Source organism: Bradyrhizobium sp. 14AA (assembly GCF_054185205.1).
Genome location: NZ_JAVAYM010000018.1, coordinates 1 through 54,854 on the forward strand (window position 1 = coordinate 1; position 54,854 = coordinate 54,854).

Genomic DNA, 54,854 nt, shown 5'->3' on the forward strand with positions numbered 1-54,854 from the left:
TCTGCCAGCTCAAACACTTCCGACGCTTGGCAACCCGCTATGACAGGCGAACCGCCAACTTTACCGGCTTCATCCATCTCGCAGCCGCAATGATCTGGATGCAATGAATGTCGATCGGTCCTAGGCCAGGACGACACCGCCGATGTGATCGCGTTCTCGCTAATCCAGCCCCTGCGCGGCCGGCATCTCCTGCGTCGGCTGGATCGTCGGGGCAGGCTTAACCTGACCGACTGTTGGCGCCGCGGCCTCTGCCGGCTTCGTCTGCACGGCGGCGGTCTGCTGCGAAGGCTGCGCTTGTGCAGGTTGGACCTGCGGCGCCGCGGGCTCGGCCGGCTTGGCGGCCGCGACCGGCGTCTCCGCCCTGTGCGGGGCGGCCTTGGGCAACGGCACGGTGCGGCTCGCGACATGCGGGATCGAGGCCGGCGGGCGCGGCGGGCCGCTGCGAACCATGGTGGGCGGCGGCAGCGCGCTTTGCGGCCCGTAAGGCGCGACCGCACGCTCCTCATAGGGCGGCGCCATGCCGTAGGCGTCGGCGGCCGGCATGAAGCGCAAGATCCGCCCGTCGCGGGCGTCGATCACCAGCCGGCCGTCGTCGCCGCGGCGGTCGATCACCGCGATGGTGTAGACGCTGCCGCGCAGGCGCGGGATGCCGAGCGGCGAGAAGCCGTTGTCACGCAGCACCGCGTAAACCTCGGTCGACGGCAGCAGCGCCGGCGCCGGGCCGCGCTCCTCGTAGCCGTAGCCATAGCCGTAACGCGGCGGTGGCGGCGGGGCGGCTTCGCCCGGCGCGTAGGGTCCGTCGAAATCCGACACCGCGATGGTGGCCCCTCTCGTGATACCGCTGGCCGGAACCTGCTCCAGAACCTGCGCCTGGGCAGCACTTGCAGCCAACGCCAGCGCGGCGGCGGCCACACATCCTGTGAAAAACTTCATGGTCGAGACGCTCCTGTCAGGCCCCTCGATGGCCGCCCTGTTTCGCTTCTTGCGGCGTGGCGCGCCTTCCGAAGGGTTGATCCGAAGCTTCATTCGGGATTTCGGCGTCCGCAGGGCCGGATCAGGGCGCGTTTGCTTCAAAAACGGGGCTGCGCAACTTTTGGAAAGCGATTGATTGACATATCGGGAATCGGGACTTCCGCGCGCTTGTGTGGTAGACAAAAATTTGGCAAGGTGATGGTTAGGACAGGAAGACTGTCTCAATCTTGCCTGCGATTCCGGCACAGGGATTGCAGCGAAAGCTGGCACTTTCGAGCGCCAGGAAGGTACCAGGCAAAGCCGTTCTCGGGGACGAAGAACGCCTAGCCTGAATTTAAGAAAATGCGGCTCGCAACGGACGAGCGGTGACCCAGAGGCGGGTGCCGCGGAACGCCCAAGGTGCGCCGAAGATGGCGGTGAGGCAGCTTGCCGCATGGAGAGGATTGGAACAATGAACGGGTCGCAATTCGAGCGCGGAAACATCGTGGCAGAAGAGCTGTCGGCGACGGTCGCCTCGAAAACGACCGATCCGATTCAGGAACACAATTCGCGCCCGCCGGCCGTAGGCCTCTACGATCCAAGCCTGGAGAAGGATAGCTGCGGCGTCGGGTTCATTGCCAACATCAAGGGCAAGAAGTCGCACGAGATCGTCGCTGACGCGCTGAGCATCCTCTGCAACCTCGAGCATCGCGGCGCCGTCGGCGCCGACCCGCGCGCCGGTGACGGCGCCGGCATCCTGGTGCAGATCCCGCACGCCTTCTTCAGCCGCAAGGCGAAGGAGCTCGGCTTCGCGCTGCCGGCGCCCGGCGAATACGCCATCGGCGCGCTGTTCATGCCGCGCGACACCGCATGGCGTAACGTCATCAAGAGCATCATCGCCGATCAGATCAAGGAAGAGGGCCTGACCCTGCTCGGCTGGCGCGACGTGCCGACCGACAATTCCTCGCTCGGCGTCACCGTGAAGCCGACCGAGCCCGCCTGCATGCAGGTGTTCATCGGCCGCAACGGCACCGCCAAGACCGAGGACGAGTTCGAGCGCCGGCTCTACATCCTGCGCAAGTCGATCTCGCAGGCAATCTACCAGCGCCGCGACCGCGGCCTTGCGGGCTATTACCCCTGCTCGATGTCGTGCCGCACCGTGATCTACAAGGGCATGTTCCTCGCCGACCAGCTCGGCAAGTACTATCCCGATCTGCACGAGAAGGATTTCGAGAGCGCGCTCGCGCTGGTGCATCAGCGCTTCTCGACCAACACTTTCCCGGCGTGGTCGCTGGCGCATCCGTACCGCATGATCGCGCATAATGGCGAGATCAACACGCTGCGCGGCAACACCAACTGGATGGCGGCGCGCCAGGCCTCCGTGAGCTCTGAGCTCTACGGCAAGGACATCAACCGGCTCTGGCCGATCTCCTACGAAGGCCAGTCGGACACCGCCTGCTTCGACAACGCGCTCGAATTCCTGGTGCAGGGCGGCTACTCGCTGCCGCACGCCGTCATGATGATGATTCCGGAGGCGTGGGCCGGCAATCCCCTGATGGATGAGAAGCGCCGCGCCTTCTACGAATATCATGCCGCGCTGATGGAGCCGTGGGACGGCCCCGCCGCGATCGCCTTCACCGACGGCCGCCAGATCGGCGCCACGCTCGACCGCAACGGCCTGCGGCCGGCGCGCTATCTCGTGACCAAGGACGACCGCATCGTGATGGCGTCCGAGATGGGCGTGCTGACGATCCCCGAGGACCAGATCATCACCAAGTGGCGCCTGCAGCCCGGCAAGATGCTGCTGGTCGACCTCGAGCAGGGCCGCCTGATCCCGGACGACGAGATCAAGGCCGAACTCGCCAGGAGCCATCCCTACAAGGAGTGGCTGGAGCGGACCCAGATCGTGCTGGAAGAGCTGCCGAAGGTTCCGACCACCGGCGTGCGCTCGAACCTGTCGCTGCTCGATCGCCAGCAGGCGTTCGGCTACAGCCAGGAAGACATCACCATCCTGATGACGCCGATGGCGGCCACCGGCGAGGAGGCAGCCGGCTCGATGGGCAACGACACGCCGATCTCGGCGCTGTCGGCCAAGGCCAAGCCGCTGTTCACCTACTTCAAGCAGAACTTCGCGCAGGTCACCAACCCGCCGATCGACCCGATCCGCGAAGAGCTGGTGATGAGCCTCGTCTCCATCATCGGACCGCGGCCGAACCTGTTCGACCTGCAAGGTCTTGCCACCACCAAGCGTCTGGAAGCGCGCCAGCCGATCCTGACCGACGCGGACCTCGAAAAGATCCGCTCGATCTCCGATGTCGCCGAGTCGCATTTCAAGTCGCGCACGCTGGACACCACCTTCCACGCCGGTCTCGGCGCGGCCGGCATGGACCAGGTGCTGGACGAGCTCTGCGCGCGCGCTGAAAGCGCGGTGCGCGAGGGCGTCAACATCATCATCCTGTCCGACCGCATGGTCGGCACCGACCGGGTGCCGATCCCGGCACTGCTGGCCTGCGCCGCCGTGCATCATCATCTGATCCGCGTCGGACTGCGCACCTCGGTCGGCCTCGTGGTCGAATCCGGCGAGCCGCGCGAAGTGCATCACTTCGCCTGTCTCGCGGGTTACGGCGCCGAAGCGATCAATCCTTACTTGGCGTTCGAAACCATCATCGCGATGAAGGACCGCCTGCCCGGCGCGCTCGACGACTACGAGATCGTCAAGCGCTACATCAAGTCGATCGGCAAGGGCCTGCTCAAGGTGATGTCCAAGATGGGCATCTCGACCTACCAGTCCTATTGCGGCGCGCAGATTTTTGACGCGGTCGGCCTCAAGGCGGACTTCGTGTCGAAGTTCTTCGCCGGCACGCACACTCGCGTCGAAGGCGTCGGCCTTGCCGAGATCGCCGAGGAAGCCGTGCGCCGCCATGCCGACGCGTTCGGCGAGGCGCTGGTCTACAAGAGCGCGCTCGATGTCGGCGGCGAATATGCCTATCGCAGCCGCGGCGAGGACCATGCCTGGACCGCGGAGTCAGTTGGCCTGCTGCAACACGCCGCACGCGGCAATTCACTGGAGCGCTATCGCGCCTTCGCAAAAATCCTCAACGAGCAGTCGGAGCGCCTGCTGACGCTGCGCGGCCTGTTTCGGATCAAGAATGCGGACGAGGAGAAGCGCAAGCCGGTGCCGCTCGACCAGGTCGAGCCGGCCAAGGACATCGTCAAGCGTTTCGCCACCGGCGCGATGAGCTTCGGCTCGATCTCGCGCGAGGCGCACACCACGCTCGCGATCGCCATGAACCGGATCGGCGGCAAGTCGAACACCGGTGAAGGCGGCGAGGAAGCCGACCGCTTCAAGCCGCTGCCGAACGGCGATTCCATGCGCTCGGCGATCAAGCAGGTCGCCTCGGGCCGCTTCGGCGTCACCACGGAGTATCTCGTCAACTCCGACATGATGCAGATCAAGATGGCGCAGGGTGCCAAGCCCGGCGAAGGCGGCCAGCTGCCCGGCCACAAGGTCGACGCCACCATCGCCAAGGTCCGACACTCGACGCCGGGCGTCGGCCTGATCTCGCCGCCGCCGCACCACGACATCTACTCGATCGAGGATCTGGCGCAGCTCATCTACGACCTCAAGAACGTCAACCCGACGGGCGACGTCTCGGTCAAGCTCGTCTCCGAGATCGGCGTCGGCACGGTGGCCGCGGGCGTTGCCAAGGCGCGCGCCGACCATGTCACCATCGCCGGCTTCGAAGGCGGCACCGGTGCTTCGCCGCTGACCTCGATCAAGCACGCCGGCTCGCCGTGGGAGATCGGCCTTGCCGAAACCCACCAGACGCTGGTGCGCGAGCGGCTGCGCAGCCGCATCGTGGTCCAGGTCGACGGCGGCTTCCGCACCGGCCGTGACGTCGTGATCGGCGCGCTGCTGGGCGCCGACGAGTTCGGCTTTGCCACCGCTCCCTTGATTGCGGCCGGCTGCATCATGATGCGCAAGTGCCATCTCAACACCTGCCCGGTCGGCGTCGCGACCCAGGACCCCGTCCTGCGCAAGCGCTTCACCGGCCAGCCCGAGCACGTGATCAACTACTTCTTCTTCGTCGCGGAGGAAGTCCGGGAGATCATGGCGAGCCTCGGCTTCCGCACCTTCAACGAGATGATCGGCCAGGTTCAGCTGCTCGACCAGACCCGTCTGGTCGCGCACTGGAAGGCCAAGGGCCTCGACTTCTCGAAGCTGTTCGTCAAGCAGAAGGAAGAAAAGGGCCAGAAGATCTATCACTCCGAGCGCCAGAACCATCATCTGGAGGCGGTGCTCGACCGCACGCTGATCGAGAAGGCAAAGCCTGCGCTCGACCGCGGCGCGCCGGTGAAGATCGAGGCTGCGATCAACAGCACCAACCGCTCTGCGGGTGCGATGCTGTCGGGCGCGGTCGCCAAGATCTACGGTCATGCCGGCCTGCCGCACGACACCATCCATGTCGGCCTCAAGGGCACCGCGGGCCAGGCCTTCGGCGCGTGGCTCGCCCACGGCGTCACCTTCGAGCTCGAGGGTGAAGGCAACGACTATGTCGGCAAGGGCCTCTCGGGCGGCAAGATCATCGTCAAGCCGCCTGCCAACAGCAGCATCGTGCCGGAAGAGAGCATCATCGTCGGCAACACCGTGATGTACGGCGCGATCCAGGGCGAGTGCTACTTCCGCGGCATCGCCGGCGAGCGTTTCGCCGTGCGTAATTCCGGGGCTGTGGCCGTCGTCGAAGGCGCGGGCGATCATTGCTGCGAATACATGACCGGCGGCATCGTGGTCGTGCTCGGCAAGACCGGACGCAACTTCGCGGCCGGCATGTCCGGCGGCATCGCCTATGTGCTCGACGAGACCGGCGATTTCGACAAGCTGTGCAACATGTCGATGGTCGAGCTCGAGCCGGTGCTGTCGGAAGAGCTGATCAACGCCGGCACCTACCACCATTCCGGTGACCTCGAGGCGCACGGCCGGGTCGACGTGTTCAAGAACCTGCTCGATTCCGACGTCGAGCGGCTGCACGTCCTGATCTCGCGCCACGCCAAGGCGACCGGCTCCAAGCGCGCCGCCGACATCCTCGCCAACTGGAAGGACTGGCTGCCCAAATTCCGCAAGGTGATGCCGGTCGAGTACCGGCGCGCGCTGCGCGAAATGGTCGCCAACGCGGACGCCGAGCCGAAAATCGCGATCGGGGCGTAGGTAAGAAGCCTCATGGTGAGGAGGCGCGAAGCGCCGTCTCGAACCATGAGGCAGCCATCCGGGCCTTCATCCTTCGAGACGCGGCGCGAAGAGCGCGCCGCTCCTCAGGATGAGGGGTGAGAGAACAAAGAATTTAAGCGGCAGGGACTTCGGGTTTAATGGGCAAGATCACGGGTTTTCTCGAAATCGAACGGCACGACCGCAAGTACACCCCGGTCGCCGAGCGCGTGAAGCATTACAACGAGTTCGTCGTTCCCTTGACCGAGAAGGAAACGCGCGATCAGGCCGCGCGCTGCATGAACTGCGGCATTCCCTATTGCCACGGCACCGGCTCGGTCGCGCCGGGCACGCCCGGCTGCCCGGTCAACAACCAGATCCCCGACTTCAACGACCTCGTCTACCAGGGCAATTGGGAAGAAGCCTCGCGCAATCTGCACTCGACCAACAACTTCCCGGAGTTCACGGGGCGCATCTGTCCGGCTCCGTGTGAAGCGTCCTGCACGCTCAACATCGACGACAACCCGGTCACCATCAAGACCATCGAATGCGCGATCGTCGACCGCGCCTGGGACAATGGCTGGCTGAAGCCTGAAGTCGCGGCCGTGAAGACCGGCAAGAAGGTCGCCGTGATCGGCTCGGGCCCCGCCGGCATGGCCTGCGCGCAGCAGCTCGCGCGCGCCGGACACGACGTGCACCTGTTCGAGAAGTACGCCAAGGCCGGTGGCCTGCTGCGCTACGGCATCCCCGACTTCAAGATGGAGAAGGGCATCATCGACCGCCGCGTCAAGCAGATGGAAGGCGAAGGCGTCACCTTCCACTACAACAGCCATGTCGGCGCCGACGGCAATGTCGATCCGCGCGAGATGCTCAACGAATACGACGCGGTGGCGCTGACCGGCGGCGCGGAAGCCCCGCGCGACCTGCCGATCCCCGGCCGTGAACTGTCCGGCATCCACTACGCCATGGACTTCCTGCCGCAGCAGAACCGCCGCGTCTCCAGCGAGCCGCAGGGCGGCGTTCAGGAGATTTTGGCCGGTGGCAAGCATGTCGTCGTCATCGGCGGCGGCGACACCGGAAGCGACTGCATCGGCACCTCGCTGCGCCAGGGCGCGCTCTCCGTGACCCAGCTCGAGATCATGCCCGCCCCGCCCGAGCGCGAGAACAAGGGCCTGACCTGGCCGAACTGGCCGCTGAAGATGCGCACCTCCTCCAGCCAGGCCGAAGGCGCGGTCCGCGAATTCGCGGTGCTGACGCAGAAGTTTTCCGGCGAGAACGGCAAGGTCAAGAAGCTGCACTGCGTGCGCGTCGACGACAAGTTCAAGCCGATTGCCGGTACCGAGTTCGAGCTCGACGCCGAGCTGATCCTGCTAGCGATGGGTTTTGTGCACCCCGTGCACGAGGGTCTCTTGAAGCTGCTCTCGGTCGAGCTCGACCCGCGCGGCAACGTCAAGGCCAACACGCTCGACTACCAGACCTCGCGCCCCAACGTGTTCACCGCCGGCGACATGCGCCGCGGCCAGTCGCTGGTGGTCTGGGCCATCCGCGAGGGCCGGCTGTGTGCAAGGTCGATCGATACGTTCCTGATGGGGAAGACGGATCTGCCGCGCTGAGTTTGCTCCGCTGCCGGAATACCAAACGGTGTCATCGCCCGCGAAAGCGGGCGATCCAGTATTCCGAGACAGTTGTCGTCGACCGAAAGGCCGCGGCGTACTGGATGCCCCGCCTTCGCGGCGCATGACAGCGGAGTGAGTGGTGAGAGCGGCGGGCCTCAGCCCAAGACGTGCGGAAAGTGTTTTGCATCCCACTCGTCAAGTCGGAACAGCACCTTACCGTATTCGAGAAGCTTGTCGTTCGGCCGATAAGGACGCGTCGAAACTTCAACGTCCGATGCTACCTCACTTGGCATCAAGTGAAAGTGCTCATTGGTCTCACTCAGGGCCAGCAGCTCCTTGACCAGAAGGTCTCGGCCTTCGGGATTAAGCCATAGCTCGAATTCACCGGCCGAATTGATGTCCAAAGTAATTCGAGCTGCCATGGTGGCTTCTCCTCAGTTCTGCAACCTCACGCCCACCAGCACCACAGTCCCCTGCGAGCTGGACCCCGCCTGGTTCGAATCCAGGATGTCGTGCCGCAGCGTGCCCTTGATCCAGACGTTGCGGTTGAGCTTGTAGATCAGATTGCCTTCGAGCGAGTAGGTTTTGTCGTTGCGGTTCTGGCCCTGGTAGTCGTACGTGCCGTAGGTGAACTTGCCGATGGCGGTGAGCCAGCGGCGGAAGTCGTGGTCGACTTCGGCGGCGTAGGTGTGCACCAGCACGCCGGATGACCCGGGGATCGTGGTCTCGTTGATCTGCGTATCGGTGAAGAATTTCACCGTGGTGAGGCCGCTCGCATTCCAGATCAGCGAGCCCGCGGTGAGGAAGCCGGAGAGCTGGCTGAGGCGCGGATCGGTGTAGTTGCGCGCGGAATAGCCGACCGAGATCTCGCCGGTGAGGATGCGCGAGAATTCGAAGGACGAGCCGACCTTGGCGTAGCCGCCGTTTGAATCGCGCAGGAAGCCGTTGCGGTCGGCGGGCTGGTCGTGGATTCGGGTGTCGCCCTGGACCTCGACGAACGGCTTCAGGCCCGGCTTCAGCTCGTAGGAGAATCGGCCGACGCCGCCATACTGGTTGAAGTTGCGATCGTCGTTGCTGAAGGTCGAGCCGTCGGTGAGCTTCGAATCCGTGTAGGCGGTGCGATCGACGGTGGCGCCGGCGGCGACCTGGAAGCGGTTGAAGGTCTGATCGAAGCCGACGGTCGTGCCATAGGTGGCATAGACCGGATATTTCTGCAGGCCGGCCTGCACGTTCGGGCTGCCGGGATTATCGGTGGCGAGCCGCAGGCGCAGCTGCGAGGTCAGCTTGAGATCGCGGTCGACGTCGATGCGGCCGTCGACATGGCCGGTGAAATCGGGACGGTCGACCTCCACCGGCGACGGCGAGGCAAAGCCGTTGATCGTCGCCGGCATGTTGTTGGTGTAGCCCGAGAACGAGCCGCGCAGATCCGCCACCAGCGCGTGACGCTCCCAGTCGGACTGGACAAGAAGGTCGGGCGCCACGACATAGGCCGGCGATCCCACGGGCTTGTTGAGGCGGGCCGGATTGGTGTCATAGCCGGCGGAGAGCTCGAGCCCGCCCTTGATCAGAAAGCTGCCGGCATAGTCGCCGACGGCGCCGAACGCATCCTCATCGACCTTGAGGCGGCGACGCAGCGGCTGGCCGGGCACGTTGCCGGCCATCGCCGGGGCTACCGGTACCTTGTGCGCGGTCTCGGACGGTGGCGGCGCGATGCGCGGCGGGCCGAGCGTCCGGTCCGTTGTTGCCGGCGGCACCGGCGAGCCGGGACCGACCGGGCGCTTCGGCTTCGGCTGCCCGGGATAGAGTTTTGGCTGCTGCCGCCTGCGGTTGAGCGAGTCGTAGCCGGAGCCGCTCGCGCCGTTGGCGGCCGGCAGGCCGTAGGTCGGGACCTGATTGGGATTCTGGCCGACACGCGAGGTCGCCGGCGTCTGCTGGCGCTTGCGCGGATCGGCATTGGGATCGGGCAGCGTCGGCAACCCGTCCGGCGGCGCCGGCAACACGCCCGCCGTGCGGCGCGTCGGCAGCGTGTCGGGTGCTGCAAAGCCGCCGCGGTTGGGATTGAACAGGTCGGGCGTGAGGCTCTGGGCGGCCACAGGGCCGCTTCCGAGGGCCGTCAGCGCGAGACACGGCAACGCACCGCGCAAAAATAGCGCGCGTTTGCTCCGGCCCCTGCCTGGAGACGACCCCACGATGGAAGAACTCCAACGAAATCAAACACTTTCACGATCGTCCCCACCGGGCGGCGGGAACCATCGTTAATGGAGTTAAAACAATTATGGTTAATGACCCGTTGAGGCCCTTGGCGGCCGCGTCGCCTCCAAGGCCGCGGCGTGCTAAGCAGGCGCCAACGGGCCCGACGCCCCTCCTCCCTGGACCAGAACATGCCGAGTTCGAAACCGCTGATGACCCAATCATCCGGCCCCATCCCCGATAGCGTCGAATCCGCGCTCCGCACGCTGGAGACGGAGAGCGGCGGCATCAGCGCGCTCGCCGCCGCCCTGCGCGGCCCGCTGGGCGAGACCTTTGCCAAGGCCGTCGATCTGATCCGCAATGCCAAGGGCCGCGTCATCGTCACCGGGCTCGGCAAATCAGGCCATATGGGCCGCAAGATCGCGGCGACGCTGGCCTCGACCGGCACGCCGGCCTTCTTCGTCCACACCGCGGAAGCCGCCCATGGCGACCTCGGCATGATCACCGCCGACGACGTCATCATGGCGCTGTCCTGGTCCGGCGAGCAGCCGGAGATGAAGACGCTGGTGAACTATTCGGCGCGGTTTGCGATCCCGATGATCGCGGTGACGTCGAACGCGGCGTCCTCGCTGGGCCAGGCCGCCGACATCGTGATCGAGCTGCCGAAGGCGCGCGAAGCCTGCCCGCACAATCTGGCGCCGACCACCTCGACGATGATGCAGGTCGCGATCGGCGACGCCATCGCGATCGCGCTGCTGGAAGGCCGCGGCTTCACCGCGCTGGAATTCGCGCACTTCCACCCCGGCGGAAAGCTGGGCGCGATGCTGAAATTCGTCCGCGACTACATGCGCACCGGCGCGGAGATCCCCGTCAAGCCCCTGGGCGCCAAGATGTCGGACGCGGTGGTCGAGATGTCGGCCAAGGGGCTGGGCTGCGTCTGCATCGTCGACGATGCCGGCGGGATCGCGGGCATCATCACCGACGGCGATTTGCGCCGCCACATGCGGCCCGATTTGCTGACGGTGACCGTCGACGAGATCATGACGAAGCAGCCCAAGACCGTGCCGCCCTCGATGCTCGCCACCGAGATGATCGAGGTGCTGAACACAAGCAAGATCACGACCTTGGTCGTGACCGAGGCGGACAAGGTGGTCGGCATCGTGCATCTGCACGATCTGCTGCGCGCGGGCGTGGCGTAGCTAAACGACAGTCATTCCGGGGCGATGCGAAGCATCGAACTATGGTGCGCAGTTGCGCACCTGAGAATCTCGAGATTCCGGGTTCACGCTTCGCGTGCCCCGGAATGACAGCGAAAGTGTAGCTCGCACCTCTCTCCTCCGTCATTTGCGAAGGTGGAAGCAATCCAGACTGCCTCTGCGGAAAGACTCTGGATTGCTCCGCTACGCTCGCAATGACGGCGGTTGGAGTGATGCCGGGAACCGCGCCGCCTGCTCCTCCAGCGGCAATCTCAGCCCGTTCGCCAGATACGACACCGTGCGGTAGAAGCCGCACAGCAGCATGATCTCCAGGATCTGCGCCTCGTCGTAATGCGCCGACAGCGCGGCGAATTCCTCGTCGCTGAACGTCGCACGGGTGTGCAGCGCGTCGACCGCCGCTATCAGTGCCCGCTCGGCTGGCGACCAACATGACGAGGCGGCATCGCCCTGCACGGTCGCACGCACCTCCGCCTCGGTGAGTTGCGCCGGCCCGGCGAAGATCGCGACATGCACGCCCCATTCATATTCGCATCCGGTCAGCGCGCAGGTGCGGTCGATGACGATCTCGCGCTGGCGCAGCGACAGCGGGCCGGGATCGAGCAGGCCGCCGGCGCGAAACTTGTCCCAGGCGCGGGCGTGCCCCGCCATCACCCGGAATAGCAGCAGCGGCGGCGCGCCGCGCATGATGCGGTCGAACTGGGCCTGGATCTGCGGGGGATAAGGCGGCTCCAGCGGGGCAAGACGTGGCGTGGCCTGGGACATCGACCGTCTCCATTGCTACAATTATCGTAGCACTACGCTACATTATCCGTAGCAAGACGCAAGAGGGCAGCGATGGCGAAACGGGCAGCATCAGGGAAGGTCCGAGGCTCGCGCAGCGGGCGGCCGGTCATGGCGCTGCTCGACCTCCTGGGCCGACGCTGGAGCCTGCGGATTTTATGGGAGTTGCGCGAGGAGCCCCTCACCTCCCGCGCGCTACGTACGGCTTGTGACGAGGCTTCGCCGACGGTGCTGCAAGCGCGGCTGACGGAGCTGCGCGATGCGGGATTCGTGGAGCTCGGCGACGGTGGAGGCTATGGGCTGACGGGGCTCGGGCGGGAACTGTGCGAGACGTTCATGCCGCTGCACCGGTTTGCGGAGCGGTGGAAGAGGAGTTGAGCACTCCTCTTACCCTCCCCTGGAGGGGGAGGGTCGCTACGCATGCAGCGAAGCGAAATGCGTAGCGGGGTGGGGTGACAGTCTCTCCATGGAAGCGGTGTCCGAGTGGAGAGATCACCCCACCCCGCTCGCGCTACGCGCGATCGACCCTCCCCCTCCAGGGGAGGGTAAGAAGCTACGCCGCCGCGGCGACCGTCAGGTTGGCACCGTCCACCTGCACCACCTTCACCCGCGTCCCCGCCGGGGTATCGGGGCCCGCGACGCGCCAGACCGTGTCGCCGATGCGCACAGTGCCGGAGCCGTCGATGATCGGCTTCTCGAGCGTGAACTCGCGCCCGAGCAGTGCCTCGGTGCGCTTGTTGAGGAAGGGGCTGGCGCTTGCGTCGAGCTTCGGCCGCGCGAGGCGGCGCCAGACCGGTACCGCGGCGGCGGCGAACACCGCGAACATCACGAGCTGAATCTGCCAGGACAGATGAACGGCGAACGAGACCAGGCCCACCAGCAGTGCCGCGAGCCCGAGCCAGAACAGAAATACGCCTGGTGCCAGCGTCTCCAGCGCCATCAGGATGAAGCCGAAGATCAGCCAGTTCCAGGTGCCGAGCGATACGAACATGTCGGTCATGACACGACCTCTAAGAATTGGTGCATGCCCTCAGCGGAAGGGCATGCGCCGGTGACTATCCCTGCCGCGGCGGTACTGCCGGCGGCGTGCCGCCGGTCGGCGGCACCGAGCCCGGACGGCGCGCGGCGGCTGCTGCAGACGCCGCACTTTCGCCGAACGTTGCCTTGGCGATCTCGCCGATGCCGGCGAGCGAGCCGAGCATGCTGGTCGCCTCCATCGGCAGCATGATGATCTTCTGGTTCGGCGCTTCCGCGAACTGGCCGAACGCCTTGATATATTTGTCGGCGATGAAATAGTTCAACGCGGCGACGTCGCCCTTGCCGATGGCTTCCGACACCGCCAGTGTCGCCTTGGCTTCGGCTTCCGCCAGACGCTCGCGCGCCTCGGCATCGCGGAAGGCGGCCTCGCGGCGGCCCTCGGCCTGAAGGATCTGCCCTTGCTTGGCGCCCTCGGCGCGCAGGATTTCCGACTGACGCTGGCCTTCGGCGGCCAAAATGTCGGCGCGCTTGACGCGCTCGGCCTTCATCTGCCGGCCCATCGCCTCGACGAGGTCGGCGGGCGGCACAATGTCCTTGATCTCGATGCGGTTGACCTTGACGCCCCAGGGCGAGACCGCGGCGTCGACGACGCGCAGCAGGCGCTCGTTGATCTCGTCGCGATGCGACAACACCTGGTCGAGATCCATCGAGCCCATCACCGAGCGGATGTTGGTCATGGTCAGGACGGTGATCGCCTGGGTGAGGTTGGCGACCTCGTAGCTCGCCTTGGCGGCGTCGAACACCTGGTAGAAGGCAACGCCGTCCACCGTCACGGTGGCGTTGTCCTTGGTGATCACCTCCTGCTCGGGGATGTCGATCACCTGCTCCATCATGTTGATCTTGCGCCCGACGCGATCGAAATAGGGCACGATCAGATTGAGCCCCGGGCTCAGCGTCTGCGTGTATTTGCCGAACCGCTCGATGGTCCAGTCATAGCCCTGCGGCACCGTCTTCACGCCGGCCAGCAGCGTGACGATGACGAGCAACACCAGAACAATCGCGAAAATGTCGAAACCGCTCATAGCTCCTCCAAGGCGGAAAAGAAGTCGGGAAAAGGCCCTTTCCCGCGCTGTCATTGGTCGGGATCACGACCTTACCGGTTCAGCGGTCGCGCGTAACGTCGGTATCGGCGCGATTCTGCACAAGACGTGCGGCAAAGGAAACGGTCACGATATCTATTTGCGGACGGCTCTTGAATGCGTGCAGGCGCAGACCTAGCGGCGGGCGTTAAGGATTAGGCCATCGAAGGGAGCCCTACTCGATGACATCGTTCGCGATTGCGAGCAGGCTCGGGGAAATCGTGACGCCCAGCGCCCTCGCCGTCTTCAGGTTGATCGCCAGCTCGAACTTGGTCGGGTTCTGCACCGGCAGGTCGGCCGCCTGCGCGCCCTTCAGGATACGATCGATATAGCCCGCCGCCCGACGCAGCTGCTCGGCGCTGTCGGTGCTGTAGGACATCAGGCCGCCCTCGTCGACGAAGGTGCGGCTCCAGAACACCGCGGGCACGCGCGCCTCCGCGATCGCCGCGAGCAGATGCGCGCGGTTGGCCATCGTGAAGAAATCCGGCAGCACCAGCAGGCCGCCGTCCTTCCGCGAGGCCAGCGCCGCGATCGAGGCGGCGTCATGAACCGGCACCGGCTCCACCGCTACGTGAAGCGTCGGTGCGGCGTCTTCGATGGTGCGCAGCATCAGGGGCGCGAACGGCGCGGTGGCGGGATTGTAGACCACGGTCACGCGGGTCACCTTCGGAGTGACCTGCGTCAGCATCTCCAGCCATTTGCCGGCTAGGGGGCCGTCGTAATCGGTGAAGCCGGTGATGTTGCCGCCCGGATGGGCCAGGTTCTGGACAAAACCCTGGCTGACGGGGTCGGTGACGACGGCGAACACGATCGGAATCGTCGTGGTGCGCTGCCGCAGCTCCTCCACCGAGGGCGTGCCGACCGCGAGCAGAATGTCGGGCTTGAGCGCGATCAGCTCGTCCGCGAGCCGCGCGATCCGCTCGCGGTCACCGCCACCGCTGTGCCAGTCGATCCTGAGGTTGTCGTGCCCTTCCAGCCATGGCCGGCGAGCGCCTCGACCAGGATGGTGCTGCGCGTCTGCCCGATGGCGTCGTCGGCCGCGGTGACCGAGAGCACGCCGAGCCGCCGCGTCGCGTTCGGCTGCTGCGCCCGCACTGCGGCCGGCAGCGCCGCCATCGTCCCAAGAAGCGCCAGGCATTCGCGGCGGTTCATGGGGCGAGCCATCAGATCCAGCCCTGAAGCTCGCGCAGCACCAGGGTGCGGATCACGTCCATGCCAGGCTCGCTGTCGTTGAGGCAGGGGATCGCGGAAAACTGCTCGCCGCCATTGTGCTTGAAGATCTCGGCATTCTCCTGCGCGATCTCCTCCAGCGTCTCCAGGCAGTCGGCGGAAAAGCCCGGTGTCACCACCGCGATGCGGCGCACGCCTTCTTTCGCGAGCCGCTCCATGGTCTTGTCGGTGTAGGGCTGCAGCCACTCGTCATTGCCGAAGCGCGACTGGAAGGTCAGCAGCAACTTCGTCTCGTCCATGCCGAGCCGGCGGCGCAGCGCCTCGGTGGTGGCGATGCAGTGCTGCTGATACGGATCGCCCTTGTCGACATAGGATTTCGGCATGCCGTGGAAGGAGGCGACGATCAGCTCCGGCTTGAACGAAAGCGTCGCCAGATGCGTCTCGATCGAGACGGCGAGCGCCTCGATATAGGCCTCGTCCTCGTAGTAGGGCGGCGTCACCCGCAGCGTCGGCTGGTTGCGCAGGCGAGCGAGCACGCGAAACACCTCGTCGCAGACGGTGGCCGAGGTCGAGGCGGAATATTGCGGGTAGAGCGGCACGGCGAGGATGCGCTCGCACCCCTTCGCGATCAGCGCGTCGATGCCTGACTTGATCGAGGGATTGCCGTAGCGCATCGCCCAGTCGACCACGACATGATCGCGGTCCAACAGCGCGGCGGCGAGCTTGTCGGCTTGCGAGCGCGTGATGGTCTTCAGCGGCGATTCGTTCTTTTCGTTGTTCCAGATCTTCCGGTAGTCGAGCGCCTTGGTGCGGGGGCGGCTGCGCAGGATGATCCCGTTCAGCACGACTTTCCAGACCAGGCCCTGGTCCTCGATGACGCGGGCGTCCGAGAGGAATTCCTTGAGATAGACCCGCACGCCGGGGGCGTCGGCCGTATCGGGCGTGCCGAGATTGACCAGGAGTACGCCGACGCTGGGCTGGCTGGGCCGGACGGCCGGCTTCGCGGCCGCGATGGGGGCAATGGTCATCATGATACAGGTTGCGTCGCGCGTTGCACCGAACTTGTCAAGATGAGGGCGGTTTCGCTAGGGTCGCACCCAAGCGGGGGAGGGAAGATGACACTCGCGGAATGGTGCGTTCTTGGAGCGCTGCTGCTTTACCTTGCGACGATCGTCTCGATCAAATGGATCAGGTTTCGCGGATTCGACAATTCGCGGCCGCGCGACCCTGCCTTCTTCGAGGACGCCATCGCGCAGCGCGCGCTCGGCGCGCACCAGAACGGCATCGAGACCTTTCCGTTCTTCGCCTTCGCGGTGCTGCTCGCCGAATTCCGGGATTCGCCGCAGCGCCTGATCGACGAGCTCGCGGTGCTGTTCCTGATCGTGCGGATCGCCTATGTGCTGACCTATCTCGGCAACCGCCCGACGCTGCGCTCGATCCTCTGGAGCATCGGCTTTGCGATCAATCTCGGGATCTTCTTCATGCCGGCCTTGAAGCGGTTTCTGCCGGTGTGAGGCGGTCTCACGCCGAAAGATGACGCTCCCGCGTCGCGATCAGCGCCCGCATCGACGGCGGGATCGTGACCGGGCGATGGGTCTGCTGGTTGGTGTAGACCCAGACGATCTCGCCGGTCACCAGCGCGTCCGTGCCGCCCTTCAGGAAGATCGCGAGCTCGAACACGAGGCTCGAATTGCCGATCCGCGCCACGCGCGCGCCGACGTCGAGCTCCCAGTCGAACCTGACCGGCGCCCTGTATTCGATCACCGATTTGACGACGTGGAAATCGATGCCGCTCGCCTGCGCGTCCGCATATTGGTCAAAGCCGAGCGCGCGGAAATATTCGGTGATGGTGGTGTCGAAATAGGTCAGGTAATGCGCATTGAAGACGACGCCCTGGCCGTCGATCTCGGAATAGCGCACCCGGAACGGGTGAAAGAACCAGAAATTGTCGCGCGACATCGACTCCTCCGACCGAGACGTTCTTGTTGGTTTGACCGCCTGAATAGCCGACCGCGGGTAGTTCGCAAAGCTGCCGCAAGCACGCGGCTCTCGTGTCCCGGACGCGGTGCAGCGCGCTTGCGCTGCTCCGCAGAGCCGGGACCCAGAAGGCGACACGCTACCATACGGAGAGATGGGCCCCGGCTCTGCAGCGCACCGTCGAAGAGACGCTGCGCTGCGTCCGGGGCACGAGACCTCGGCTCAGAAACACGTCGTTCGTTCGGCCGCGATGTAGCCGAACAAGAGGCCGGCGCCGAACAGCAGTACGAAGCCGGCGGCGGCGAATTCGATGCCGCGCATGAACAGCGCGCCGCTGCCGTCGCCGGCTCCGCTCAGGCGGGCAGCGATGTCCTTGGCGGAGACGGCGACGACCGCGATGGCCGCGACCGTGATCGCGGTGCCCAATCCCATCAGGAGGGTGGCGGCGATGCCGGCCCAGAACAGGCCCTGGGCGAGCGCGAACACCAGCACCAGGATTGCGCCCGAGCAGGGCCGGATGCCGACGGTGAGGATCGCGGCAAATCCGCGCCGCCAGCCGCCGGGGCCGGCGAGCTCGCTCGGGGTGGGACCGTGGGAATGGCCGCAATGCTCGTCATGGACGTGGTCATGATCGTGGTGGGCATGGGCGTGTGCATGGCCATGATCATGGTGATGGTGATGGTGATCATGGCCGTGATCATGGTCGTGCGGTACACCGGCGATCGCCGGCACCGGCTGCGCCGCCTGGAGCGCGCGGATGAACATGCGACCCTTGACCCAGACCAGGCGCAGGCCGAACAGCGCGATCAAGCCATAGCTCGCGATCTCGATCACCCCTTCCGCCTTGCACATGGTTTTCGCGGTCGCGTTCAGCACCCAGGCCGAGATGCCGACGATCAGGATCGCCACCAGCGACTGCATCAGCGCCGAGGCAAACGACAACGCGATGCCGCGTTTCGCGGTCTCGCGGTTGGCGACCAGATAGGAGGCGATCACCGCCTTGCCATGGCCGGGGCCGGCGGCGTGAAAAATCCCATAGGCAAAGGAGATGAACAGCAGCGTCCACACCGCCGAGCCGTCGGACTTGGCGGCGCGGATCGTCGCTGACATCTGGCGATAGAACTCCGATTGCTTTGCCAGGAGCCAGCCGATCAGGCCGCTTGCTTCGGGCTCGGCCGCCTGCGCCGGCCGCGGCGCACCAAAGGGATTGTTTTGCGCGAGGAGGTCGTGAAGCACAGCATCGGCCACGCCCATCACGGCGACGACCGCCGCGCAGGCGAAGAGCGCGCGTGCGAGCGGGGAATGAAAACGACCGATCAAGGGCAATCCACCGTGATCTTGTTGGCGAACATCATGCCGAAATTGCTGTTCTCGCCGTTCATGAAGGTCTGCTCGTTGAGCTTCTGGGCGGTGGCGGAGCCGTCACTTGGCCGATCCAGCTTCATCTGGCAGCCCGCGGGCGCACCGACCAGCTTGACCGGGTTGTCCTTGGCCATCTGGAAGTCGATGAAGAAGGAGCGATCGAACACTTCGAGCACCAGCTGCTTGGGCTTGACCGGGTTCTTCAGCGGCAGCGTGAAGTGCAGGGTCAGGACCGTGTCCTTGTAGTCGAGGAAGTAGTCGATCGGTTCCTGGAATCGCTCCTTCTTGCCGTCGGCTCGCGCAAAGGTGAAGTAGGCGTATTCCTTCAGCGACTCGACATTGGTCTGCGCCAGCGGCCCCATCTCCTCGCGCGTAAAGGCGCCCTTGGTCTTGCTCTCGAGCCCCTGCACCGCATAGGCCGAGAACATGTCGTCGAAGGTCCAGGCGTGACGAACGCCGGTGATGCTGCCGTCCTCGGCGTAAAGCAATTCGCTGGTGGCGGTGATCCAGACATGCGGATGTGCGTGCGCCGTGCCTGCCGCCAGCGTCATGGCGGCGGCGAGCAGCCATCCGAACAGGGCCCGCATGCGCATCAGGCCGCCTTGGCGTCGTCGAGCAGGCCGCGGCGGCGGAGCAGCGCGTCGGGCTCCGGCGGGCGACCGCGGAAGGCCTCGTAGGCGGCTTCCGGATCGACCGATCCGCCTGACGAATAGATGTCGTCGTGCAGGCGTTTTGCGACGGCCGGATCGAAGATGTCGCCGGCCTCCTCGAATGCGCCGAAGGCGTCCGCGTCCATCACCTCCGACCACATGTAGCTGTAATAGCCGGCGGCATAGTGGTCGCCGGTGAAGATGTGACCGAACTGGGTCGGACGGTGACGCAGCGAGATCTCCTCGGGCATGCCGATCTTCTCCAGCTCCTTCTTCTCGAAGGCGCGGACATCCTGCGCCGCGGCGGCCGGCTGGGTGTGGAACTCGAGATCGACCAGCGCCGAGGAGACGAACTCGACCGTGGCAAAGCCCTGGTTGAACTTTCGCGCGGCGAGGAACCGTTGCAGCAGATCGTCCGGCAGCGGCTCGCCGGTCTGGTAGTGGCGGGCGAATTGCTGCAGCACCTCGGGCCGCTCCTGCCAGTGCTCGTAGAGCTGGGACGGCAGCTCGACGAAGTCGGTGAAGACGGCGGTGCCCGACAGCGACGGATAGGTCACGTTGGAGAGCATGCCGTGCAGGCCATGGCCGAACTCGTGGAACAAGGTGCGGGCGTCGTCGGGCGAGAGCAGCGCGGGCTCGCCGCCGGCGCCCTTGGCAAAATTGCAGATATTGAGAACGAGCGGCGCGACGTCGCCGTCGAGCTTCTGCTGGTCGCGCAGCGAGGTCATCCAGGCGCCGGAGCGCTTCGACGGCCGGGCGAAGTAGTCGCCGTAGAACAGCGCCTTGTGCTTGCCGTCCCGCCCCTTCATCTCCCAGACCCGGACGTCCGGGTGCCAGACCGGAACGTCCTTGCGCTCCTCGAAGGTGACGCCGAACAGGCGCGTGGCGCAGTCGAAGGCGGCTTCGATCATGTGGTCGAGGCCGAGATACGGCTTGATGGCGGAATCGTCGAAATTGGCGCGCTGCAGACGCAGCTTCTCGGCGTAGAAGCGCCAGTCCCAGGGGGCGAGCCTGAAATTGCCGCCCTCCTCCGTGATCAGGGTCTGCATCTCGTCGCGGTCGGCAAGCGCCCGCGCCCGCGCCGGCTTCCAGACCCGTTCCAGAAGGCCCCGCACCGCCTCCGGCGTCTTGGCCATGGAATCCTCGAGCCGGTAGGCGGCGTAGGTCGGATAGCCCAGGAGATTGGCGCTCTCCTCCCGCAGCTTCAGGATCTCGACGATGGTTGAGTTGTTGTCGTTTGGATTGCCGTTGTCGCCGCGCGCAATGAAGGCCTTGTAGACCTTCTCGCGGAGGTCACGCCGGGCAGAGCTCTTCAGGAACTGTTCGACCGAGGAGCGCGACAGCGTGACTATGGCCTTGCCGGCCAAGCCGCGCTCTTCTGCCGCAGCCTTGGCGCTGGCGACAAAGCTCTCCGGCAGGCCCTGGCGGTCGGCCTCGCCCAGCTCCATGAACCAGTCCTGCTCGTCGCCGAGCAGATGATGGCTGAAGCCGGTGCCGAGCTGGGCCAGCCTCTCGTTGATCTCGGCCATCCGCGTCTTGGCCTCCTCGGAGAGGCCGGCACCGGAGCGGTGGAAGCGGGTGTAGGTGCGCTCCAGCAGCCGAAGCTGCTCGGGAGAAAGACCGAGATTGGCGCGGTTCTCGTGCAGTTGGGCGATGCGGCCAAACAGCACGGCGTTCATCATGATCGGATTCCAGTGCCGCGCCATCCGCAAGGACACCTCCTTGTCGATCTCCAGGATGGCCGGATTGGAATGCGCCGAGACGAGGTCGTAGAACACCGCCGCGACCTTGCTCAGCAGCTTGCCCGAGCGCTCCAGCGCGGTGATGGTGTTGGCGAAGTCGACCGCCGCCGGGTCATTGGTGATCGCCGCGATCTCGGCGGAATGGTCGGCGAAGGCCTGCTCGAAGGCCGGGAGGAAGTGCTCCGGGTTGATCTCGTCGAAGGGCGGGGTCGCAAACGGCGTCACCCAGGCCTTCAGCAGCGGGTTGGTCTCGGAGTCCGTAGTCTGGCGGGGTTCTGACATCACAAGTCCCGTTTTTCGTGCTGATTTGTTGCGGCCAGCTATAGCACGCGATGGGGCTTTTTTGGGCCATTTGGCCTTGCTCCCGGCCGCCTTTTCGAGGAGATTGCGGCCCTCGAAACTACGGACCCCAACGCCCATGAACGCGCCCTCCTCGTCCTCCCGTCAGATCGTCTGGCCGAGCGTCATCACCGTCATCAGCGCCGCCATCCTGATCGGTGCGGAGGTGTTCGGCGCGGCCTTTGCCGGCGGCTGGGCGCTCGCGATCCTGTTCGGGCTCGGCGACCAGGGCACGCATATCCTGCAGGCCGTGCTGTTCACACTCGGCGTGCTCGTGATGACCGCGTTCATCCGCGCGGCCCAGCGCGTCGAGCCCTTTACGAAGCGCCGCTGACGCTGCTCGCGCGCGAGCAACACGCGCGCAGATCGGAAAACTTAACGCCTGTTCATCTTCCGCGTCGCTCGCGCAACACTGCGCAAGCAGATGTTAGGCAATTCTGTTCGCAGCCTAAAAAAATTCTTGCGAAGCAGAGTCAAAACGCTTATTTGCGCTCTTGCCCAATTTCGCACGTGCCTGTGGTCGTGTGTCAGTCGGTAGGTATCCGGACAAGAGGCCGGACAGCCGCCAAGGGGTGAAGAAGCCGAGGGGCTCTTCGGAAGTGCAGAAGTCGGAAGCCGCAAGGTCTGACGACGACAGCAAACCCGGAGCGTCCAGCATCTCTCTCAAGAGATGCCTTGTCGAAGGTGACTTCACTTTTTGCAACCGTGACTGGCAGCCGGAGGCGAACCGGCGCACCCCGCTCTCAACGGGGGACGCGACTTAAAGCAACGACGGATCGGGCTTTTTTGGTCTCTACCGGCATTCCAACGCCGGCGCGGGCTACTGAAAAGGCTTGTCCTTCATTGCCAGGTGTGCGGGCGGGAAACTCTCCCAACCAATCCACGGCAGCACAGTCTGGTTTGAGTTTTTGGCCTCGACGCGCCTCCATCGCGCGATGTGGCCGGAGGGCTCTTATCCGACGTCACGTTGATGCGGATCCCGTCGCTGGGACCGTTGGAGAGTGCCATGACCGAACGTATCCAGGAATTCCTGCGCAACCGCCGCAAGGATGGCCTCGACACCGAGCCGTGCCTCGTCGTCGACCTCGAGGTCGTGCGCGACAATTACCAGACCTTCGCCAAGGCGCTGCCCGACAGCCGCGTGTTCTATGCCGTCAAGGCGAACCCGGCGCCGGAAGTGCTGAGCTTGCTCGCCTCCATGGGCTCCTGCTTCGACACCGCAACGGTCGCCGAGATCGAGATGGCGCTGGCCGCCGATGCGACGCCCGATCGCATCTCCTTCGGCAACACGATCAAGAAGGAGCGCGACATCGCGCGCGCCTTCGCGCTCGGCATTCGCCTGTTCGCAGTCGACTGCGCCGCCGAGGTCGAGAAGGTCGCCCGCGCCGCCCCGGCTGCGAAGGTGTTCTGCCGCATCCTCTACGACTGCGCCGGTGCCGAGTGGCCGCTGTCGCGCAAGTTCGGCTGCGACCCGGAGATGGCGGTCGACGTGCTCGACCTCGCCAAGCGCCTGGGCCTAGAGCCGTGCGGCATCTCCTTCCATGTCGGCTCGCAGCAGCGCAAGGTGAAGGCGTGGGACCGTGCACTGGCGATGGCCTCGCAGGTGTTCCGCGACTGCGCCGAGCGCGGCATCAACCTGTCCATGGTCAACATGGGCGGCGGCTTCCCGACCAAGTACCTGAAGGACGTGCCGCCGGTCGTCACCTACGGCCGCTCGATCTTCCGCGCGCTGCGCAAGCACTTCGGCAACCAGATTCCGGAGACCATCATCGAGCCGGGCCGCGGCATGGTGGGCAACGCCGGCATCATCGAATCCGAGGTCGTGCTCATCTCGAAGAAGAGCGACGAGGACGAGGTGCGCTGGGTGTACCTGGATATCGGCAAGTTCGGCGGTCTCGCCGAGACGATGGACGAGTCGATCCGCTACGCCATCCGCACCCCGCATGACGGCGCGGACATGACCCCGTGCGTGCTCGCAGGTCCGACCTGCGACAGCGCCGACGTGCTGTACGAGAAGAGCCCGTATCCGCTCCCCGTCACGCTCGAGATCGGCGACAAGCTGCTGATCGAAGGCACCGGGGCCTATACATCGACCTACTCGGCTGTGGCGTTCAACGGCATCCCGCCGCTCAAGACGTACCACATCTGACCCGCCTCTCTCGTTCTGAGGCCTGACGAACCCGGGAGCCGGCTTGCCGGCTCCTCCCCTGACATTTCGATCTGACGACGTCTTGGACAGGCGTGCTGCGCGCACGCCGGTTCAAGCGGGGACTGACGTGCCATGACCACTCCTCGGAAGCCACAAGTCGCCCTCACCTCGAAAGCCGCTCCGTTCGCGATCCGCGTCGAACGTGCTGCCGACGTCGCGACGCGTGAAGCGCTGCTAGATGCCTGCTTTGGCGAGAATCGCCACGGCCGCACCTGCCAGCGCCTGCGCGACGGACGTGCGCCCGCCACAGGCCTTGCCCTGTCGGCGATGCGCGAGGGCAAGCTCGTGGGTACCGTGCGGCTGTGGCATGTCAGCGCCGGAGGCAGGCCCGCTCTGGTCCTCGGACCATTGGCGGTCGATCCTGCCTGCCGCGAGCTCGGGATCGGCGCCGCGCTGATGCATCAAGCGCTGGCCGCCGCCCGGGCGCGCGGGCATGCCGCCGTGATCCTGCTCGGCGATGCCCCCTATTATGCCCGCTTCGGTTTCTCGGCCGAGAAGACGGCTGGGCTCTCGCTGCCCGGCCCGTTCGAGCGCGACCGCCTGCTGGCGATCGAATTCACCGGCGGCGCGCTGGACGGCGCCGAGGGGATGATCGTCCCGACCGGTGCGGCGCTGCCCAAACGGAGGGTAGTTCGCGCCCTCCATGCGCACGCGGCCTGAGGGATTGCCATGATGGCGACGACCCAAGCCGCGTTAAGCGGCAACGCCCGGCCGCGCCTGCGCTAATGCTCCTTTGGGGTTGCGCGCGCCCCGGAAACGCCCTTTAACCCCGCCAAACACCCCTTCAGTCGAGGTCCAGGAACATGTCCCGTCGCCTGATTTCCACCGGCTCCCCGTTCGAGAAGACCGCCGGCTACAGCCGCGCCGTGATCGACGGCGAGTTCGCCTTCGTCGCGGGAACCACCGGCTATGACTACGCGACGATGACGATGCCATCAGATGTCACGAGCCAGTCACGCAACTGCTTCAAGACCATCGAAGCGGCCCTGAAGGAGGGCGGTTTCGAGATGGCCGACATCGTCCGCGTGACCTACTACCTCACCGACATCAAGGACGCCGACGCCCATTTCGCCGTCTGCGGCGAAGTCCTCGGCGACATCCGGCCAGCAGCAACGCTTCTCGCGGTCTCGGCGCTCTACAAGCCCGAGATGAAGGTCGAGATCGAAGTCACCGCCAAGCGCCGCAGCGTCTAACAAGCGCCGCAGCGCCTGATCCACCCCTCACCCTTTATCCGCCAGCACGTTCCGGAGAAACCATCCCATGAGCCCCGCCTCGCAGATCTACGCGAAGATCACCGGTCCCATCGTCATGGTCGGCTTCGGCTCCATCGGCAAAGGCACCTTGCCCCTGATCGAGCGGCATCTCGATTACGACAAGTCGCGCGTCACCGTGATCGATCCCAAGGACGAGGGCCGCAAGGCGCATTGCGAGAAGCACAATGTGCGCTTCATCCAGAAGGCCGTGACAAAAGACAATTACCGCGAATTGCTGACCCCGCTGCTCACTGAGGGCGGCGGCCAGGGTTTTTGCGTCAATCTCTCGGTCGACACCGGCTCGACCGACATCATGGAGCTCTGCAACGAGCTCGGCGCTCTCTATATCGACACCGTCAACGAGCCCTGGCTCGGCTTCTATTTCGATTCCTCGAAGGGCCCGGAGGCGCGCTCCAACTACGCGCTGCGCGAGGTGACGCTGGCCGCCAAGAAGGCGCGGCCTAAGGGCTCGACGACGGCCGTTTCCTGCTGCGGCGCCAACCCCGGCATGGTCTCCTTTTTCGTCAAGCAGGCCCTGCTCAACGTCGCCGCCGATCTGAAGCTCAATGCCCCCAAGCCGAAGACCAAGGCCGAATGGGCGGACCTGATGCGGCAGGCCGGCATCAAGGGCATCCACATCGCCGAACGCGACACCCAGCGCTCCAAGACACCGAAAGAGCCTGACGTCTTCGTCAACACCTGGTCGGTGGAAGGTTTCCTGTCCGAAGGCGTGCAGCCGTCCGAGCTCGGCTGGGGCACCCATGAAAAATGGATGCCCGAGAATGCGAAGACCCACGAGGCCGGCTGCGGCGCAGCGATCTATCTGATGCAGCCCGGCGCCAACACGCGCGTCCGCACCTGGTGCCCGACCCGCGGCGCGCAATATGGCTTCCTCGTCACCCACAACGAGTCGATCTCGATCGCCGATTACTTCACGGTGCGCGACGCATCGGGCAAGGCGATCTTCCGACCGACCTGCCACTATGCCTATCACCCGGCCGATGATGCCGTGCTGTCGCTGCACGAGATGTTCGGCCGCGCCGCCAAGATGCAGGAGAAGCACCACATCCTCGATGAGAACGAAATCGTCGACGGCATCGACGAACTCGGCGTGCTGCTGTTCGGCCACGACAACAACGCCTATTGGTACGGCTCGCAGCTCTCCATCGAGGAGACCCGCAAGCTCGCGCCCTATCAGAACGCCACCGGCCTGCAGGTGACCTCTGCCGTGCTCGGCGGCATGGTGTGGGCGCTGGAGAACCCGAACGAAGGCATCGTCGAAGCCGACGAGATGGATTTCGATCGCCTGCTGGAAATCCAGCTGCCCTATCTCGGCCCGGTGAAGGGTTTCTACACCGACTGGACGCCGCTGACGGATCGTCCGGGCCTGTTCCCGGAGGATATCGACACGAGCGATCCCTGGCAGTTCAAGAATATTCTGGTGCGGTAAGGGGCGCGATAAGGGACGCGCTGCGTCGCGCCCCTTGCTCTACTGTCATGCCCCGGCTTGACCGGGGCATCCAGTACGCCGTGGCGTCTCGGCTCTGGCCTCACTGTCTCTGGAATACTGGATCCCCCGCCTTCGCGGGGGATGACACCGGGTGCGATGCTAGAGCGCGGCGACCGCCTACTTCTTCTCAATCGGCGGCGCGATCTTCTCGGCGGGCGCCTGCGGCAGTGCCGGCTTGGTAGCCGCGCCCTGGGTCTGCGGATCGGGCCGCGCCGGCTCGGGGGCCGGCGTGGTCGGCCGGTCGCCGCCGGGTTTCGACTCCGCGGGTGTCTTGCCCTGATCGTCGGAGGGCGAGCCCTGAAGCGGCTGCGTCGCCTGCGCCAGCTGCATCCGGCTTTCGGCGCGAATTTGCGCCAGCGATAGGCCTGACACCACGACACCTGCTGCGAACAGCGAGCAGGCGATCATCAGATCGAATTTCAGTCTGCGCTTGTCGGTAACGGGCATGTCGATCACCGCCTTTGTCCGCGGGATCAACGAAATTGCCGCTTTGCAGTTCCGCGTCTGGCGAGGCGGGAACCCGGCCCCTGCGCGCCAAAACGCCGCGCTCACTCCGTCGTGCTGACTTCCCACGTCGCGTGGCGCACGCCCGGCAGATGCTGGAGATCGGTCGCCACATTGTTCAGCTCGTTCGGGTCGACCGCGGTCGCGACCAGCTTGGCGACGATCTCCAGGAGGTCCTCGCCGATCTCGACCACATCGACATCGGCGACCGGATATTTCGCGGCCTCGAGCTTGTCGACGAGGCGATCGCGCATATCAGGCAGCGCGTCGACCGCAACCGCGAGCTTGAAATAATAGGTCGCCTCCAGCGCCTTCTCGTTCAGCGGGATGCGGTTGATGGCATTGACCAGCGGACGCAGCATGGTGTTGCCGGCGATCACGAACACGGTCAGCACCGCGGCCTGCGCGACAAGATCGGCGCCGGCACAGGAGCCGACCGCGGCCGAAGCCCACAGCGTCGCTGCGGTGTTCAGCCCGCGCACGTCCATGCCCTGCTTCATGATGACACCGGCCCCCAGGAAGCCGATGCCGGAGACGACATAGGCGATCACCCGCACCGCGCCGTCGGCGCCGGTCAGGTGCATGGCGAGATCGACGAAGGCGGCAGCACCGACCGCGACCAGCACATTGGTGCGCAGGCCCGCGGTGCGCTGGCGATACTGCCGCTCGGCGCCGATCAGCGTGCCCAGCACGAAGGCGGTGGCCAGGCTGACCAGCGTGTCGAGGAAGTCAGCAAGCTGGAAGGTCGTCAGAAATCGCATGGTCCCCTATACGGCTGGAACCATGACAGATCAAAGCTCCAGCAGACCGCCGTCCCCATTTTCGTCGGCAAACGCCAGTAGCGTGCCCTTGGCGTTCCAGGCGATCGCGGCCACGGGCGGCGTGCCGTTGCGGCGGACCAGGATCTCGGCGCCGTCTTCCAGCCGCACCATCAGCACGGTGCCGTCGCTGTAGCCGGCGGCGAGGATGTCGTTCTTGGGATGACAGGCGACCACCGCCACGCGCGCCTGGAGCGGCGCAAGCATCGCGGGCTCCTTGCCCATCGGGCCGTCCTTGCTGCCGAACGGCCATATGATGACGGTGTCGGCGCCCGAGGTCGCCAAGCCCTTGCCGCCCGCGCTCCACGACATCGAGCGGACGCGGCCGGGATAGCCGGTCATGCGCATGTGCCTGTTGTCGGCGAGCCGCCAGCCATGCAGCGCCGGTTCGTGCATCGCGGTGACCAGGAATTTGTTGTCGGGGCTGAAGGTGACCGCGTGATGCGAGCCGGCCCAGGGCAGGAATTCGGCCGATCCCTCCATGTTCGGAAACCACAGCGTCGCGCCGTTGTAATGGGCGATTGCGAGCCGCAGGCCCTTCGGCGCGAACGCAAGACCGCCGACGGTCGAGGGCACCTCGAGCGACTTCTCCTCGGCCTTGCCGCTCTTGACGGTCGCAATCTTGCCGGCCGACCAGGCGAACGCGCCATCCGAATGCACCGCCACCGCATCGATCCAGCGCCGCTTGGGATCGGTGGCGAGCAACGTCACCTCGCCCTTGGCGTCGAGCGAGACGACCTTGCCATTGTCGCCGCCCATGACGAGGCGCTTGCCGTCGGTGGCGGTCGAGAGAATGCCGCCGCTATGCACGGCGACCGTGCTGATCTCACCCTTAGCGTCGACGAATGCAACATTTTCCTCACCGCCGACGAAGGCGGCGCGGGGCCCGAGGAAATGCACTGAGGTCACGGCCATCCCCAGCGCGACCGGCTTGACGCGGTCGGTGACGGAGACGATCGAGGCGGAATCGGCGGCCGGCGTAAACTCTTTCATCACGAGACGATGCAGCTCTCAAAACCCTCGCGAATTGCCTTTTCCGGCAATTCGCGGCCGATGAAGACGAGGCGGCTCTCGCGCGGTTCGCCGTCCTTCCATTTCCGCTGGTGGTTGCCCTCCAGCATCATGTGGACACCCTGGAAGACATAGCGGTCGTCGTCGTCGTGGAAGGCGAGGATGCCCTTGGAGCGCAGGATCTTGCCGCCCTCGACCTGCACCAGGTTCTGGAGCCAGGGCATGAACACGTTCGGATCTAGCGGCTTGTCGGTCTTGAGCGAGAGCGACTGCATGTCCTCGTCGTGGTAGTGCTTCAGGCCATGGCCGTGATCATGGTGATGATGGTCGTGGCCATGGTGGTGATGATCATGGTCGTGGTCATGATCATCGGCCTCCAGAAAATCCGGCTCGATGTCGAGGATGCGGTCGAGGTCGAACGCGCCGCGATCGAGCACGTCGGCCAGCGCGACCGAACAGCGCTCGGTGCGGTGCAGCTTCGCATAGGGGTTGATGCCGCGGATGCGGGCCTCGACCTCGGCGAGCTCGGGCTTGGTGACGAGATCGGTCTTGTTCAGCACGATGACGTCGGCAAAGGCGATCTGGTTCTTGGCCTCGGGCGCGTCCTTGAGCCGGTCGGACAGCCATTTGGCGTCGGCAACCGTGACGACCGCGTCGAGCCGCGCGTTCTTCTGCACGTCCTCGTCGACGAAGAAGGTCTGGGCAACCGGCGCCGGATCGGCAAGGCCGGTGGTCTCGACGATGATGGCGTCGAACTTGCCCTTGCGCTTCATCAACCCGTCCATGATGCGGACGAGGTCGCCACGCACGGTGCAACAGATGCAGCCATTGTTCATCTCGAACACTTCCTCATCGGCGCCGATGATGAGGTCGTTGTCGATGCCGATCTCGCCGAATTCGTTGACGATGACGGCGTATTTCTTGCCGTGGTTTTCCGACAGGATGCGGTTGAGCAGCGTGGTCTTGCCGGCACCGAGATAGCCGGTCAGCACGGTCACGGGAATTTTCTGGGAGGGCGCTTCAGACATAACAACTCCGAGGTCGGGCTTTTTCGCGCGACGCGAGGCGGGGTGGCCCCTGCCCTAATGGTCAAGCGCACTGGTCAGGGCCTTTATATTGTGCCTGACCATGTCAATGTAAGTGGGTGCAGGCCCCTTTTCGCCGGTCAAACCGTCCGAAATCAGGGTCCCGCCGACCTTTGCGCCGGTCTCGGCGGCGATCCGCCGGATCAGCCGGTCATCGCTAATATTTTCCAGAAATACCGCCGGGATTTTCTGGGCCTTGATCTGGCCGATAATGGCGGCGATGTCCCGCGCGCTGGGCTCGGTTTCGGTGGAGACGCCCAGGGGGGCGACGAACTGGATGCCATATTCGGCGGCAAAATAGCCAAAGGCGTCATGGGTCGAGATCACCTTGCGCCGCTCGGGCGGGATTTTTGCGACGCCCTCCCGGACCTCGCGGTCGAGGGCTTCGAGCTTTTCCAGATAGGCTTTTGCCTGGCCGCGGAAGTACTCCGCGTCATCAGGACGGGCGCCTGCGAGCGCATTGGCGATGTCGGTCACGTAGATCCCGGCATTCGGCACGGACTGCCAGGCGTGCGGATCGGCGGCTGAACCGAGCTTGAGGGGCGTGATGCCGGCGCTTGCGGTGACGACCTGCGCCTTGCTGCCCGCGGACTGCACGAGGCGTGGCAGCCAGCCCTCCAGCCCAAGCCCGTTGACGATGACGAGCTTTGCCTCCGCGATCCGCTTCGCATCGCCCGGCGCCGGCGTGTAGACGTGGACATCGCTGTCGGGGCCGACCAGCGTCGTCAGATTGATGCGGTCGCCGCCGACATTGCGGACGAAGTCGGAGAGGATCGAGAAGCTCGCGACGACCTTGAGCGGTTCGGCCGCATGCAGCGGCGAGGCGATCAGCAGCAAGGCAAGGAGCAGAAAGCGCATCGTCACGCTTCCAGATGCCGGCCGGGAAACAGCTGCCGGACGATCCCGCCGACGCGGCCGAACAGGACGGAGACGATATAGATCACCGTCGCGACCAGGATGATCGCAGGGCCCGACGGCACGCGGGTCTGGAACGAGAGCACGAGGCCCGCATAACCCGAGACTGCAGCGGCGATCACGGCAATGCAGATCATGGCGGTGAGATCGCGCGACCAGAACCGCGCGATGCCGGCCGGCAGGATCATCAGGCCGACCGCGAGCAAGGTGCCGAGCGCCTGAAAGCCGTTGACGAGGTTGATGACGACCAGCGCGAGGAAAGCGAGATGCGCGGGGCCGCCGGCGCGGCTGACCGTGCGCAAAAACAAGGGATCGACGCTCTCGATCACCAGCGGCCGGTAGATCACGGCGAGCACGAGCAGCGTCACCGTGGCGTTGAAGGCGACCACCAGCAGGGTCTGGTCGTCCATCGCGAGGATGTTGCCGAACAGCACGTGGAGCAGATCGATATTGGTGCCCTTGATCGAGACGATGGTGACGCCGAGCGCCAGCGAGGCGAGATAGAAGGTCGCAAGCGAAGCGTCCTCCTTCAGCCCGGTCGAGCGGGCGACGACGCCGGCCAAAATCGCGACCGCAAAGCCTGCGATCAGCCCGCCGGCAGTCATCGCGAACAGATTGAGGCCGGAGAGCAGGAAGCCGACCGCGGCGCCCGGGAGGATCGCATGCGCCATGGCATCGCCGACGAGGCTCATCCGCCGCAGCATCAGGAACACGCCGATCGGCGCGCCTGCGAGCGACAGTGCGACGACCGCTGCGAGCGCGCGCCGCATGAACTCGAATTCGGTGAATGGGCCGATCAGAACGTCATGGATCATGGGATGTCACGCCGCCTGCGAGCGTCCATCCTCGGCGCAGGCCGTAGCACTGTCGTCGAAGGCTTCGCACATCCGCATCGCGACCATCAGGTTCTCCGGCGTCAGCACCTCCGCCGTCGGCCCCCACGCCACCGGGCCGCGCGCCAGCACCAGCGTCTCGCTGAAATGGTTGCGCACCATCTCCATGTCGTGCAGCGCGGCGAGCACGGTGCGGCCCTCGCCGTGCCAGTGCTTCACCAGCGCGAGCAGGTCAGTCGTGGTCTTGCTGTCGATGGCGTTGAAGGGCTCGTCGAGCACGATCAGGCGCGCATCCTGGAGCAGCACGCGCGCGAACAGCACGCGCTGCATCTGCCCGCCGGAGAGCGTGCCGATCGGCCGGTTCTCGAAACCGTTGAGGCCAACGGACGCAATCGCGCGGAGGATTTTGTCGCGCGCGGCCTTGCCGATGCCGCCGAACAGGCCGGTCCCGCGCCACAGCCCGGTGCCGACGAAATCGAACACCGAGATCGGGAAGCTGCGGTCGATCTCCGCGCTCTGCGGCAGATAGGCGATATCGCGGCTATCGAGGCCGCCGAGATGGATGCTGCCGTCGAGCGGCCTGAGGATTCCGACAATGCCGCGCAGCAGCGTCGACTTGCCGGCACCGTTCGGGCCGATCACGGCGACCAACGCGCCGGGCGCGACCTCACCATTGAGATGGTGCACGGCCGGATGCCGGTCATAGCCGAGCGTGACGTTGTGAAAGTGCAGCGCCGCCATCCTCACCTCATCGCCAGGAAGACCACGGCCCAGAGCAGGGCGCAGACGGCCACTGCAGCCGCAAGGCGGCCGGCCATGGTCATGCGCAGGATCGACCAGGGCGCCGCCTGGGCCGGATGCGGCGAGGCCGCATCGTGGACATGGGCGTGGGTGTGGTCGTGCCCGTGCGAATGGTCGTGGGAATGGCCATGAGCATGGTCGTGATGATGGACGTGGGACGCGGCGGGAACCATGCCGAGGACGTTATATTATAACATTACCCCTGTCCACGGCACCTCAGGGCTTGCCGATCACCATCGCGATGGCGGCGGCGACGAAGGGGAACGGCACCGACACCGCGCAGCGGAACCAGACGAAACGGGCCGGCATGAACGGGATTTCCCACAAGATCACCCGCTGGAAGGCGAACAGGGCCCAGGCGACGACGTAGGCGACCACCTGCGGCACCCCGCCGCCGGACTTCAGCGCCACCGTGCCGATGGAGAAGCCGATCACCGGTCCGCCGGGCGTGGCCGCGCCGGCAATCACGGCGCTTGCGACCCCCAGCCAGCCGCTGTCGGGACCGAGCCAGCCGGTGATCACCTCCTGCGGGATGATGGCGGCGATGTAGCCGGAGCCGATCACGCCGAGCGCGATCCGCGGCACGATGTTGATGAAGTCCATCGAGCCTTCGCGCAGCGAGGCCTTGAACACCGGAGGGCCACGGCGGAAGGCAATCAGGCCGACGCCGAACACCGAGCCCCACAGCAGGATGTCGATGAGGAGTGCCGCGCTCAATTCGCGTCCTCGTCGCTTTCGCGCTTCGGATAGAGCCGGACGTAGACGAAGCGGCCGAGCGCGCCGGCGAGCACCGGCAGCGGCAGCGAGATCAGGATCCGCCACAGCGTGAAATCGGTGCCCATGATCGGGATTTCCCAGGTCACCGCCCGGCCATAGCCGATCAGCGTCCAGCTCACGACCATGGCGATGGTGGCGCCGAAATCGGCGCCGACCGCGAGCAGCGCGCTCGCCACGGGATAAGCCGTGAAGGGCCCGCCCGGCAGGATCGCGCCGAAGGCGGTGCCGATCAGAAGGCCCATCAGGCCGGATTTCGGCCCGAGCGAGCGCGAGACTTTTTCGTGCGGCAGGATTTCCGAGATGAAGGCGCCGAGCAGGCAGCCGGCCAGCACGCGCGGCAGGATGCCGCCGAACAGCGAGAGATCGTGGGTGAGGATGTCGAGAACGCCGTCGGTGCCGTCACGCCGCCACACCAAGGCTGCGCTCACCGCCACCAGGGCCGCGATGATGATCGTCGACCAGCCGATCGGCTTGCGCACGCGTCCAGGCCGCGGTTCGGACTCCACGTCCTCGGCAGGCGCCGGCTTGTTCGGGGAAGGTTCTGACAACGGGTGTGGATCGGATCGAGGGTGATGCTCGATCCTGATTAAGGGCGCAGTCCACACGATGCAAACGGTACGATGACAGACCCGTGCGCGCGCCACGCAGGGCAATTCCGCACAGCAAAAAGGCGGACGCGCGGGCGACCGCCTTTTCGTTTCTGTCATTCCGGGGCGGCGAAGCCGAGCCCTGAAGACGCGTTGGCTTACGCCTTGTCGAACAGGGACTCGACGTATTCCCAGTTCACGAGGTTCTCGACGAACGCCTTGAGATAGTCGGGGCGGCGGTTGCGGTAGTCGATGTAGTAGGAGTGCTCCCAGACGTCGACGCCGAGGATCGGGGTGGCGCCGTGCACCAGCGGATTCTCGCCGTTCGGGGTCTTGGAGATCTCGAGCTTGCCGTTCTTGACCTGGAGCCAGGCCCAGCCGGAGCCGAACTGGCCGACACCGGCCGCCTGGAAGTCGGTCTTGAACTTCTCGAAGCCGCCGAGGTCCTCGTTGATCTTCTTCTCGAGCTTGCCCGGCAGCTTGGTGCCGCCGCCATTGGGCTTCATCCAGCTCCAGAAGTGGATGTGGTTGTAGTGCTGGCCGGCATTGTTGAACACCGCGGGGTTCTTGCCGAACGAGCCCTTGACGATCTCCTCAAGGGACTTGCCTTCCCATTCGGTGCCCTTGAGCGCGTTGTTGCCGTTGGTGACGTAGGCCTGATGATGCTTGTCGTGGTGGAATTCGAGCGTCTCCTTCGACATGAACTGGCCGAGGGCGTCATAGGCGTAAGGGAGTGGGGGCAGCGTGAAGGTCATGGGTTCTTGTCCGCAACTGGGTGGGGAACGTGTTCTAACGGTCACCCCTTATAGAAGGTTCCTCGGCCATTAAATACCTCTGAATTTGCGAAAACGCGTGATGCGGACGCCGGGACCGATTGCATAAAATCGTCACAGCACGCGGACATTCGAGCAGGCTTGATGGCTCGACGCAAAATATCATTGCCTTTGAAGTGCTTATGGCAGAACGAATGCACCGCGAACCGAACATGCGAAGGACAGGCAATGAGCATCGAGATCGACATCTTGAACGGCGATGCCTCGTGGCCGATCGCCGAGCCGCTGCATCAGGCGGTCTGGGGACCACATATCGTCGCGGACAAGCCCTGGGCTCACGTCAAATGGGATAACGCCCAACTTCGCGTGCTGATCGAGACGCCCGAGGACGGCCTCGTCTGCCATGTCGGCATCTACTTCCGCACCATCACCTGGAACGGACAGAAGGCGCATATCGGCGGCATCGGCGGGGTCTGCACGCGCGAGGACCGGCGCGGCCGCGGCTATGCGACCATGGCAATCGACGCGGCGGTGCACACCATGCGCGCCAACGAGGCTGTCCGCTTCGCGCTGCTGTTCTGCGAGCCGCACAATGCCGCGTTCTACGAGGCCCGCAAATGGCGCCCCTTCACGGGCGAGGTCTATTGCGAGCAGCCGGAGGGACGGATTCGCTTCACCCACATGGCGCCCTACGTCTTCGACATCGTTCGTGCGCCGACGCTCGGCACCATCGACCTCTGCGGCTTGCCCTGGTGAGCCCTGCGTGAGGCGCGGCTGGCGCGGGCCCAACGCGCCCTATAACATGTCGGTCATCATTCAATATTCCGCCCGGTGAACATGACGATCGACGCCCCGATAGACGCCGCCCCGCCGCGTGCCCCGGCCGCCGCGCGTGCCCCGGTCGCCTTCCCCATCGCCAGCCTGCTGACGGCGCCGATCCTGCCGACGCTGCTGCGGCTCGCGATCCCCAACATGATCGCGATGGTCGGAAGCACGCTGGTTGCGATCGCCGAGACCTCCTATATCGGCCGACTCGGCACCGTCCCGCTGGCTGCCATCGCGCTGGTGTTTCCGTTCGCGATGCTGACGCAGATGATGAGCGCGGGCGCGATGGGCGGTGGCGTGTCGTCCGCGATCAGCCGGGCGCTCGGCGCAAATGACCGCGACCGCGCCGCGACGCTGGCACTGCATGCCGCCATCATCGGTCTCTGCGGCGGACTGTTCTTCACGGTGATGATGCTGGTCTTCGGCCGCTCGTTCTTCACGCTGCTCGGCGGCCGCGAGCGCGTGCTCGAGGAGGCCAGCGGCTATTCACAGGTGCTGTTCTCCGGCGCGGTCGCGATCTGGCTCGTCAACACGCTGGCCTCGGTGATCCGCGGCACCGGCGACATGCGCCTGCCCTCGATGACGCTGATCGGGGCGAGCGTGCTCCAGATCGCACTCGGCGGCACGCTGGGGCTCGGCCTGTTCGGCGTGCCGCAATTCGGTATGCCCGGTGTCGCCGCCGGCCAGCTGATCGCCTTCACCTGCGCCGCGATCTTCTTTCTCTGGTATCTCCTGTCCGGCCGCAGCCGGCTGCCGCTGGATTTCCGCGCTTTCCATTTCGAGCGCGCGATGTTCCTGGACATTCTCAAAGTGGGCGCGGTCGCCTGCCTATCGCCGCTGCAGACCGTGCTCACCATCCTGATCTTCACGAAGATCCTCGCGACCTTCGGCACCGAGATGCTCGCCGGCTACGGTATCGGCTCGCGGCTGGAATTTCTGCTGATCCCGATCACCTTCGCCTTCGGCATCGCCTCGGTGCCGATGGTCGGCTTGGCGATGGGCGCCGGGCATGTCGCGCGCGCACGGCGCGTGGCGTGGACGGCAGCGGCGGCCTCGGGCCTCACCGTCGGCACGATCGGACTCGTCGTTGCGCTCGATCCCGCGCTGTGGGTGTCGCTGTTCACGCGCGATCCCGGCGTCACCGCCGCCGCGCACAGCTATTTCCACTGGGCCGGACCGGCTTTCGCGTTCTTCGGCATCGGCGTGTCGCTGTACTTCTCCTCGCAGGGCGCGGCCCGCGTCGGCGGCCCCGTGCTCGCCTCCACGGCGCGGCTTCTGATCGTCGCGATCGGCGGCGTCGGCCTGATGATGGCGCAGGCGCCGGCCTGGACGTTGTTCGCGCTGGTCGGCGGCGCCATGGCCGTGTTCGGGCTCTTGACCGCAGCCTCGGTCGCGCTCGCGCAGTGGGGCAAATGAGCGCAGGCAAATAAGCGCGGGAATGTGATTCCATCCAGCGTTGCACTATCCTGCCGGGCTGCTATGGAGGCGCCTCCATTTTCGAGGCTCCCTCCATGACTTCCAGATTCGCTGCTCTCATCGTCATCCTGGCTGCACTGTTTGGCGCGACTGCCGCCCACGCGCAGAGCGCCGACGGGACCTGGCTGACCCAGGCCGGCGATGCGCGCGTGAAGATCAGCAAGTGCGGCGGCGGCATCTGCGGCAACATCGTCTGGCTGCGCGAGCCCTACGATACCGCGACCGGCCAGCCCGCCACCGACAGCAAGAATCCCAATGCCGCGCTCGCAAGGCGCCCCATGATCGGCCTGCCGCTGTTCAGCGGCATGCAGCCCTCAGCGCCGAACAAATGGTCGGGCCAGATCTACAATGCCGACGACGGCAGCACCTATGCGAGCAGCGTCAGCGTAACAGGCGCGGACTCACTGCGGGTCGAAGGCTGCGTCGGGGCGCTCTGCGGCGGCGAGACCTGGACGCGCGCGGGGCGATAAGATCGACGAACTCTCGTGCCCCGGACGCAGCGCAGCACAAAGTGGTGCGCTGCAGAGCCGGGGCCCATCGCAGTGTGGGTCCCGGCTCCGCGCAGCGTCACTGCGTGCCGCAGCGCGTCCGGGACACTAAAATCTTTTACCCCATCATCGCCTTCAGCGCCGTCGCCGCCGAGGCGTAGCCGCCGCGCGCGCCGTCGATGAAGTGCACGTGATCGCTGCGCAGCGCCGACGGCGTGAAGCAGGTCATCATGGCGGCGTCCTGCTGGTGGAGGCCGTAGCGCACGACGCCGTCGCGCGCAGCGGTCGCGAGACGATCGCTGAGGGCGCGTTCGAGCTCGCTGGTGCAGTCGAGGATCATGCGCAGGCCGTCGTCATATTTCCTGAAGTCGGAGTTCTCGACCACCTGGCGCTTGTAGAGATTGGGCACGAAGCCGCCGACCTTGAGGTCGAAACGCATGATCAGATAGACGAACAATGTGTAGGCGAGCACGCTGGCGCGGCGTGCAAGCAGCGGACCGCCGCGCTTGGTACGGGCTTCGAATTCCAGCCCCTGCGGCGGCCATTTCAGGGGCGGCCCCTGCGGCGGCACCGGGCGGCTACCATCCGGACTGCGTTCGACGAGATGGATGATGTCCTCGATCACCTTGCGGAACGCCTGCGGATCGGCGCCGCGCGCCGGCATCACCAGCACCGACAGGATCAGGCCGCGTGCGGCCGGCATCACCTCGAAGCGACACGACAGGCCGGACAGATCGGGCTGCGTGCCGGCGGGCGCCTCCGCGACCGCAAACTCGCCGCGCTTCATCGCGGCGTCGGCGAAGGCGAGCCCGCCGCCGGAGAACATCGCATAGGACAGGTTCGCCGACGGACCGAAGCGTGCGACGCGCACGTCGAGCCCCTGCGCGCGGATCGCGCCCACCGGCACCAGCGCGACGCGCATTTTCAGATCGAGATCTTCCCGCACCCAGGTCGCGGTCGCGGCCAGCGCTTCGCGGGCAGCCGCAAGATCGTCAGGCGCGACCGCAAAACTGGCGCCGTCGCCGCCGAACACGAAGGGGAATTCGCGTCCCTCCAATGCGTTCGTCACCGCCGCGATCACGGCGGCACCGGCCATGTTGACCGCCTTGTAGCGCTGCGCGGCGATCGCCTTGGTGGAATCGACGATGTCGGCCACCCCGATGCTCCACGCGTCCGGCAGCGGCGAATAGAGCGCAGGGTCCATCAGGCTGGTGAAGCCGCGAAAGACCGGAATGCCGCCATAGAAGGATTCGCCAGATGTCATCGGGAGATGCCGGATGGTTGGGACGCGTGTCCGAAAGAAATACGTGGCAGGATCGATCCGGGTTCGCCGGCCGGCGCCCCCTTTCAATCTTTGGCCGAAACGGGGTCGGACAACAAGATCGCGCCGCAATGCCGCAGCGGATCATTGATCGACATCAAGTGAACGGCCGGGGAGAACGGCTACCGTTGGTCATTCCGAAGGATGCATGGGGCGATCGAGGTGTCCGACTCCGACAACAGGGACTCCACCGCTTCGGTGCGCCGACGCACCGGGCTAGACCCGGTCAGTGCGGTGAAGATGCCTGAAAAACTGACCGCAGCCGTCGATGCCTGGGCTGAAGCCCATCGCCTGACCCGTTCGGATGCGATCTGCCAGCTGATCGAGCTGGGCCTGAAGATCGCGCCCCCGGCACTGACGTCGGCACACGCGGTCGCATCGGACGCGACCAGGATCGAAGAGCTGGCGGTGCACCAGATCGAAGCGCTGCTGGATCCGGGATTGGCCGTGGACGAGCGCGAACGCCGCATCCGCCGCCTCACCGAGGGGCCGCCGGAATTCTCACACGAACGGATTGACTTGCCGAAGCACCGGACGTGAGTGGCTAGTGCAGCTTCTCGTCCTCACGCTTGCGCAACGCGGATGCGGGGGCATCGTGACAGCCGACCAGGCGCACGAATTGCTGCGGATACATCTCGTGGCCGTGATCACCGGAATTCTGATGCGACATCGGCGGACAGCGGACGTCGTCCTTCACACGAGATTGCTCGGTCCGGCCCTTGTTTGAAGCGGTCATGTTCGAGGTGGCCATCGACTGCTCCCCTTTTCGATTAGGGCAGATCGATTGACGTAACACAATCGATTGCGGGGCATCATACGACCAAATCCGGCTGGATGTCATTGCGCCGAATCAACTCAATTGTGGCGGCGGAGTTCCGGTTACGCCGTATTCCCGGCGTCAATCGTAAACACGGTGCCGGTGACGTTGCGGCCGCCCTCGCCGAGCAGATATTCGACCATACGCGCGACGTCCTCGGTCTCCGGCAGGCGGCGCAGCGCGCTGCGCCCGGCAATGCGCTTGCGGCTCTCGTCCGAGAGATTGTGCGTCAGCTCGGTGTCGATGAAGCCCGGCGCGATCGCATTCACGGTGATGCCGAGCTTGCCGACCTCGCGCGCGAGCGAGCGGGTGAAGCCGGTGGCAGCGGCCTTGGTCGCACCGTAAACGGACAGGCCGTTATAGCCGGTGGTCGCGATGATGGAGGAGATGTTGATGATGCGGCCGGCGCCGTCCGCCATCATCTGCCGCGCGACGTATTTGGTGAGGATGATCGGCGACAGCACGTTGAGCTGCACCAGCGCCTCGATCTCCGAATTGTGCATGGTGGCGAGCAGGCCTTCGGTACCGAGGCCGGCATTGTTGACGAGGCCGTAGATCGGGCCGAACTCGTCGCGCACGAGCTTTGCGAAGGCCGGAATCGCGTCGATCACGGCGAGATCGCAGGCGCGGAAATGCAGGCGCCCGCCGGACTCGGCGATGGCCGCCTTGAGCTCGTCGCTCTCGCGCCGCGCCGCCGCGATCACGTTGTAGCCGGCGCCGGCGAGGCGCCTGCCGATCGCAAGGCCAATACCGCGGCTGCCGCCGGTGACGAGGACATTATGCATCGGTGCGCGCCAGTTTGCCGGCCGGGGTGACGTCGAGCGTCTCGACGAAACGGATCACCGCCGGCACCTTGTGGGACGCGAGCTGGGCGCGGCACAGATCCAGGATCTGGTCCCGGATCTCCTTCGCCCGCGCCTGATCCGTGCCGTCGGCAAGGATCACGTCGGCGACGACGATGCCGCCGGTGATCGGGCTCTTGCGCGATTTCGCCCGCGACATCCGCACGTCGGGATGACGGTTGATCACCGCCTCGATCTCCTCTGGGTGAACCTTCAGCCCACCGATATTGATGATGCCACCACGGCGGCCGACGAAATAATAGCGATCGCCGCGCAATTCGACAATGTCGCCGCTGTCGACGAAGCCGTCGCCATCGGTGAGCGCGGCGGCATTGCGGCCGACATAGGCATGCGCGGTGCGGCTCGAGCGGATGCGCAGCGAGCCGTCGACGACCTTCATCTCGACGCCGTTGCGGTTGCCGAGATAGTCGGCCGGAAAACCTTCCAGCCCGTCATTGACGGCGAAGCCGACGCCGGCCTCGGTGGAGGCATAGGCATGGCCGACGGACGAATCGGGGAACGCCGCCTTCAGGCCATCGAGCACCGCCTGGTCGGCGATCTCGCCGGAGAGGCGGACGTAGCGAGGGGCGAACTGCGCGGCCGAGCCGCTCATCAGGAGCTTGCGCCAGTGCGAGGGCGTGCCGGAGATGTGCGAGACGCCGCGCGCATTGAGCCGCGTGACGTGGTCGGCGAGCGCCTCATGCGGATCCGACAGCACCATGGAGCCGCCGGAGAGAACGGCGCGGAGGAAGATTTGCAGGCCGCCATAGCGGCGGATGTCGTAGAACGTCGCCCACACCGGCGCGGGTCCGCGCGCAGGGCCCTCGGCGACGATGGCGCCGGTCAGCGCTTCCAGCGTCTGGCCGACGATCTTGGGCACGCCGGAGGTGCCCGAGGTGAGCATCAGCCATTCCGTGGCGCGCTCGGTCCTGGCCGGCGCGACAGCTTGAAGCGGCAATTGTGCGATGACGACGAGCGACACGCCCATCTCGGCCCAGCGATCGGGCTCGTCAGTGACGACGGCATCGACGCCGGCATCGGCGATCAGTGCCTCGAGATGCGCCGGATTGAGATCGGGCGGGCACAGCAGCATGCGAAGGGCGATGCCGTCGAGCTCGATCATGGCAACGCCGGATCGGAGCTGGTCGGACAGCTTGAGCAGCACGCAGCGGCCAGACAATTCACCCAGACGGCCGCCAAGGACCGTCTGCGACAGAATATCGGTCAGCGACACGCTATCACGCGCGTCGGACAGCGTGCGACCCGTCAGCTCAGGGCTCAGATAGTCGCGAAGCGCAAAGGTCTCACGCGGGGACATTTTCGTAGGCCCGCACGAAATCGCCCACGGTGGCGGGGAACGCTGCGTCCTCGGAAATGGTGAAGGGGTCGACGCCGGTCTCGTCTTCCAGACGCGCGACAAGAATTGCGAAGGCGAGCGAGTCAAAACCCGTCTCGTGCAGCGACAGATCGTCCGACAGCGCGGGAAGCGTGACGTGCTGCTCCTTGGCGATCTGCTGGATCGCTTCGATGACCTTAGACCTTACCGACATGGCTGGCTCGCTTTTCGTTATCGTTGGTGTTGCGGCGGCTCTTGATGACCGCCTCGCCATGGCCGCTTGTTTACCCGACAGAAGTAAATGGCTTCTTGGACAATTCAGATAAAATTGGACCTATCTGGCGGATTTTGGCGGGGCTACAGCCTGATCGAGCCGTCGATGATCTGCGAATACGTACCTGAATCGACCGCGACATAGGCGCCGGACTTCGGCTCGAGCATGAACAACGGCTCGGAAATCGTGCCCGGATCAAATCCTTCCCGCGCGAGGTCGCCCTTCTTCTGCTTGAACGTCTCGGTCGCGTCGAGTTCGCGCGAGATACGGATGAAGACGGGACGGGCATAGGCCGGCAGGCGCCGCGCGAGATGTGCAGGCAGCGCCTCGATGTCAAAACCCTCATTCACCATGATGGCGCTCATGCCGGCGCGGCCGTCGGCCTCGGGAATGCTGACGCCATAGGTGGTGGCGTCGATCACCCCTGTGAACTCGCGCACGGCGTCGTTGACCTCCGAGGTCGCGACGTTCTCACCCTTCCAGCGGAAGGTGTCGCCGATGCGATCGACGAAGTGAAAAAAGCCCTTGTCGTCGAGCCGCATCAGATCGCCGGTGCGAAACCAGGCATCGCCCTTGGCGAAGACGTCGCGCAGGATCTTCTTCTCGGTCTCGCCGACATCCGTGTAACCCTCGAAACGGCCACCGCCCTGATCCGCGCTGCCAATGCGGCCGATCGCTTCCCCCGACTCGCCGCGAGCGCAGGCGATGCAAAAGCCCTCGTCATTGCGCAGCGGCGCGCCGCTATCGGGATCGAGCTTGACGAGGCTCGCCGGGAAACGATGCGCAAGCAGCGGCGGGATGCGGCCGATTGCGCCCGGCTGCTCCTCGACGTTGAACAGCGAAAAATTGCCTTCGGTCGCCGCATAGAATTCGAGGATGCGCGGAATGGAAAAGCGGCCCTGGAAATCCTCCCAGATGTCGCCGCGCAGGCCGTTGCCGCAGACCAGCCGCAGGCGATGCCGGTTCTCGTATTCCGACGGCGGCGCCTTGAGCAGATAGCGGCAGAGCTCGCCGATATATTGAAACAGCGTGCAGTCGTGCCGCACGATGTCGGGCCAGAAATTCGAGGCCGAGAATTTGTCGGCGATCACCACCGAGCCGCCGGCGGCGAGCATGCTGCACGGCGCGACGATGCCGCCGACCGAATGAAACAGCGGCAGGCAATCATAGAGACGATCCTGCGGCGTGGCGCCGGTGAGACCGGCGAACCAGAAGCCCCAATTGAGGATGCGGCGGTGGCTGATGCTTGCCGCTTTGGGCAGGCCGGTGGTGCCGGACGTGTAGATCAGCAGCGCGCGATCGTCGATGGTGACATCGCCATGCTCGTCCGGCGAGAGCGGACCGTCACCAAGGGCGGCAAGCGCAACGTCGATCGCATCCTCGCTGCGGGCATCCCCGTTCGTCCAAACCTTGGCCTGCGTCTTCAGATACGGCGCCGCGCTCTCCAGCACTTCCGCGAGCTCATGCGCGACGATGATGTGCAGGGGCTTTGCGACGTCGATGCAATGCGCAAGCGACTGTCCCACAAGTTTCGTATTGAGCAGCGCCACCACGCCGCCGATCCGGCTGATGCCGAGCCACGCCGCGACATAGTCGATGCCGTTCGGCATGATCAGGGCGACGGTATCGCCCTTGGCCACACCAACGGAGCGCGCCCAGCGCGCGTAGCGGTTGATCCGTTTCGACAGGCCTGCGTAGTCGAGAGTTGTTTCGCCTGCGACCAGCGCGACGCGGCCCGGCTGGCGCTGCGCCCAATCGTCGATGACGTCGGCGAACAGGCGGCCCGGCAGCGTCTCGATCCGCGCGGTCAGCTCGATCGCCTTCAGCCAGATCTTTGAAGCCGAGGGTGCGCGCGCGGCTTTCGGTTGCTCGATGACACCGGTCGTCATGCCGTTCATTCTTTCGGAACGTGTCTGCTGGTTCCCCGAGTTTAGCTCGCGCGTCCTGCCCAGGTGTTAAGAGACAAGGTAAAACCCCGTTAGTGCGCGATTAACTCTAGTCATCCTTTACCAAGCCGGCGGGATCGGCGTGCGCGGCCACGCAATTCTTGCGATAGCAACGCGAGAGCGGGGATGCAGATCATGATCACCAGACGACATTTCCTCCAGGGCGCAGCCTGTACCGCAGCCGCGCTCGCCGCGCCGCGCGCTTTCGCCCTCGGCAACCCCTCTTATCCCTCGCGTAGCGTGAAATGGGTGGTGCCCTACGCGCCGGGCGGAGCCACCGACGTGCTGTCGCGGCTGCTCTGCCAGCGCCTCTCCGACCGGCTCGGCCAGACCTTTGTCGTCGAGAACAAGCCCGGTGCCGGCAGCAACATCGGGACACAGGCGGTCATCACGTCGGCCCCCGACGGCTACACGCTGCTGCTGACCTCGACCGCGAACGCGATCAACGCCTCGTTCGACCCGGCACTGCCGTATGATTTCGCCAAGGGCATCGCGCCGGTCGCGGGCGTTGCGCGGATTCCGCTGGTGCTGGTCGTCAACAACGATCTGCCGGTGAAGAGTGTCGCCGACTTCATTGCCTACGCCAAGGCCCAACCCGGCAAGATGTCGGTCGCCTCCTCCGGCATCGGCACCTCGCTGCATCTCTCCGGCGAGCTGTTCAAGTCGATGGCCGGCGTGCAGTTCACCCACGTGCCCTATCGCGGCTCCGCACCTGGATTGACTGACGTGATGAGCGGGCAGATCCAGGGCATGTTCGACAACGTCACCTCGTCATTCGAGCTGGCGCGCGCCGGCAAGCTGCGCGCGCTCGGCGTCACCACGCGCGAGCGCTCGGAGATCCTGCCCGACGTGCCGCCGATCGCGGACACCCTGCCCGGTTACGAGACATCGTCGTTCTACGGCGTCGGCGCTCCGCACGACACGCCGCGCGAGATCGTCGATCTGCTCAATCGCGAGATCGACACCGCGTTGTCCGACGCCGAGATCAAGGCCCGCATCGCCGAGCTCGGCGCGATCCCGCTGCACGGCAACGCCGGCGAGTTCGGCAGCATGCTCGCTGCGGAGACCGACCGCTGGCGCAAGGTGGTGGAGCTGTCGGGGATCAAGAAGGAGTAGCGATCTCGCGGCGAAGCCTTTCGGCCGCGCGAAGCTAGGCGCTCTCGGACAAACGGGCTATGCTTTTCTACCCTGCGTTGTCAGGGTTGCGAAAAGGAGACGGCCCATGGCTCTCGACCCCCTCGAGTTTCCTGTCCAGGCCATCCCGTTCGGGCGGCCGCTGACCCATTTTGCCGGCCGCGTCAGGGGCGGACAGGCCAGGGTCGTCGCGATCGGTTCGTCGACGACGGCAGGCGAAGGAGGCATCGCTCCCTATCCGCAACGATTGCTCGCGGACCTCCGGATACGATTTCCAAATGCCGGGATCGAGGTGATCAACCGGGGCGTCGGCGGCGAAGAGGCTCCCGCCGAGCTCAAGCGGTTCGACCATGATGTCTTCGATCTGAACCCAGATCTCGTCATCTGGCAGGTCGGCACCAACTCAGCGTGGCAACCCGCCGATCAGAATCCTCCGTCGTTCGAGGCCACCACTCAGGCCATCCGTGACGGCGTTGACCGGCTGCTCGCCAGCAAGGAAATCGACGTGATCCTGATGGACCTGCAATATGTGCCGGCGTTGCTGACACCGGCCAAGCTCAAGAAGGCGGAGGCCATCGTCGAGGCGATCGGCCAGATCGCGGATGCAAAGCGCGTCAACGTCTTCCGCCGCTTCGCCTTGATGAAGGCCTGGCACGATGTCGCAAAGATTTCGTTCGATCGCATGGTCGACCCCGGCGATGACACCAGGCTCCACGCAAGCGACTGGACCACGGACAAGATGACCTGGCAATTGACCGATGCGATCGTCGCCGCGGTCAACAAGGTGCCGCCGTCCGGAAAATCACTCGGCAGCTGATCCCTGCACGGTCCGTCGGATTGCCGCGGCGCAATGCGGCCGGCGCGCTAGCCGTTTCTGCGGTGGCGCAGCGGCGCGTTGACGGGATAATACGGATTGAGATCGCAGGTCGCGGCGCGGCCTGTCGCCGTGGCACGGCACTGCGGCAGCGAGGTGAAGGAGCAGTCGTACCACTCTCCGCCGCCACCGCTCGCACCGGAATAGACGTGCATGCAGACGGGATAGCGCGGATCAAAGGTCTGCGCGTGCGACGGCGCGGCTGCGACCAACGCGCCGACAGTCACAACCAGGCCGAATGAGCTACGCATGGCGGATGCTCCTGCACACCGCTGCGCGGGTCAGTACTGCGGCTTCTTGTGACGCTTGCGCGGGGGCGGCGGCGGCTCGTCGAAGGCGTAGTAGGGATTGACGTCGCAGCTCGCGGAGCGGCCCGACGCCGTGGCGCGGCACTGCGGGATGGAGGTGAAGGAGCAATCATAATAGTCGCCGCCACCACCCCAGCCGCCGGGCGAAAACACGTGCATGCACACCGGGTAGCGCGGATCATAGGTCTGCGCACTGGCATCTGCCGCCACGAACAGCGTGGCAATGGCGGTAAGGGTCAGGATCGGCAAACGCATGGACTTAATCCTCGAATCGGTGACGTCGGCGGATCTGATGCCGACGGATTCCTATGGCATAACACCACGCCGGAGGCGACTGTTCCTAGGGACAGATGACGCCAAGGTGAGTGCGGCGCGCTGCGCTATCCGCTCAGCCCCTGCAACACCAGCCGGTTCAACCGCGCGGCAAACGCCGCCGGGTCTTCCGGCAATTCGCCGTCCAGGATCTGTGCCTGTTCGAGCAGGAGCAGGCTGAGGTCGTCGACCGCCTTCGAGCCTGCCTGGGCCCTGGTGATCGCGGTGACCAGGGGATGGCGCAGATTGATCTCGAGGATCGGCTTGGTGCGCGTGCCCCGGTTCTGCTGGGTCAGGATACGCTCGAGCTCGCGGCTTGGGCCCTGGCTGTCGGCGACGAGACAGGAGGCCGAGCTGGTGAGGCGCGTCGAGGCCTTGACGTCGCTGACGCGCTCGCCGAGCGCGGCCTTGATCAGGGCGATGGTGGCGGCTTCATCGGCTTCAGGCTCGTCCTTCTTCGCCTCGTCCTTGTCGTCGACGCGCGGGATCAGGTCGAGGTTGAGATCGCCCTGGCTCAGCGACTTCAGCGGCTTGCCTTCGAAGTCCGACGGCATCGATGTCCAGAAGGCATCGACCGGATCAGACAGCAGCAGCACCTCGATGCCGCGTGCGGTGGCGGCCTCCAGCCGCGGATTGGACTTCAACCGCTCGATGCTGTCGCCGACGAGATAATAGATCTCGGTCTGGTTTGGCTTGAAGTCGGCGATGACCTGCTTCAGCGATCGCTTCTCGCCCGATGTCGTGGTGAAGCGCGACAGCGCGAGCAGCTTTTCGCGACGCTCGAAATCCTCGTAGATGCCTTCCTTCAGCACCGCGCCGAAAGCGTCCCAGATCTTGACAAAATTCTCCGCGTCCTTCTCGGCGAGGCTTTCGAGCTCGGACACGACGCGGGTCGCCACGGCCTTGCGTATCTGCGCCAGCTGCGGATTGTTCTGGAGCATCTCACGCGAGATGTTGAGCGGGAGATCCTCGCTGTCGACGACGCCGCGGACGAAGCGCAAATAGCCCGGCAGCAAATCGGCGTCGTCAGTGATGAAGACGCGGCGGACGTAGAGCTTGACGCGGCCCTTGCGGTTCGGCTCGAACAGGTCGAACGGCTTGGTCGACGGCGCAAACAGCAGGACGGCATAGGAATAACGGCCCTCGGCGCGATAGTGCAGCGTCATCGCGGGATCGTCGAAGGCGGATGCGATCTGCTGATAGGCCTTCTTGTAGTCCTCCGCGGTCAGCTCGGATTTCGAGCGCTGCCACAGCGCGCTCGCCGAATTGATCTGGCGCGGCTCGCCCTCTTCCGGCACCAGCTCGATCGGGAACAGGATGTTGTCGGAATAGGCCCCGACGATGCGCTCGATCTCGTAGGTCTCGAGATATTTCTTCGCGTCGTCCTTCAGGTGCAGGACGATCTCGGTGCCGCGCGCCAGGCGCGCCGCTTCCTCGTCGCCGGCGCGGGCGATCTCGAAGCCGGAGCCGCCTTGGGAGCTCCAGGTCCAGACGTCGTTCTCGCCGGCGTGGCGGCTGATCACGACGATCTTGTCGGCGACCATGAAGGCCGAATAGAAGCCGACGCCGAACTGGCCGATCAGGCCGAGGCCATCCTTGGCCTCCTTCAGCTTCGACACGAACGCCTTGGTGCCGGAGCGGGCGATGGTGCCGAGATGGTCGATCAGCTCCTGCCGCTCCATGCCGATGCCGTTGTCGGCGATGACAAGCGTTCCGGCCGTCTTGTTCGGGATGATGCGGATCTTGAGCGCGTCGCCCTCGCCCAGCAGCGCGGGACTGGCGATCGCCTCGTAGCGCAGCTTGTCGCAGGCGTCCGAGGCGTTGGAGACGAGCTCGCGCAGGAAGATGTCGGTCTCCGAATAGACGGAGTGCACCATGAGGTGCAGGAGCTCGGAAACCTCGGCCTGGAATGGCTGCGTATGCACAGCCGTGTCTGACGTCGTCATGCGTTTACCCGGTCAAAACGGAAAGGGAAGAAACCCGGGATATAACGCGAGGGGATACGGGATCAAGTGGACGTGAAGAATCGCCCTCCCGGCGGGAGGACGATTTGTCCGGTGGGCGAGGCGAATCAGGTCACGCAGCGGCCGGGCTGGAGCAGTTTTGCGACTTCGGTCAGCGAGCTGACCATCGGCTCGCAGGCGATCGTCGGCCGGTTGCGCGCCTTCTTCTGGTTCTGGAGCAGCGCCGGCGGCTTGGCGTTGCCGGTCTCGATCACCGCGGGGACCCGCAGCAGCACCGAGGTGTCGGCGAGGTCGTTCAGCCGCATCGACACGGTGCGGGTGGGAACTGCGGCCTGCTTGATCTCGGCGAGCCGGTCGGCCTTGCCGGTCCGATTGACGTTGTGGTCCGGCTTGTCGGCGACCGCCTGCCAGCGGTCGGCCAGATCATGGCCGGAGGCCAGTTGCACGGCGCCGACCTGGACGGCGCCCAGCGTCGCAGCAATTGCGACGGCACCCAAAAATACCTTTTGAATCTGTGACATGGCTGTCGGTCCCTCGCCCCATGGCGATCGCGGGAACAACGCGGGCGGAGGACCGGGGGTTCTCGGCCGTTACGATCACTTAACCGTGTGCGAAACGCCGGTCGCCCCTGCAAAAAAATTCGCAACGGGGTGGAACGACTCCGGCAGTGGAGAGTCGTCTCAACAGCCGGCTATTCCCCCCTGCCCCATAAGCCGGTGACGTAGGGCGCGACTGTGGTGATGCCAGTCGCGCCTTACTTTTTTCTGGGGCTCACCTCGCCTTCCCCGCCAGCCACTCCCGCCCTTCGCCATAGAGCTTCTCGACCTCGGGCCCGATCAGGCCCGGCATGTCGCGTTTGACCTTGTAGCCGATCAATTCCTGCATGTAGGCGAGGTGGCGATAGCCCTCGGGCAGCGCGGCGAGCGCTTGCCGGTCGAGGCGGAGCGTCGCGGCGGGATCGACCGGGTCGATCCGGTCCTTCTCGTAGATCGGCTGGCGGCGGACGATGCCCCATTGGCCCTTCCGCTTCTCCAGGAAATCGTAGAATCGCCCGGTGCAGACGACATCGCAGACCACGTCATGCACCGGCGCGCGCTGCGAGATGGTCATCTTGGTTTGCGCGATGGCCCGCGCGCCCTCCAGATCGATGCTGGTGCCGCCGAGGAAATGCAGGATGCGCACGCCCTTGGCAAATCCCTCCTGGCTGACGCGCATGAAATCCCGCGCCGGCCCCTGAAACCAGGTGGCGGACATCCAGCCCTCTTCATGCCAGACCGTGGCAAAGCGCTCCCAGTCACCGGCGTCGCGCCACACCGCCCAATTCTCGACGAGGTCGCGGATGGCGAGGCGATCGAGCAGTTGTTGGTCCATATTAAGTCTCTCCGGCGGCTTGAGGCTGCGAATGGATGTCATCGGCCCGAAATATCAACGGGGCAATTGAGCCGCCGTCAAGCGCGCTTCCCAGCCCCTCGAATTGCCCACACCTGCTCGAACGCAGTACGAGCAGCAATCCTTGCAATCAACCTGATGGCGATTAATATCCGCGTCGATGCAGATGAAATTCCCCTTGCTGGCCGCACTTCTCGGATTGCTCGCGGCTTTTCCTGCGCATGCGCAGACCGATACGCAGAGCGAGAGCGTCAAAGCCTGGAAGGCAAAGCTGTCGGCACACATCGCCAGGAGCAGGGTATTTCCAGCTGAGGCAATGGGGCAAACCGGTGAGGCCAAGGTAGGCTTCGTCATCGACCGGTCCGGCAAGCTGATCTCGCATGCGTTGGCTGAGAGCACCGGCTCGCGGCCGCTCGACGATGCTGCGCTGGCGATCGTCGCCCGCGCCGAGCCATTTCCTGCACCGCCTCCGGAGTTGAAGGACGACTCATTATCTTTAACCGTGCCGATTGTCTTTAGCGGCCGTCAATTTCAGGTGCCGCCCTTCGGGGTCGCGCTCAGGCCTGTCCCCGCCGCCACGGAGTCCGATCCCATGGCCGTATGGCGCAAGACGGTCACCGAACATGTCTGGCGCCACAGAGCTTTTCCGTCAGGGGCGATGGGCCAGAAAGGCGATTCCGGCGTCACATTCGTGGTCGATCGTTCGGGCAAATTGATCTCAAGCGCTTTGGTGGAAAGCACGGGCATCGCGTCGCTGGATGCCGCGACGCTCGCCATGGTCGAGCGATCCGTGCCATTCCCAAAACCGCCCGCCGAGGCAAAGGATGATCTGCAGAGAATAACCGTCCTCATGAGCTTCGACGGGACGCAGCCTCCCCCGGCGGGGCCGTCGCCGGAAAGCGAAAAATTTCTCCAATCCTGGATCGAGGATCAGGGCAAGCTGAACGCGAAATCGTCTGGACCGAGCGACGCCAAGCTTAATTCCATGCTTCGCAGCATTTGCCGCGGCTGCTGAGGCGGAGCAAAACGACGACCCGCCACATACAAAAATGGCGCGCCTTGCGGCGCGCCATTTTCCGCTCCAATGGAAACTTCCTTACGCCGCCGGCGCCTTGGGCGTGCGGTTGCGCGAGTTGCGCTGGAAGAACAGCGCCTGGCTCGCCACCGCCGACACCATCGCGGGCTGGAACGGCTTTGAGATCAGGAACGCAGGCTCGGGGCGCTCGCCGGTGAGGAAGCGCTCGGGATAGGCGGTGATGAACACCACCGGCACCTCGAAGGTCCGCAGCAGCTCGTTGACGGCGTCGAGGCCCGACGAGCCGTCGGCGAGCTGGATGTCGGCGAGGATCAGGCCGGGCCGCTTGTTCTTGGCCAGCGCCACCGCATCGGCGTGGGTGCGCGCGACGCCGACGACGTTGTGGCCGAGATTCTTCACCAGACTCTCGAGGTCCATGGCGATGAAGGTCTCGTCCTCGATGATCAGCACGTCGGTGGCAATCTCGGCGGCCATCTCGCGGCCCGCGGCGTCCGCAAGCCGGCGCGTCTCGCCGACATCGGTGCCGAGGATGTAGCCGACTTCCTCTTCCGAAAATCCCTCGAGCGAGAGCAGCAGGAAGGCCTGCCGCGGCAGCGGCGTGATGTTCGACAGCCGTCGCTCGGGCGGCATCGGCAAAGTCGTCACCTCGGAATCCTCGTTGACCGAGACGGAATTCCAGATCTGGGTGAACAGCCGGAACAGACCCGCGCGCGGCCCGTGGCTCTCGTCGAGCACCGCCGGATCCCCCAGCATGGCTTCCAACATGGCTGCGACATAGGCGTCACCGGAGGCCTGGCTGCCCGTCAGGGCGCGTGCATACCGGCGCAACAACGGCAAGTGTTCAGCAACAAGCTGTGAACGGGACATCCCCACTCCATTCATTTCGGGCCAGCCTTGAGGCCCAACCCTGCGGTCAGGCCATAGCGGGGGGGCCCGGGTTCCCCTGCTGGGCTGATTACGCCTCAGGCCAAGAAAAGTTCCGTATTGGGGGGAACTTTTGTTGGCAGCCCGCATTGTGCCTATCCAGGGAACGGCTCCCGGTTGAGAAAACTTCTCGAATTTACAGTCACTTAACTCGGGGAAACGTGGAACAGGTCATGAAAGATCTCAAGTCTCAAGCCAGCAAAAGCACGACCCCCGGCAAGGGAGGGCTCACTCCGGAGATTCAATCCCGGATCGGGCACCAGCTCCGCGCCATGTATGACGACGTGGTGCGGCAGGGGGTTCCAGACCGGTTCGCGGAGCTGATCAAGAAGCTTGATGCGACGGCGGGCACTCCCCAAGATCAAGCCAATGGGGGCTCTAACGACAACAACAATGGGAGGGATTAATGCCTCTCACGGACTCCCTGCGTAACGACATCCTGGCGGCCGTGCCCAGTCTGCGCGCGTTCGCCATTTCGCTCAGCGGCAATGCGGACCGGGCCGACGATCTGGTGCAGGAGACGCTGTTGCGGGCGCTCGCCAACATCGACTCGTTCCAGCCCGGCTCTAACCTGCCGGCGTGGCTGTTCACGATCCTGCGCAACCTGTTCCGCTCCGACTATCGCAAGCGGCGGCGCGAAGTGGAGGATGCCGAGGGCAACTATGCCAAGACGCTGAAGACGCAGCCGTCGCAGAACGCGCATCTCGAGTTCGAGGAATTCCGCACCGCGCTCGACAAGCTTCCGCAGGACCAGCGCGAAGCCTTGATCCTGGTCGGTGCCTCCGGCTTCTCGTATGAGGATGCCGCCTCGATCTGCGGCTGCGCGGTCGGCACGATCAAGAGCCGCGTCAATCGCGCCCGCTCGAAGCTCGCCGCGCTGCTCTATGTCGACGGCGCCGAGGACTTCGGGCCCGACGAGACGGTGCGCGCCGTGATCGGCGGCAGCGGCGGATAGGACCCGGCGTCAATCGAAACCAGATGTGAAGGCGGCCGTTTCTTCGGCCGCCTTCATGTGCGCGCGAATCTCGGCGCGCTGCGTGCTTCCCGGGTCACTCGTCCGCGAAAGTCACGGTGTCCGCCACGCTGGCGCGCGAGGTGCGGTAGCTGTTGACCGTGTGCGCGTTGTCCGCATAGCCGAACGAGATGCCGCAGACGACGCGGCGATCGTCGGCCAGGTTGAAATGGCGGCGGATCAGGCCGGAGTGGCGCGCCAGCGCGGCCTGTGGAATCGTCCCGAGCCCGAGCGCCTGCGCGGCCAGCATGAAATTGCTGACATAGGCACCGCAATCGATCGCACCATAGATGCCGAGCGGCTCGTTGGTGTGAATGATCGCGACATGCGGCGCGCCGAAGAAATTGTAGTTCTCCAGCGCCTGCCTGGCGTAAGCGCTTCTGTCGCCGCGGGCGATGCCGAGCGTGTTGTAGAGCTGAAAGCCGCTCTCGCGGCGGCGATCGAGATAGACGCCGACATATTCGCGTGGCGGGGTGAAGTCGTAATCGTCGCCGAGCCCGCCCGACGCCTCCGTGTAGATCGCTTGGCGAAAGCGCTCCTTGGCCTCGCCGCTGGCGATGATGACCTGCCAGGGCTGGCTGTTGCACCAGGACGCCGTGCGCTGCGCGGTGGTCAGCACGTGCTCGATAGTCGCGCGGTCGACTTCTTTGGCTAAGAAGGCGCGGACGGAGTAGCGCTCGTTGAGGAGTTCTTCGAGCACGCCGATGCGGTCGTTTTGGTTCACTGTAGCGTCCATGGATCAACTCGCGCTCTTCTCGTAGGGTGGGCAAAGGCGCATCGCGCCGTGCCCACAGACAGACTTGCCTCTGAGCATCTGCATATGGTGGGCACGCTTCGCTTTGCCCACCCTACGAGATACAGCGAGAGGCGAGATCACCGCCCCTTGGTCGGGATCTTGTTGTACGGCACGTCCTTGTCGACACGAATATCGCCCGGCAGACCCAACACGCGCTCTGCGATGATGTTGCGCAGGATCTCGTCGGTGCCGCCGGCGATGCGCATCGAGGGCGAGGACAGCAGCATCTGCTGGAACTGGCCCTGCACCGTCTCTTCGTCGCTGCCGGTGAGAACCCCGGCCGCGCCCTGCAGGTCCATGGCGTAGGCCGCGATGTCCTGCAGCATCATGCCTGACACCAGCTTGCCGATCGAATTCTCCGGGCCCGGCCGCTCGCCCTTCGACAGCGCCGAGATCGTGCGGTAGCTGGTGTATTTCAGCCCGCTCGACTTCGCCGCCCAGCTCGCGAGTTTCGAGCGCACGGCGGGATCGTCGATCGCGAGCCCGTCCTCCAGCATCAGGTCGGAGCAAAACTCGAACATCTCGGGCACGCCGGTCGCAAGCCGCGAGCCGATCGACATGCGCTCGTTCATCAGCGTGGTCAGCGAGACGCTCCAGCCTTCGCCGACGGCGCCGAGGCGCTGGCTGTCGGGAATCTCGACATCGGTGAAATAGACCTCGTTGAACTCCTGCATGCCGTTGGCCTGCCTGATCGGCCGCACCTCGACGCCCGGGCTCTTCATGTCCAGGAAGAACATGGTGAGGCCCTTGTGCTTGGGCACGTTCGGATCGGTGCGCGCGATCAACAGGCCATAGTCGGAATAATGCGCGCCGGAGGTCCAGATCTTCTGACCGTTGACGACCCACTTGTCGCCCTTCTTCTCCGCACGGGTGCGAAGACCTGCGACGTCGGAGCCGGCGGACGGCTCGGAGAACAGCTGGCACCAGATCTCCTCGCCCGAGGCAAGCTTCGGCAAGTACCGGCGCTTGGCGTCTTCGCTGCCGAAGGCCATCACCGTCGGGCCGCACATGCCCTCGCCGATCTGGAACGGCTGCGTCAGCTTGCCGTAGACGCCCTCCTCCTGCTGCCAGATCACGCGTTCGATCGGCGTGGCGCCACGGCCGCCATAGTCCTTCGGCCAGTGCAGGCAGGCCCAGTTACCCTCGAATTTCTTCTTCTGCCAGGCCTTGCCGACCTCGACCATGTCGTGCTTGGCGAGCCGGATGCGGCCGAGCGAGGATTTTGACAATTCCTGCTCGAACTCCTTCGGCGCGTTGGCGGCGACCCATTTGCGCGCGATCTGGCGGAATTCGGCTTCCTGCGGGGTGTCGTCGAAATTCATGGCGGACCTCTCAATCCTTGCTCGGTGCGTAGGGTGGGCAAAGCGAAGCGTGCCCACCATCTTCCCTC

At 65.2% G+C, this 54,854-nt stretch carries 57 protein-coding genes; 19 read left to right on the forward strand and 38 right to left on the reverse strand.

The features are described 5' to 3' along the window. Nucleotides 1-159: 159 nt before the first annotated feature. A complete protein-coding gene (locus RAD15_RS27755; protein ID WP_458181404.1) occupies nt 160-933 on the reverse strand; it encodes a hypothetical protein in 774 nt (257 codons plus the stop codon). A 490-nt stretch (nt 934-1,423) separates the two neighbouring features. On the opposite strand from RAD15_RS27755, the gene gltB reads away from it, so the two are divergent. After that, a complete protein-coding gene (gene gltB, locus RAD15_RS27760) occupies nt 1,424-6,157 on the forward strand; it encodes a glutamate synthase large subunit (RefSeq protein ID WP_458181405.1) in 4,734 nt (1,577 codons plus the stop codon). 158 nt (nt 6,158-6,315) lie between these two features. Beyond that, nucleotides 6,316-7,767, forward strand: a complete 1,452-nt coding sequence (locus RAD15_RS27765) for a glutamate synthase subunit beta (protein WP_458181406.1) — start codon at nt 6,316-6,318, stop codon at nt 7,765-7,767. A 158-nt stretch (nt 7,768-7,925) separates the two neighbouring features. Here the strand turns inward: RAD15_RS27765 and RAD15_RS27770 are convergent, their stop codons facing one another. Together RAD15_RS27770 and RAD15_RS27775 are read right to left on the reverse strand one after the other, a co-directional pair. Continuing rightward, nucleotides 7,926-8,192 (reverse strand): hypothetical protein, encoded by a 267-nt coding sequence (locus tag RAD15_RS27770; RefSeq protein WP_458181407.1) that lies wholly within the window; start codon nt 8,190-8,192, stop codon nt 7,926-7,928. Between the two features lie 12 nt (nt 8,193-8,204). After that, complete coding sequence (locus RAD15_RS27775) at nt 8,205-9,959, reverse strand: outer membrane beta-barrel protein (protein WP_458181408.1); 1,755 nt, start codon at nt 9,957-9,959, stop codon at nt 8,205-8,207. Between the two features lie 192 nt (nt 9,960-10,151). On the opposite strand from RAD15_RS27775, the gene RAD15_RS27780 reads away from it, so the two are divergent. Beyond that, on the forward strand, nt 10,152-11,159 hold the full coding sequence (locus RAD15_RS27780; protein WP_458181409.1) for a KpsF/GutQ family sugar-phosphate isomerase: 1,008 nt from the start codon (nt 10,152-10,154) through the stop codon (nt 11,157-11,159). A gap of 201 nt (nt 11,160-11,360) precedes the next feature. On the opposite strand, the gene RAD15_RS27785 is transcribed toward RAD15_RS27780, so the two are convergent. Continuing rightward, nucleotides 11,361-11,939 (reverse strand): carboxymuconolactone decarboxylase family protein, encoded by a 579-nt coding sequence (locus tag RAD15_RS27785; protein WP_458181410.1) that lies wholly within the window; start codon nt 11,937-11,939, stop codon nt 11,361-11,363. A gap of 72 nt (nt 11,940-12,011) precedes the next feature. Here RAD15_RS27785 and RAD15_RS27790 point away from each other — a divergent pair, with 72 nt between their 5' ends. After that, complete coding sequence (locus RAD15_RS27790; RefSeq protein ID WP_458181411.1) at nt 12,012-12,335, forward strand: winged helix-turn-helix transcriptional regulator; 324 nt, start codon at nt 12,012-12,014, stop codon at nt 12,333-12,335. A 175-nt stretch (nt 12,336-12,510) separates the two neighbouring features. Here RAD15_RS27790 and RAD15_RS27795 read toward each other — a convergent pair whose 3' ends face one another. The 5 genes from RAD15_RS27795 to hemH form a co-directional block, all read right to left on the reverse strand. Then, nucleotides 12,511-12,957, reverse strand: a complete 447-nt coding sequence (locus tag RAD15_RS27795; protein ID WP_458181412.1) for an NfeD family protein — start codon at nt 12,955-12,957, stop codon at nt 12,511-12,513. Nucleotides 12,958-13,012: 55 nt separating this feature from the next. Then, on the reverse strand, nt 13,013-14,017 hold the full coding sequence (locus RAD15_RS27800; protein ID WP_458181413.1) for an SPFH domain-containing protein: 1,005 nt from the start codon (nt 14,015-14,017) through the stop codon (nt 13,013-13,015). Nucleotides 14,018-14,249: 232 nt separating this feature from the next. Next, on the reverse strand, nt 14,250-15,050 hold the full coding sequence (locus RAD15_RS27805; RefSeq protein WP_458181573.1) for an ABC transporter substrate-binding protein: 801 nt from the start codon (nt 15,048-15,050) through the stop codon (nt 14,250-14,252). Further along, the gene (locus tag RAD15_RS27810; RefSeq protein ID WP_458181579.1) at nt 14,966-15,238 is read right to left on the reverse strand and encodes a hypothetical protein; all 273 of its coding nucleotides are present in this window, start codon (nt 15,236-15,238) and stop codon (nt 14,966-14,968) included. The genes RAD15_RS27805 and RAD15_RS27810 overlap by 85 nt, the downstream gene beginning before the upstream one ends. Then, the gene (gene hemH, locus RAD15_RS27815; protein WP_458181574.1) at nt 15,238-16,272 is read right to left on the reverse strand and encodes a ferrochelatase; all 1,035 of its coding nucleotides are present in this window, start codon (nt 16,270-16,272) and stop codon (nt 15,238-15,240) included. The genes RAD15_RS27810 and hemH overlap by 1 nt, the downstream gene beginning before the upstream one ends. Nucleotides 16,273-16,359: 87 nt before the next feature. On the opposite strand from hemH, the gene RAD15_RS27820 reads away from it, so the two are divergent. Continuing rightward, nucleotides 16,360-16,758 (forward strand): MAPEG family protein, encoded by a 399-nt coding sequence (locus RAD15_RS27820; RefSeq protein WP_458181414.1) that lies wholly within the window; start codon nt 16,360-16,362, stop codon nt 16,756-16,758. Nucleotides 16,759-16,765: 7 nt separating this feature from the next. Here the strand turns inward: RAD15_RS27820 and RAD15_RS27825 are convergent, their stop codons facing one another. The 4 genes from RAD15_RS27825 to RAD15_RS27840 form a co-directional block, all read right to left on the reverse strand. Continuing rightward, nucleotides 16,766-17,203 carry an acyl-CoA thioesterase gene (locus RAD15_RS27825; RefSeq protein ID WP_458181415.1) on the reverse strand — a complete coding sequence of 146 codons (438 nt, stop codon included), beginning with the start codon at nt 17,201-17,203 and terminating at the stop codon, nt 16,766-16,768. Nucleotides 17,204-17,443: 240 nt separating this feature from the next. Next, the gene (locus tag RAD15_RS27830; protein WP_458181416.1) at nt 17,444-18,547 is read right to left on the reverse strand and encodes a nickel/cobalt transporter; all 1,104 of its coding nucleotides are present in this window, start codon (nt 18,545-18,547) and stop codon (nt 17,444-17,446) included. Beyond that, the gene (locus tag RAD15_RS27835; RefSeq protein WP_458181417.1) at nt 18,538-19,176 is read right to left on the reverse strand and encodes a DUF1007 family protein; all 639 of its coding nucleotides are present in this window, start codon (nt 19,174-19,176) and stop codon (nt 18,538-18,540) included. The genes RAD15_RS27830 and RAD15_RS27835 overlap by 10 nt, the downstream gene beginning before the upstream one ends. Beyond that, nucleotides 19,176-21,257 (reverse strand): M3 family metallopeptidase, encoded by a 2,082-nt coding sequence (locus RAD15_RS27840; RefSeq protein ID WP_458181418.1) that lies wholly within the window; start codon nt 21,255-21,257, stop codon nt 19,176-19,178. Before RAD15_RS27840 ends, RAD15_RS27835 begins: the two co-directional genes overlap by 1 nt. A 136-nt stretch (nt 21,258-21,393) precedes the next feature. On the opposite strand from RAD15_RS27840, the gene RAD15_RS27845 reads away from it, so the two are divergent. From RAD15_RS27845 to RAD15_RS27865, 5 genes are all read left to right on the forward strand, one after another. Further along, nucleotides 21,394-21,648 carry a hypothetical protein gene (locus RAD15_RS27845; RefSeq protein ID WP_027562896.1) on the forward strand — a complete coding sequence of 85 codons (255 nt, stop codon included), beginning with the start codon at nt 21,394-21,396 and terminating at the stop codon, nt 21,646-21,648. Nucleotides 21,649-22,320: 672 nt separating this feature from the next. Beyond that, complete coding sequence (locus RAD15_RS27850) at nt 22,321-23,463, forward strand: type III PLP-dependent enzyme (protein WP_458181419.1); 1,143 nt, start codon at nt 22,321-22,323, stop codon at nt 23,461-23,463. Nucleotides 23,464-23,595: 132 nt separating this feature from the next. Then, entirely contained in the window at nt 23,596-24,183 is a 588-nt protein-coding gene (locus tag RAD15_RS27855) for a GNAT family N-acetyltransferase (RefSeq protein WP_458181420.1), read from the forward strand. Nucleotides 24,184-24,326: 143 nt separating this feature from the next. Further along, a complete protein-coding gene (locus tag RAD15_RS27860; protein ID WP_458181421.1) occupies nt 24,327-24,716 on the forward strand; it encodes a RidA family protein in 390 nt (129 codons plus the stop codon). Between the two features lie 67 nt (nt 24,717-24,783). After that, nucleotides 24,784-26,226 (forward strand): homospermidine synthase, encoded by a 1,443-nt coding sequence (locus tag RAD15_RS27865; protein ID WP_458181422.1) that lies wholly within the window; start codon nt 24,784-24,786, stop codon nt 26,224-26,226. A gap of 177 nt (nt 26,227-26,403) precedes the next feature. Here the strand turns inward: RAD15_RS27865 and RAD15_RS27870 are convergent, their stop codons facing one another. The 11 genes from RAD15_RS27870 to RAD15_RS27920 form a co-directional block, all read right to left on the reverse strand. Further along, complete coding sequence (locus RAD15_RS27870; protein WP_458181423.1) at nt 26,404-26,733, reverse strand: hypothetical protein; 330 nt, start codon at nt 26,731-26,733, stop codon at nt 26,404-26,406. 101 nt (nt 26,734-26,834) lie between these two features. Then, nucleotides 26,835-27,551, reverse strand: a complete 717-nt coding sequence (locus tag RAD15_RS27875) for an MgtC/SapB family protein (RefSeq protein WP_458181424.1) — start codon at nt 27,549-27,551, stop codon at nt 26,835-26,837. A gap of 30 nt (nt 27,552-27,581) precedes the next feature. Further along, on the reverse strand, nt 27,582-28,601 hold the full coding sequence (locus RAD15_RS27880; RefSeq protein ID WP_458181425.1) for a WD40 repeat domain-containing protein: 1,020 nt from the start codon (nt 28,599-28,601) through the stop codon (nt 27,582-27,584). Beyond that, entirely contained in the window at nt 28,601-29,647 is a 1,047-nt protein-coding gene (locus RAD15_RS27885) for a CobW family GTP-binding protein (RefSeq protein ID WP_458181426.1), read from the reverse strand. Before RAD15_RS27885 ends, RAD15_RS27880 begins: the two co-directional genes overlap by 1 nt. Before the next feature lie 54 nt (nt 29,648-29,701). Next, entirely contained in the window at nt 29,702-30,562 is an 861-nt protein-coding gene (locus RAD15_RS27890; RefSeq protein ID WP_458181427.1) for a metal ABC transporter substrate-binding protein, read from the reverse strand. Nucleotides 30,563-30,564: 2 nt separating this feature from the next. Beyond that, complete coding sequence (locus RAD15_RS27895; protein ID WP_458181428.1) at nt 30,565-31,434, reverse strand: metal ABC transporter permease; 870 nt, start codon at nt 31,432-31,434, stop codon at nt 30,565-30,567. A gap of 6 nt (nt 31,435-31,440) precedes the next feature. Further along, nucleotides 31,441-32,193 carry a metal ABC transporter ATP-binding protein gene (locus RAD15_RS27900; protein WP_458181429.1) on the reverse strand — a complete coding sequence of 251 codons (753 nt, stop codon included), beginning with the start codon at nt 32,191-32,193 and terminating at the stop codon, nt 31,441-31,443. Nucleotides 32,194-32,195: 2 nt separating this feature from the next. Next, nucleotides 32,196-32,426, reverse strand: coding sequence for a hypothetical protein (locus RAD15_RS27905; RefSeq protein ID WP_458181430.1), 231 nt, complete (start codon nt 32,424-32,426; stop codon nt 32,196-32,198). A gap of 43 nt (nt 32,427-32,469) precedes the next feature. Continuing rightward, nucleotides 32,470-32,970: a hypothetical protein gene (locus tag RAD15_RS27910; RefSeq protein ID WP_458181431.1), complete on the reverse strand. Its 501-nt coding sequence runs from the start codon at nt 32,968-32,970 to the stop codon at nt 32,470-32,472. Beyond that, nucleotides 32,967-33,578 carry a permease gene (locus tag RAD15_RS27915; protein WP_458181432.1) on the reverse strand — a complete coding sequence of 204 codons (612 nt, stop codon included), beginning with the start codon at nt 33,576-33,578 and terminating at the stop codon, nt 32,967-32,969. The genes RAD15_RS27910 and RAD15_RS27915 overlap by 4 nt, the downstream gene beginning before the upstream one ends. A 197-nt stretch (nt 33,579-33,775) precedes the next feature. Next, nucleotides 33,776-34,372, reverse strand: coding sequence for a superoxide dismutase (locus RAD15_RS27920; protein ID WP_166082753.1), 597 nt, complete (start codon nt 34,370-34,372; stop codon nt 33,776-33,778). Nucleotides 34,373-34,618: 246 nt separating this feature from the next. On the opposite strand from RAD15_RS27920, the gene RAD15_RS27925 reads away from it, so the two are divergent. The 3 genes from RAD15_RS27925 to RAD15_RS27935 all read left to right on the forward strand — a co-directional run bounded on the left by RAD15_RS27925 (nt 34,619) and on the right by RAD15_RS27935 (nt 37,161). Continuing rightward, a complete protein-coding gene (locus tag RAD15_RS27925; protein WP_458181433.1) occupies nt 34,619-35,146 on the forward strand; it encodes a GNAT family N-acetyltransferase in 528 nt (175 codons plus the stop codon). A gap of 81 nt (nt 35,147-35,227) precedes the next feature. Beyond that, the gene (locus RAD15_RS27930) at nt 35,228-36,631 is read left to right on the forward strand and encodes an MATE family efflux transporter (RefSeq protein WP_458181434.1); all 1,404 of its coding nucleotides are present in this window, start codon (nt 35,228-35,230) and stop codon (nt 36,629-36,631) included. Between the two features lie 95 nt (nt 36,632-36,726). Beyond that, nucleotides 36,727-37,161 carry a DUF2147 domain-containing protein gene (locus tag RAD15_RS27935; protein ID WP_458181435.1) on the forward strand — a complete coding sequence of 145 codons (435 nt, stop codon included), beginning with the start codon at nt 36,727-36,729 and terminating at the stop codon, nt 37,159-37,161. A gap of 136 nt (nt 37,162-37,297) precedes the next feature. Here RAD15_RS27935 and RAD15_RS27940 read toward each other — a convergent pair whose 3' ends face one another. Beyond that, entirely contained in the window at nt 37,298-38,443 is a 1,146-nt protein-coding gene (locus RAD15_RS27940) for a DUF3095 domain-containing protein (RefSeq protein WP_458181436.1), read from the reverse strand. Nucleotides 38,444-38,644: 201 nt separating this feature from the next. Here RAD15_RS27940 and RAD15_RS27945 point away from each other — a divergent pair, with 201 nt between their 5' ends. Further along, nucleotides 38,645-39,040: a hypothetical protein gene (locus RAD15_RS27945; protein WP_458181437.1), complete on the forward strand. Its 396-nt coding sequence runs from the start codon at nt 38,645-38,647 to the stop codon at nt 39,038-39,040. A gap of 4 nt (nt 39,041-39,044) precedes the next feature. Here RAD15_RS27945 and RAD15_RS27950 read toward each other — a convergent pair whose 3' ends face one another. The 5 genes from RAD15_RS27950 to RAD15_RS27970 form a co-directional block, all read right to left on the reverse strand. Continuing rightward, nucleotides 39,045-39,251 carry a hypothetical protein gene (locus RAD15_RS27950; RefSeq protein ID WP_458181438.1) on the reverse strand — a complete coding sequence of 69 codons (207 nt, stop codon included), beginning with the start codon at nt 39,249-39,251 and terminating at the stop codon, nt 39,045-39,047. A 128-nt stretch (nt 39,252-39,379) separates the two neighbouring features. Further along, a complete protein-coding gene (locus tag RAD15_RS27955; RefSeq protein ID WP_458181439.1) occupies nt 39,380-40,102 on the reverse strand; it encodes an SDR family NAD(P)-dependent oxidoreductase in 723 nt (240 codons plus the stop codon). Further along, nucleotides 40,095-41,477, reverse strand: coding sequence for a class I adenylate-forming enzyme family protein (locus tag RAD15_RS27960; protein WP_458181440.1), 1,383 nt, complete (start codon nt 41,475-41,477; stop codon nt 40,095-40,097). The genes RAD15_RS27955 and RAD15_RS27960 overlap by 8 nt, the downstream gene beginning before the upstream one ends. Then, entirely contained in the window at nt 41,464-41,709 is a 246-nt protein-coding gene (locus tag RAD15_RS27965; protein WP_015688794.1) for an acyl carrier protein, read from the reverse strand. Before RAD15_RS27965 ends, RAD15_RS27960 begins: the two co-directional genes overlap by 14 nt. Nucleotides 41,710-41,852: 143 nt before the next feature. Next, complete coding sequence (locus RAD15_RS27970) at nt 41,853-43,667, reverse strand: long-chain-acyl-CoA synthetase (protein ID WP_458181441.1); 1,815 nt, start codon at nt 43,665-43,667, stop codon at nt 41,853-41,855. 183 nt (nt 43,668-43,850) lie between these two features. On the opposite strand from RAD15_RS27970, the gene RAD15_RS27975 reads away from it, so the two are divergent. Continuing rightward, entirely contained in the window at nt 43,851-44,831 is a 981-nt protein-coding gene (locus tag RAD15_RS27975) for a Bug family tripartite tricarboxylate transporter substrate binding protein (RefSeq protein ID WP_458181442.1), read from the forward strand. Between the two features lie 106 nt (nt 44,832-44,937). Then, complete coding sequence (locus tag RAD15_RS27980; protein ID WP_458181443.1) at nt 44,938-45,666, forward strand: SGNH/GDSL hydrolase family protein; 729 nt, start codon at nt 44,938-44,940, stop codon at nt 45,664-45,666. 47 nt (nt 45,667-45,713) lie between these two features. Here the strand turns inward: RAD15_RS27980 and RAD15_RS27985 are convergent, their stop codons facing one another. The 5 genes from RAD15_RS27985 to RAD15_RS28005 all read right to left on the reverse strand — a co-directional run bounded on the left by RAD15_RS27985 (nt 45,714) and on the right by RAD15_RS28005 (nt 49,678). Continuing rightward, nucleotides 45,714-45,974 (reverse strand): DUF3551 domain-containing protein, encoded by a 261-nt coding sequence (locus RAD15_RS27985; RefSeq protein ID WP_458181444.1) that lies wholly within the window; start codon nt 45,972-45,974, stop codon nt 45,714-45,716. Nucleotides 45,975-46,004: 30 nt separating this feature from the next. Continuing rightward, on the reverse strand, nt 46,005-46,286 hold the full coding sequence (locus RAD15_RS27990) for a DUF3551 domain-containing protein (protein ID WP_458181445.1): 282 nt from the start codon (nt 46,284-46,286) through the stop codon (nt 46,005-46,007). Between the two features lie 125 nt (nt 46,287-46,411). After that, nucleotides 46,412-48,289 carry a molecular chaperone HtpG gene (gene htpG / locus RAD15_RS27995; RefSeq protein ID WP_458181446.1) on the reverse strand — a complete coding sequence of 626 codons (1,878 nt, stop codon included), beginning with the start codon at nt 48,287-48,289 and terminating at the stop codon, nt 46,412-46,414. A 125-nt stretch (nt 48,290-48,414) separates the two neighbouring features. Next, a complete protein-coding gene (locus tag RAD15_RS28000) occupies nt 48,415-48,828 on the reverse strand; it encodes a hypothetical protein (protein ID WP_458181447.1) in 414 nt (137 codons plus the stop codon). Between the two features lie 250 nt (nt 48,829-49,078). After that, the gene (locus tag RAD15_RS28005) at nt 49,079-49,678 is read right to left on the reverse strand and encodes a nuclear transport factor 2 family protein (RefSeq protein WP_458181448.1); all 600 of its coding nucleotides are present in this window, start codon (nt 49,676-49,678) and stop codon (nt 49,079-49,081) included. A 178-nt stretch (nt 49,679-49,856) separates the two neighbouring features. Between RAD15_RS28005 and RAD15_RS28010 the strand changes: the two genes are divergently transcribed. Beyond that, complete coding sequence (locus RAD15_RS28010) at nt 49,857-50,711, forward strand: energy transducer TonB family protein (protein ID WP_458181449.1); 855 nt, start codon at nt 49,857-49,859, stop codon at nt 50,709-50,711. A gap of 81 nt (nt 50,712-50,792) precedes the next feature. Here RAD15_RS28010 and RAD15_RS28015 read toward each other — a convergent pair whose 3' ends face one another. Then, nucleotides 50,793-51,599 carry a response regulator gene (locus tag RAD15_RS28015; RefSeq protein WP_458181450.1) on the reverse strand — a complete coding sequence of 269 codons (807 nt, stop codon included), beginning with the start codon at nt 51,597-51,599 and terminating at the stop codon, nt 50,793-50,795. Nucleotides 51,600-51,829: 230 nt separating this feature from the next. Here RAD15_RS28015 and RAD15_RS28020 point away from each other — a divergent pair, with 230 nt between their 5' ends. After that, nucleotides 51,830-52,063, forward strand: coding sequence for a NepR family anti-sigma factor (locus tag RAD15_RS28020; protein ID WP_458181451.1), 234 nt, complete (start codon nt 51,830-51,832; stop codon nt 52,061-52,063). After that, nucleotides 52,063-52,611 (forward strand): sigma-70 family RNA polymerase sigma factor, encoded by a 549-nt coding sequence (locus RAD15_RS28025; protein ID WP_018316216.1) that lies wholly within the window; start codon nt 52,063-52,065, stop codon nt 52,609-52,611. The genes RAD15_RS28020 and RAD15_RS28025 overlap by 1 nt, the downstream gene beginning before the upstream one ends. Nucleotides 52,612-52,705: 94 nt before the next feature. Here the strand turns inward: RAD15_RS28025 and RAD15_RS28030 are convergent, their stop codons facing one another. Both RAD15_RS28030 and RAD15_RS28035 read right to left on the reverse strand, forming a co-directional pair. Continuing rightward, nucleotides 52,706-53,404: a nitroreductase gene (locus RAD15_RS28030; protein ID WP_458181452.1), complete on the reverse strand. Its 699-nt coding sequence runs from the start codon at nt 53,402-53,404 to the stop codon at nt 52,706-52,708. Nucleotides 53,405-53,541: 137 nt separating this feature from the next. After that, nucleotides 53,542-54,786 (reverse strand): acyl-CoA dehydrogenase, encoded by a 1,245-nt coding sequence (locus RAD15_RS28035; protein WP_458181453.1) that lies wholly within the window; start codon nt 54,784-54,786, stop codon nt 53,542-53,544. Nucleotides 54,787-54,854 lie beyond the last annotated feature (68 nt).

What these genes read in the sequence shown, in the direction of transcription:
- RAD15_RS28030 (WP_458181452.1), bottom strand. Translation starts at nt 53,404, where the DNA reads ATGGACGCTACAGTGAACCAAAACGACCGCATCGGCGTGCTCGAAGAA.
- RAD15_RS27935 (WP_458181435.1), top strand. Translation starts at nt 36,727, where the DNA reads ATGACTTCCAGATTCGCTGCTCTCATCGTCATCCTGGCTGCACTGTTT.
- htpG (WP_458181446.1), bottom strand. Translation starts at nt 48,289, where the DNA reads ATGACGACGTCAGACACGGCTGTGCATACGCAGCCATTCCAGGCCGAG.
- RAD15_RS27765 (WP_458181406.1), top strand. Translation starts at nt 6,316, where the DNA reads ATGGGCAAGATCACGGGTTTTCTCGAAATCGAACGGCACGACCGCAAG.
- RAD15_RS28035 (WP_458181453.1), bottom strand. Translation starts at nt 54,786, where the DNA reads ATGAATTTCGACGACACCCCGCAGGAAGCCGAATTCCGCCAGATCGCG.
- RAD15_RS27975 (WP_458181442.1), top strand. Translation starts at nt 43,851, where the DNA reads ATGATCACCAGACGACATTTCCTCCAGGGCGCAGCCTGTACCGCAGCC.
- gltB (WP_458181405.1), top strand. Translation starts at nt 1,424, where the DNA reads ATGAACGGGTCGCAATTCGAGCGCGGAAACATCGTGGCAGAAGAGCTG.
- RAD15_RS27880 (WP_458181425.1), bottom strand. Translation starts at nt 28,601, where the DNA reads ATGAAAGAGTTTACGCCGGCCGCCGATTCCGCCTCGATCGTCTCCGTC.
- RAD15_RS27875 (WP_458181424.1), bottom strand. Translation starts at nt 27,551, where the DNA reads ATGCGATTTCTGACGACCTTCCAGCTTGCTGACTTCCTCGACACGCTG.
- RAD15_RS27860 (WP_458181421.1), top strand. Translation starts at nt 24,327, where the DNA reads ATGTCCCGTCGCCTGATTTCCACCGGCTCCCCGTTCGAGAAGACCGCC.
- RAD15_RS27840 (WP_458181418.1), bottom strand. Translation starts at nt 21,257, where the DNA reads ATGTCAGAACCCCGCCAGACTACGGACTCCGAGACCAACCCGCTGCTG.
- RAD15_RS27850 (WP_458181419.1), top strand. Translation starts at nt 22,321, where the DNA reads ATGACCGAACGTATCCAGGAATTCCTGCGCAACCGCCGCAAGGATGGC.
- RAD15_RS27955 (WP_458181439.1), bottom strand. Translation starts at nt 40,102, where the DNA reads ATGCATAATGTCCTCGTCACCGGCGGCAGCCGCGGTATTGGCCTTGCG.
- RAD15_RS27905 (WP_458181430.1), bottom strand. Translation starts at nt 32,426, where the DNA reads ATGGTTCCCGCCGCGTCCCACGTCCATCATCACGACCATGCTCATGGC.
- RAD15_RS27870 (WP_458181423.1), bottom strand. Translation starts at nt 26,733, where the DNA reads ATGCCCGTTACCGACAAGCGCAGACTGAAATTCGATCTGATGATCGCC.
- RAD15_RS27885 (WP_458181426.1), bottom strand. Translation starts at nt 29,647, where the DNA reads ATGTCTGAAGCGCCCTCCCAGAAAATTCCCGTGACCGTGCTGACCGGC.
- RAD15_RS27980 (WP_458181443.1), top strand. Translation starts at nt 44,938, where the DNA reads ATGGCTCTCGACCCCCTCGAGTTTCCTGTCCAGGCCATCCCGTTCGGG.
- RAD15_RS27920 (WP_166082753.1), bottom strand. Translation starts at nt 34,372, where the DNA reads ATGACCTTCACGCTGCCCCCACTCCCTTACGCCTATGACGCCCTCGGC.
- RAD15_RS28020 (WP_458181451.1), top strand. Translation starts at nt 51,830, where the DNA reads ATGAAAGATCTCAAGTCTCAAGCCAGCAAAAGCACGACCCCCGGCAAG.
- RAD15_RS27865 (WP_458181422.1), top strand. Translation starts at nt 24,784, where the DNA reads ATGAGCCCCGCCTCGCAGATCTACGCGAAGATCACCGGTCCCATCGTC.
- RAD15_RS28000 (WP_458181447.1), bottom strand. Translation starts at nt 48,828, where the DNA reads ATGTCACAGATTCAAAAGGTATTTTTGGGTGCCGTCGCAATTGCTGCG.
- RAD15_RS27820 (WP_458181414.1), top strand. Translation starts at nt 16,360, where the DNA reads ATGACACTCGCGGAATGGTGCGTTCTTGGAGCGCTGCTGCTTTACCTT.
- RAD15_RS27810 (WP_458181579.1), bottom strand. Translation starts at nt 15,238, where the DNA reads ATGGCTCGCCCCATGAACCGCCGCGAATGCCTGGCGCTTCTTGGGACG.
- RAD15_RS27780 (WP_458181409.1), top strand. Translation starts at nt 10,152, where the DNA reads ATGCCGAGTTCGAAACCGCTGATGACCCAATCATCCGGCCCCATCCCC.
- RAD15_RS27790 (WP_458181411.1), top strand. Translation starts at nt 12,012, where the DNA reads ATGGCGAAACGGGCAGCATCAGGGAAGGTCCGAGGCTCGCGCAGCGGG.
- RAD15_RS27785 (WP_458181410.1), bottom strand. Translation starts at nt 11,939, where the DNA reads ATGTCCCAGGCCACGCCACGTCTTGCCCCGCTGGAGCCGCCTTATCCC.
- RAD15_RS27940 (WP_458181436.1), bottom strand. Translation starts at nt 38,443, where the DNA reads ATGACATCTGGCGAATCCTTCTATGGCGGCATTCCGGTCTTTCGCGGC.
- RAD15_RS27755 (WP_458181404.1), bottom strand. Translation starts at nt 933, where the DNA reads ATGAAGTTTTTCACAGGATGTGTGGCCGCCGCCGCGCTGGCGTTGGCT.
- RAD15_RS27855 (WP_458181420.1), top strand. Translation starts at nt 23,596, where the DNA reads ATGACCACTCCTCGGAAGCCACAAGTCGCCCTCACCTCGAAAGCCGCT.
- RAD15_RS27825 (WP_458181415.1), bottom strand. Translation starts at nt 17,203, where the DNA reads ATGTCGCGCGACAATTTCTGGTTCTTTCACCCGTTCCGGGTGCGCTAT.
- RAD15_RS27845 (WP_027562896.1), top strand. Translation starts at nt 21,394, where the DNA reads ATGAACGCGCCCTCCTCGTCCTCCCGTCAGATCGTCTGGCCGAGCGTC.
- RAD15_RS27895 (WP_458181428.1), bottom strand. Translation starts at nt 31,434, where the DNA reads ATGATCCATGACGTTCTGATCGGCCCATTCACCGAATTCGAGTTCATG.
- RAD15_RS28025 (WP_018316216.1), top strand. Translation starts at nt 52,063, where the DNA reads ATGCCTCTCACGGACTCCCTGCGTAACGACATCCTGGCGGCCGTGCCC.
- RAD15_RS27795 (WP_458181412.1), bottom strand. Translation starts at nt 12,957, where the DNA reads ATGACCGACATGTTCGTATCGCTCGGCACCTGGAACTGGCTGATCTTC.
- RAD15_RS27985 (WP_458181444.1), bottom strand. Translation starts at nt 45,974, where the DNA reads ATGCGTAGCTCATTCGGCCTGGTTGTGACTGTCGGCGCGTTGGTCGCA.
- RAD15_RS27930 (WP_458181434.1), top strand. Translation starts at nt 35,228, where the DNA reads ATGACGATCGACGCCCCGATAGACGCCGCCCCGCCGCGTGCCCCGGCC.
- RAD15_RS27890 (WP_458181427.1), bottom strand. Translation starts at nt 30,562, where the DNA reads ATGCGCTTTCTGCTCCTTGCCTTGCTGCTGATCGCCTCGCCGCTGCAT.
- RAD15_RS27945 (WP_458181437.1), top strand. Translation starts at nt 38,645, where the DNA reads ATGCATGGGGCGATCGAGGTGTCCGACTCCGACAACAGGGACTCCACC.
- RAD15_RS27925 (WP_458181433.1), top strand. Translation starts at nt 34,619, where the DNA reads ATGAGCATCGAGATCGACATCTTGAACGGCGATGCCTCGTGGCCGATC.
- RAD15_RS28010 (WP_458181449.1), top strand. Translation starts at nt 49,857, where the DNA reads ATGCAGATGAAATTCCCCTTGCTGGCCGCACTTCTCGGATTGCTCGCG.
- RAD15_RS27835 (WP_458181417.1), bottom strand. Translation starts at nt 19,176, where the DNA reads ATGCGCATGCGGGCCCTGTTCGGATGGCTGCTCGCCGCCGCCATGACG.
- RAD15_RS27950 (WP_458181438.1), bottom strand. Translation starts at nt 39,251, where the DNA reads ATGGCCACCTCGAACATGACCGCTTCAAACAAGGGCCGGACCGAGCAA.
- hemH (WP_458181574.1), bottom strand. Translation starts at nt 16,272, where the DNA reads ATGACCATTGCCCCCATCGCGGCCGCGAAGCCGGCCGTCCGGCCCAGC.
- RAD15_RS27770 (WP_458181407.1), bottom strand. Translation starts at nt 8,192, where the DNA reads ATGGCAGCTCGAATTACTTTGGACATCAATTCGGCCGGTGAATTCGAG.
- RAD15_RS27800 (WP_458181413.1), bottom strand. Translation starts at nt 14,017, where the DNA reads ATGAGCGGTTTCGACATTTTCGCGATTGTTCTGGTGTTGCTCGTCATC.
- RAD15_RS28015 (WP_458181450.1), bottom strand. Translation starts at nt 51,599, where the DNA reads ATGTCCCGTTCACAGCTTGTTGCTGAACACTTGCCGTTGTTGCGCCGG.
- RAD15_RS27960 (WP_458181440.1), bottom strand. Translation starts at nt 41,477, where the DNA reads ATGTCCCCGCGTGAGACCTTTGCGCTTCGCGACTATCTGAGCCCTGAG.
- RAD15_RS27990 (WP_458181445.1), bottom strand. Translation starts at nt 46,286, where the DNA reads ATGCGTTTGCCGATCCTGACCCTTACCGCCATTGCCACGCTGTTCGTG.
- RAD15_RS28005 (WP_458181448.1), bottom strand. Translation starts at nt 49,678, where the DNA reads ATGGACCAACAACTGCTCGATCGCCTCGCCATCCGCGACCTCGTCGAG.
- RAD15_RS27970 (WP_458181441.1), bottom strand. Translation starts at nt 43,667, where the DNA reads ATGAACGGCATGACGACCGGTGTCATCGAGCAACCGAAAGCCGCGCGC.
- RAD15_RS27965 (WP_015688794.1), bottom strand. Translation starts at nt 41,709, where the DNA reads ATGTCGGTAAGGTCTAAGGTCATCGAAGCGATCCAGCAGATCGCCAAG.
- RAD15_RS27900 (WP_458181429.1), bottom strand. Translation starts at nt 32,193, where the DNA reads ATGGCGGCGCTGCACTTTCACAACGTCACGCTCGGCTATGACCGGCAT.